Here is a 57671-nt window from a genome sequence, read left to right on the forward strand (position 1 = left end):
AAATAATTATTTGAACTAGAACCACCATAAACTCCAATCCGACTTTCGCAACGTTGGGAGTCATAGCCAGCATTTTCTAATGCTTCCCATGCATTTTCTAAAAATAAACGATGCTGCGGGTCTGTAATTTCTGCTTCTTTGGGATTCAAGCCGAAGAATGAAGCATCAAATAAATCTATATTTTCTAAGATAGCAAGGTTTTTCACATAATTAGAATTGCTAAGTAATTCTGGAGCAATTCCAGAGGCAATTAATTCTTCATCCGTGAAAGTAGATATTGATTCTACTCCAGAGCATAAATTTTCCCAAAAATCTTCAATATTATTAGCACCGGGGAAACGTCCTGACATGCCAATAATTGCAATTTCTTGTATTGAATCGTAACTATTCATTAATCTTATTTTACCTTATTAATTACACTTTTTATTAGAGCAAACGGCTAGCCACCACAACTTTACCCAACCAAGGAAATTCCAATAACAATCCTAAAAGATTACCTATTATTGGATTTACCTCATTTGCCGCATGTAAAACCATCTCGAAATTCCACTCATTTACTGTGTTTAAGCCCAAAGCGATCGTGTTTTCAAGGTTTTCCGCTTGATGCCACCACATAGAGGGAATATATAAAAGTTCTCCTGGAGTTAGGATAAATTCTACTGGTTTTACATTGGCATACAATGGAAATTTTTCTAAATCTGGGTTAAAAGCATTAACTTTCCCATCGTATACAAATTCTTGTTGATCAGGTGGTATTAAGATTAATCGCTTCCGTCCATAAATTCCTGCTAGCCATCCTTGTGTACAAAACGAATCAATGTGAAGACCTATTGATGACTCTTTACGACCTATAATTAGATAGATATATTGTTGAAACCCATATTTATTAAATAGTTCTTCTGCGAAAGTTTCTAATAAATTATGGCAGTAAACTGGAACTTTGTAATCTTCGTAAAGCTCTGGATGCTCAAACATATGGAAGTCGAACAAGTAAAGTGATTGCTCGCTATTACCTGTCTCTAGATAATCCATATAATCCGCAATAGTCATTGATATGTTAGTTCCATTATTTCTATCTCTAACACCATCAGTCTTTACTGATCCATATTTCTCTCTGAAGAAATCTAAAGTCCATTTTTCTGAAGCTTTCCAATTTTTAACTACATCAGTTATAATGACTGGCTTGCCAATAGATGCATATTCTTTAACAAATTCCTCGTATGATAGATTGCTACGACGCTCAATAGAAGAAATTGGTGTCCATATTAACTTACGTTTATTTTTGAGCAATATTCTCTTCAGAAAATATGTACTCGTCAGTATTATTAAAATCAACGCAAATATCAAAAAAATTGATCCAATAATAATTGGAAACAAAAAAAGCAATGAGTGTAAAGTAGTAGCCAAGTTTGCTGTTTGCATAGTTTTGCTGAGAGTCCTTTCTACTTATTTACGTGACTTATGAGTTTGCTTTTGTCGGTTTAGAGCCAATTTCTGTTTTTCAGATCGGTTATGAATTTCTTTAAAGGAATGTTGTTCTTCCTGTTCTTGACTAAGGTGTTTCGCCAACAAACTGATACTAGGATATTGAAACATTTCTACTACTGAGATATCGCGTTGCAGTTGTTCTCGCAGTTGTGCGTTTACCTGAGATATCAGTAAAGAATGACCTCCTAGATCGAAGAAGTTATCGTTAATACTAACTTTTTCAAGACCGAGTACTGTTTGCCATGTACTAGCAATGGTCTGCTGTAGCTCTGTTTCGGGAGCCACATAAAGGTTTTTTTGGGTAGAGTAACTTTCTGGCAACGGTAAGACGCGACGATTGACTTTGCCATTGGGCGTCAAAGGGAGCGCGTCTAAGAATATAAAAGCCGTTGGCATCATGTATTCAGGTAGTTTTTCTCTGAGGAAATCTCGGAGTAGAGCTACTCGTTCACTCGCTAAACTTCCTTGCCAAGGAGTGTTAGCTTCTACCGTTTCCGGCTGATATTGCCCAACGACATAAGCAATCAAGCGCTGATGGTCTGAACGATCGCTGTGAGCAACGACCACGGCTTCTCGAACACTTGGGTGTTGATTCAGTAAGGCTTCTATTTCTCCTAATTCAATGCGGAAACCCCGAATCTTGACTTGATGATCAATGCGTCCGAGAAATTCGAGGTTGCCATCACTTAAGTAACGAACTAAGTCACCTGTCTTGTAAAGACGCTCCCCAGGTTTTGAACTGTAGGGGTTAGGAATAAACTTTTCTGCTGTTAAGTCTGGTCGGTTGAGGTAACCTCGAGCAACACCAACACCTCCAATATACAATTCGCCGGGAGTTCCTACAGGCACGAGTTGTAGAAAAGGGTCGAGGACATAAGTTTGGACTTGGGGAATGGGTTTGCCAATCGGCACTTCGTCGGCTGTCGATCCCGATAAGTCACAGAGTGTAGCCACAATTGTTGTTTCTGTAGGACCGTAGGTGTTGACAAGGCGTACTCGTTGACCAACTTGCTGCTGCCACGTTGTCAGGTGTTTTCTGTCGGCTCTTTCGCCGCCAATAATCACCAATCGCAAGGAATCGGGAAGTGCCAAATTTGCTGTTGCTAATTCAGAGCTAACTTGATGCCAAAAGGCGGTAGGTAAATCAAGGACAGTTACCCCCCAATCACGACACTGCTGTAAAAATCGAGGTATTGAACTTAGCATCTCATCTGTACGCAGGATGAGAGCAGCACCGCAGATTAGACAGGGAAAGATTTCTTCAGCAGCAGCATCAAAGCTAATGGAAGCGAATTGCAGCACGCGATCGCTTTGCCCGCCTTCTCTACGAGACGCTCCGCGAACGGCATCGCTTGCTTTTAGTCCATACTCTAAACAGGCAATTTTGGCATAACTGGCTAAAGAGCGATGCTGAATCGTCACGCCCTTGGGAGTTCCCGTCGAACCAGAGGTGTAAATAATGTAGACAAGATTTTCTAGTTGCGTCTGATTGACAAGATTTTCCTGACTTTCTTGGGCGATGGCGCTCTTGTCTGTATCAACGCACACGACTTGTGACTCAAGCGCAGGCAGAACAGCCAGCAGTGATTGCTGAGTCACAAGGACTGACACCTGGGCATCTTTCAAGATTAAAGCAAGACGTTCTTTTGGATAGGCCGGATCTAAAGGTACATAAGCTCCTCCGGCTTTGAGGATCGCCAAGAGTCCAATCACCATCTCTAAAGAGCGCTCTATGCAGATTCCAACTAAAACTTCTGGCCCGACTTTGCGGGTTTTGAGGTGGTGTGCTAGTTGATTCGCCTGCTGATTTAATTCTGTGTAGGTTAAATGCTGGTTTTGAAATACCACTGCGATCGCATCTGGTGTTTGCTCTACCTGTTTCTCAAACAGTTGATGAATACATTGTTCGGATTGGGAAGGAATTAGGGATTGATTGCGACTAAGTTCTAGTAAATCCTGACAATCTGCCGCGCTCAAAAGTGGTAAGTTGGATAGCCGAGCTTGAGGATTAGCCGCAATGCCTGAGAGCAAATTCTGAAAATGCCTGAGCATTCGGGTAATGGTGACAGCATTAAATAGGTCAGTATTGTAATAATATGATGCCGCCATTCCTTGCTCTGTAATCTCAATGGACAGGCTCAAATCAAACTGTGCTGTTTCGGTTTCGATTTTTAACAGGCTCAATGCCAAACCAGGCATTTCTGGTAATTGCGAGTAATCCTGGACATTAAACATGACTTGAAATAGCGGTGTACGACTCATATCCCGCTCTGGTTGCACTACTTCTACCAGTTGGTCAAAGGGCAAATCTTGATGTGTATAGGCTTCTACAGCTACCTTTTTTACCCGCGTCAGCAACTCGTCAAAAGTCGGGTTGCCGCTCATATCTGCACGTAACACCAAGGTATTGACAAAAAAGCCAATTAACCCTTTCACTTCTTCCCGATTACGGTTTGCGATCGGTGTTCCGATCGCAATATCATCTTGTCCTGTATAACGGTAGAGAAAAGTCTGAAATGCTGCCAATAGCAACATGAATAAAGTTATACCCTGTTGACGAGCGATCGCCTTCAGTTCCTTAATGACTGCTTCGGACAACTGGATAGATTGTTGAGCGCCGTGTGAAGTTTGCACCGCCGGTCGTGGTCGGTCAGTGGGTAGTTGCAATGCGGGTGGCATACCCTCAAGTTGTTGTTTCCAGTAAGAGAGTTGGGTTTGCAGGATTTCTCCTTGCAACCATTGTCGCTGCCAGTGTGCAAAGTCTTTGTATTGGATAGAGACTGACGGTAGAGGTGAAGAACTTCTGGTTAAGAATCCTTTGTACAGTAATGCTATCTCTTGTAAAAATACCTCAGCAGACCAGCCATCAGAGATTATGTGGTGCATCTCAAGCAAAAGAATATGCTCTTGGTTTGCTAGCCGCAAAAGTTGAGTACGTAACAATGGCCCCTGCGTTAGGTCAAAAGGTCGTTGGCTCTCTTGAGTCAAGAGTTGTCGAATTGCGGCATCGTCCTGTGATTCAATATTTTTTTGATGATCTATTAAAGATAATTTTAGAGAAGGAGCAATAATTTGCATCGGTTGTCCGTTGACTGTAGTAAAGGTGGTTCTAAGAGTTTCATGTCGCCGGATAATTTCGTTTAAACTTTGTTCTAATAAGGGAACGTCAAGCTTACCTTTAAGATTCACAGCTAAGGAAATATTGTAAGCTGGATTCCCTGGTTCCAATCGGTCGAGGAACCATAATCGTTGCTGGCCAAGAGATAGGGGATAAATTCCGGCTTGCTGGATTTGACTAAGAGATTCTAAAGGGGTGAAAGCCTCTGCTGTGATTTGAGCGAGTATCTTGGTGGAGAGCGATCGCAAACTCAATCCTTCAAAAAAGTCAGCTACGGATATGGTAACTTCCAAGTCAGTTTCAATTCGGTTTTTTAACTGGAAAACTTTTAGAGAATCGAGTCCCAAGGAGCTTAATGGCTGTTGAGGGTTGATTTCATCTGGTAGGATTGAAAATCCCCGTGCTATCTGTTCTTGAAGATAAGACTCTAATCGCGGCTGAGACTCTTGGGGAGCGATCGCTAACAGAGCTTCTCGCTGCAACCGATTCTCGTTTCCATCTATATCAATACTTTTTTGAATACTGCTGCCAACGACTACTAGTTTATCTGCGAGAAAATCGGCTTTTGTTGCACGGCGTTGAATTTTGCCACTCGAAGTTTTTGCAAGACTACCAGGTTTTATTAGAATCACTGCATAGACTTGTACTTCGTGTTCCTCAGTCACGGCCTGACGAATCGCTGTAATAACTTCCTCAAGATTCGGTTTGGCGCGAAACTCTAACTCTTGAACTACAACCAGTTGTTCTTCATTGTTTACCTCAACCGAGAAGGCTGCACCATTACCTGAACGCAATGATAAATGGCTACGTTCTGTAGTTAACTCTATGTCTTGTGGGTAAAGGTTGCGACCTCGGATAATGATTAAGTCTTTGGCTCTACCTGTAATGAAGAGTTCTCCATTGTCTATAAACCCCAAGTCACCAGTGCGGAGAAATGGCGTTGACGGTTCGCTAACCCCTGTGTCTTTGAGGTAAGCGTGGAATGTTTGCTCTGTTTCTTCTTTCCGATTCCAATAACCCTGACCAATACTCGGACTTGATACCCATATTTCTCCTATTTCATTAGCTGGACAAGGGCTTAATGTTTCGGGATTAACAATGACAATCTGCTGTAGAGGTACGGTTCGACCACAACTGACAAAAGTCTGAGCGTGTTCAGTCTCAGCACTAGCTTCGATTACTTGGTTGTTTGATAGAGCAGATTTGTTTACAGTTTTTAAAGGAGGTAAAGCTTTCTTGACTCCACCAGAAACTATCAAAGTTGCTTCCGCCATACCATAACAAGGATAGAATGCTTCAGGGCGAAAGCCACACTCAGCAAAAGCTGCGGTAAATCGCTCTAAAGTATCTTGCCTGACTGGTTCAGCACCGTTAAATGCGACACTCCAACTACTTAAGTCAAGAGTTTCTTTTTGTTCTTGAGTAATTCTTTGAATACACTGGTCATAAGCAAAGTTAGGACCACCACTTGTAGTGCCTTTGTAACGAGAAATTGCTTGTAACCAACGGAATGGTCGTTGTAGAAAAGATGCTGGAGACATTAATATGCAACCAAACCCGCCATACAAAGGTTGCAGAATCCCCCCAATCAACCCCATATCATGGTAAGTAGGTAGCCAGGAGACAAATTTACTCTTAGGAGAATGTTCCATGAGTTGGTAAGTCACAGCCGCGTTGTGCAGCAGATTACCGTGACTAAGCATGACTCCCTTTGGTATCCCCGTAGAACCTGATGTGTATTGCAGAAAGGCTAGAGTATCCGCATTAATTAAAGGTTGCTGCCAAGATTCTTCTAGACCCTGTGCAAGATTGTCGGTAGTCAGCCAGCGCAAATTTTCCAGATTTGTTTGGTTTGTAAATATGGATTGTAATGTGGGTAGCATCGCTGTTGTGGTAAGAGCGATGCTTACTTGTGCATCTGTGCTAATAGCCTGAATTCTTGGTGTTTTCCGTTGATTGAGAGGTGGATAAGCTGGAACCGCAACGACTCCAGCGTACAGACAACCGAAAAAAGCACTTAAGTAATCTAGTCCTGGGGAATAGAGTAGTAAGGCACGTTTTCCGTTTAAACCTAGGGCTTGGAGTTGAGATGCGATCGCCTGAGAACGCCGATCCAACTCATAATAGGTGAATGTTGATTCTTTGGTTTCTCCATCCTCAAGAAAGGTAAATGCTTGTTTGTCCGGTGTCTGCAATGTGCGATCGCGCAGAACATCAACGATATTCGCATAGTGTTGAGGAATTTCTTGTATGCTATTGAAAATTTTAGTCATTTTATGCCTTAAGCATCTTTAAGCTGCACGTAAACAAAATTTAAACCATATTTAAATCTTGAGACTGATGCGGGGAATGGCTAGAACTCTCTGTGGTTCATAATCTCCGCATCTTTGCCTCTCTGTAAACTATCAATATTTTCGGTGAATCAATTCTCTAGAAGTATTCACTATCATTTCAGGAGACTTTATATAGGACTTACCCATTGACAGAAAAGTAAAAATAGGAGATATGCCTTTCAAGGCTTTTAGCTAGATTTATCAACTACTTTTTGGCGATGCCTAGGTTAGGCTATGCCTACGCACCTCACATATATAGTAATCCAAGTTTTTTCATAAACTTTGCAAATAATTCTCAATTAACTTATGTATTTTACTTTAATAGGAATAAGTTGCATTTGACAAGCAACTAATGATAGGTATTAATTATCATTTATGAGTATTTTACCCAGTTTAAATATATATAGGACTTACGCAAAACTACAGCCTGTAGGAGCAATTCATGAATCATTGGTGTCAACTTAAACAAAAAATGTATCTCTAAGAACATCATTATTAATGTTCTTAGAGATACATCATGACAAGAAAACGTCCAGCGCGAACAGGAAACCCAGATTTGCGGCAACAAAACTCAAACGCCACTAGCTTCTCCCCTTGGGAGAAGCTGCGCGAACAAGTCGAGAAACCCGCCCAATGCAGTTGGCTCCCCAACCTACGCAGTTTTAAGGTAAAGCTTCCTGTCCGTTGCTATATTTCTCAACTAAACGAAGCTCAGAATATTTTACGTTCTTCTAGATGGGCAAGTATATCTGAGCGATCGCGCCACACAGTCCGCAACTTTTTGTTGGCGGACATCTGTAACTGGTCGCTAATGTGGGGCGATCCGGGTTGAGTTGCATTACCATAGCTGGTGAGTGCCATTGCCCGTATAGGGTTGGAAAATTCAATTGCAGCGACATAGGAATCACCTCCAACGGCTTGGAACGTTTGCTCTGCTGCTGGGGTAAAATTGAGTACACGAAAAATTCCTAGCTTGCCATCCCCACCATTGGCAGCTAAATCTACATTACCCAATCGTAGCCGAAAAACCTTGCCCCACGGTACATCAAGCGCCCCATAAGTCTTTTCTACCTGGGCTGCGACTGCTTGCAGAGTTGCAACTGCGCTTTCAGGATTAGCTAAACCATCGGGTGTGGTGCGTGGAGAATTTTCATTCCAGGGTTTACTAAACATCTTATCTAAGTGCATCTGTTGTACCCAAAAGGCAAATAATACCGCCCCGCGACTATCTGCATTGGCTTGCCGATCCCAGCCTTCTAAGACATTAGCTGCTTGCTGCCCTAAGTCCTGACCGTACTTGCGTGCAGCCGGAATTAAATCATCCAAAATCCGATCAGCCAGTTCCATGCGGGTAGAGTACTTGTCTGCAACCATTTTATCGAAAGAGATTTTTTTATCTTCAGCCAACATCCTTACAGAACGTTGGGAGCGGAAACTCATCAAATGAGGTGCCATGTAAGGCGGGTAATTATCTGCTTTAATGGCGGCTGGAAATGTAGTTGTCCAAGGTGCGTCATTTGTATTTTGCAACCAGCCACTTTTCGGGTCAACTATGCGCGGTAAATCTTGGTAAGGATGAATTTTTGTCCACAAAGTTTTAGATGTATTTCCTGGGATGATGCCTTCCCAATATTTAAAGTCTCCAAAGGAGCGGACCGGAACTTGACCGTTAAATAGGTGCATAATATGCCCTTCTCTGTCCGCATACATCACCGTAAACATTGGCAATTGCAAGCGCTGGAGTGTCTTTTCAAACTGAGCAAGGTTTTTTGCTCGTGCCATATCCCACCACTCTTGGAGTACACCTGGTCGGTCAAGACCTGCAACTCTCAGCGCCACGGCTTTATCATTTTTCTCGACGATCACAGGCCCGTGGACAGAACTTTTCACTACTAATGGTTGTTCTTGCAAAGAGCCATCTTTCTGCTTCACCTTTAAGGAGAGGGTTTTTGTCTGAAAGTTACGAACTTTGTCATCAAATCTGTATCCATTACCTGCCAGTGTGAGTTGATAAACATCCCAACCATCATAGGTATTAACGGTGTGAGTCCAACCTAAGTTGTTGTTAAAGGCGATCGCTAATACGGGAATACCTACAAGTGTTGCTCCATAAGCATCAATTCCTGGTGCGGTGATTTGGGCTTCATACCACAAAAATAAATCTGACCAAGGTAGGTGTGGGTTTGCTAGCAACATGGCGTTCCCATTGGCAGAATGAGTTGGTGCGATCGCCCAACCATTAGATCCTGCTTGCAACTTTTCTTTGCTCAGGTCTAATACTTCCTCAGGATTGACTACAAAGGTGAAATTGAGTACCCGATGTAAGTGAGCCATGACATCTTCTGCCTTGACTGGTAGCACCGCCTCAACTTCATCATCAATTAAGTTAGGATTTTGTTTTGCATAAGCATTGATCCCAGTGGCAAAAGCATCAAGATAAGTGCGAAAAGTTGGACTCTGTGCCTTGTACCAAGAACGAGCGCGTTCTGGTACTCCCACAGTCTGTACCCAACGATCTGAATCTAGGTATTTCTCTCCCCAATATTCGGCTGCGCGTCCCCGTGCTTGACCATAGAGACGCAAAAGCAAATCTCCATGACTTTGCATTTGTGCCCAACCAAAAGCATAAAATGCACTCTGGTCATCTTTACCGTAGATGTGCGGCACACCATAGTTATCCCATAATATCTCTGTGGATTTTGTTGGTACTGCTATAGTGCGGCTGCCTACCAACAAAACCAGTATCAAACTGAGTATTAAGGGTAAAAGGCGTATTGATTTTCTTTTGTAAACCCTGAGTAAAATATCAATCCTCATTAACACCACCATCTACAGATGTAACGCCTGGTTACTGAAACAGCTATTGATCAGTCAGGGAAATGGCACAAATAAAAGCCCAAAGACTTGTGTTGCCTCATTCCCAACCTGGAGGCTGGAAATCTATTCGGAGACGTTCTACCTCTGGTCAAGAAAGAGGAGGCAGAGCCTCCAGGCTCTTAACCAGTCAGGGCAAGGGCTGTATTTTAACTTAGTGCCATTCATCAGTGAGGGATTGGGGATTGAGAAGAGATCAGAAAGTGAATTTTTCAATAATTCCCTTTTGCCCTCCATGTCCCCCCAATCGCCAGTACCTAGTTCTTAGTCCCCAGCAACCTTTTCGGTAACAAGGCAAAGCTGCACGCAAGTGACTTTGCCAAAGCAGATTTTAGTTGATCTAACAATACCACTTTGTTGACAAATAATATCAAAGCTAAAACGGTATCTTTATTCTTTTTTCAAAAATGGCGAAGTTGTTGCTGTGGTCATACCTTATAACTGCTGAAATACCTGCTGTATATGAATTTAACAGAGATTGTTCCATTTTGTGACAAATCCGGGATTAACCTCTCATGATGGGAAACCCGTTCAGCGCAGTTCCTCACTAGTCCATAAATAAGATAATCCCAACAATTGGATGGATGATATTTTGATTAATTATTTTCAATAAGCTTGCTAAATTACTGTAAATAGTTTTCAATAATTTTCTAAGGGTTCGCGCAATTAATTACAGTCTGATGGATCTGAAGAGAAAAATAATGAAGTTAGAGTGGCTTGTTTCCAGTATATTACTGACGTGTTCAATGGTTGCATTCGGCACAAATCCCACTAGAAGCGAAGAAATATCAACAAAGGAATTTCAAAAGCGAACACCAACTAATAATACCAGAAGTTATTCTCAACAAGTCTCTCTGTCAAGCAGAGTACAGTCAGTGAAATCCACAGCAGAGATTTGGCAAATCCCTAAGATAGAAGGTCCGATTCCCAACGCCCAAATACTTGTGCAGACACCAACACCGACAACACCTGCTCAAAAAATTGTCCAAGTTACGGGAGTTAAAGCTAATCCCACCAACAAAGGTGTCGAGGTAATTTTACAAACTTCTCTTGGGGAACAGTTGCAAATCACAAATCGTAGTGCAGTTAATAGCTTTATTGTTGATATTCCTAACGCGCAACTACGTTTACCCAGTGGCGAGGCATTTACATTTCGTTCAGACAAACCAATTGCAGGTATTACTGGAATAACAGTCACTAATTTTGATGCCAATACTATCCGCGTGACAGTAACGGGTGAAGCGGGTGTCCCAACTGTTGAATTGTTTGACAGTCCGAATGAGGGGTTGATTTTTAGTGTTGCGAGTGCGGCTGCTTCTAGCCAACCATCAGCACAACCACAAGTACAACCAACACCTCAACCAAATCAGCCAGCAAGTCAGACACCGCCAACTCAACCATCAGATGAGCCAATTGAATTGGTAGTGACGGGTGAACAAGATGGATATCGCGTAGGAGATTCCTCAACTGCTACTAAGACTGACACTCCTCTGCGCGATATTCCCCAGTCGATTCAAGTTATCCCTCGACAGTTGATTGAAGAGCAACGGATAACCCGCGTCAGTGATGCGTTAAGAAACGTTAGTGGTATCCAAGAACCGGCTAGTACCACCCGTAATGTATTCGATGTACCGATTATCCGAGGCTTTACGCCTAACAGTGATGCTATTTTGAGGAATGGTTTGAGAGAAAGAACAAGTAGTCGTATTCCTTCTGAGACTGCCAACCTAGAGCGTATTGAAGTTCTCAAAGGGCCTGCTTCGGTTCTGTACGGTCAAGGTTCCCTTGGAGGCACTGTCAATTTAGTCACAAAACAGCCCCTAAGTTCGCCTTACTACTCAGTGGAAGCTTCAGTTGGCAGTTTTGATTTTTATCGGAGTTCTTTAGACTTATCTGGGCCATTAACCTCGGATAAAAAACTGCTATATCGCCTGAACGCAGCTGCGGAAACTTCAGCAAGTTTCGTCGATTTTTTTGAAAGACAGCGTTACTTTGTTTCACCCGTCTTAACGTGGCAAATTGATCAGAATACAAAAATATCATTTGAATCTGAATACTTAGCAACTCAGCAACCAGATGATTCAGGTTTGCCAGCTAGAGGGACTGTGCTTTCTAATCCGAATGGTCAAATTCCCCGGAATCGCAATATTGGAGAACCTTTTGATGTCTCAGTGTCAGGGAATAACCGTAACGTCTTGCGAGTTGGCTATAATTTGGAGCATCGCTTTAGCGAAGATTGGCAAGTCCGAAATGCCTTTCAAGCTTCGCTTTCTAACTACCCCAACAACCGGATATATATCCTTCCCACTTCTCTGTCAGATGATGGGCGCTTGTTGTCAAGAACTGTGAGAACGTTCCCAGCAGGAGGCTACGATAAAACTTATTCTTTGGATAATTACGTTGTTGGCAAGTTTAAGACGGGTAGCATTCAGCACCAAATAGTAGCTGGTTTTGATTTATTCAGGGAGGTTGCTGGGGGTCAACAAATTAATCGTTCCATTGCGCCACTTAATTTGTTCAATCCAGTATATACTCAGACGCTAGGAGGGATTATTGGTGACCCATCAGATGATGAAACGACATCGGACTCGTTAGGCTTTTATCTTCAAGACCAAATCGCACTCTTCAATAATCTCAAGTTACTGCTAGGCGGTCGTTTCGATATTGTTAATCAAACATTTAAAGACTTCATAGACTCGTCGAATAATGATTTTCAACAAAACGAAGCCTTTAGTCCTCGCGTTGGAATTGTGTACCAGCCCATTCCAGCAATTTCGCTCTATGCCAGCTATAGCCGCTCATTTCAACAAGTTATTGGTACAACCTTTGATAAGAGTTTATTCCAGCCAGAAAAAGGCACTCAATACGAGGTAGGTATCAAGACAGATTTGAGTGATAAAGTCTCGGCAACACTAGCATTTTACAATCTGACTCGTTCTAACGTGCTGACTGACGATCCAGACCATCCTGGCGATTCCATTCAAACAGGCGAGCAAAAAAGTCAAGGAATTGAACTAAATATTGGTGGGGAAATTTTGCCCGGATTGAGCATTATTGGGGGCTATGCCTACACTGATGCCAGCGTCACAAAAGATACCGACCCTGAGCTTGTTGACAACATCCTGAATAATGTACCGAAACACGCCTTTACCTTGTGGACGACCTATAAAATTACTCAAGGTGACTTGCAGGGTTTAGGGTTTGGTTTAGGACTATACTACGTTGGCGATCGTCAGGGAGACTTGGCAAACACGTTCGAGTTACCAAGCTATTTACGCACTGATGCTGCTGTTTTCTATGAGCGAAATAATTTCCGAGTAGCGCTCAACATTAAAAATCTGTTCGATATTGATTATTATGCATCAGCTCAACGTGACCTCGCCGTTTATCCAGGAGAGCCTCTGACGGTACAAGGAACGGTTTCCTGGGAGTTCTGATGAGATCAGGAATAGTGTGGGAGCATTTTCTATGAGGTCACTCAAATTACGTCAGATTGCTTTTCACCTACACCGTTATATCGGTCTAGCTGTAGGTCTGCTACTTGTGATTGTAGGCTTAACAGGTAGTCTGCTGGTATTTGCAGATGAAATCGACCTCTTCCTACTCTCTCACCAGATTGGACAGGTAATTCCCCAAGGGCAACGTGTTTCTATTGAGTCAGAGTTATATACTGTGGAGGCGGCTTATAAAGATCGGCCAGAGTTTCAAGCTATTGTGATTCGCACTCCATTAGCAGCAAATGCCCCACATCAAGTTTTGCTCAGATCCCCTAAAGGAGAAATTACAGAGGTCAATGTTAATCCCTATACGGGTGCGATTATGGGCAGTCGCATCCGCGATCGCACTTTCAGGACTTTAATCGCAAAATTACATGAGCAACTCCTAGTCGGCGAAATCGGAGGGCTAATTCTAGGCATAGTGGGTCTACTTTCACTCCTCCTCAGTATTACAGGGATATTGCTGTGGCCTGGTTGGAAAAAGCTGATACTTGGTTTCAAAATCAAGTTGAAGGCACATCCAAAGCGAGTGAATTTTGATATTCATAAAGTCATAGGTATTATCGCAGCTATCTTCCTGGGATTAACAGGTTTTACTGGATTCTGTTGGAATTTCGAGCCTCTCACACAACCGATCATTTATGCACTTACCTTAACTCCCAATTCACCTGATCCCGTTTCTCAACCTTTGCCTAGTCGGACACCATTGCAGCTTGAACAGATTCTCAAGAAAGCTGATGCGGCTCTACCAGATGGTGTGACTACTTTTATTATCTTGCCCATGACCCCAGAGGCAACTTTTAATATAGCCAAGAAATTACCCCATGAAGCAGAATCTTTTGGTCGCAGTCGTTTATGGCTGGATCAGTATACAGGTGATTTGGTAGAAGTAAAAAATACATTGGAGCTATCTCTTGGCGACCAAATTTTTGACTCCTTTACACCATTGCACTTTGGTACTTTTGGCGGATTACCAACGCGCATTCTCTACGTCTTCGTTGGACTTACACCACTGATTTTGTTCATCACTAGCCTTGTGATGTATCGCTACCGCTATAAGGGCAAACGCATCAAAATTCAGTAGGGTTGAGTCGATGGGGACTAGTGCCCTTGGCTACCATCTGAATTAGTTCTCCGCGAATCAACTCGATGCGATCGCTCTCCTTTAGAAATTCTAGTTCAATCAGCCGATGATATTCGTCAATAGTAAATCGTTTTGGCCTGATAACGTTCATGGGATAAGAACCGTATTGGATGTTGCCCTATTTTCAGTCAAACTATATTGTCAAGTTATCGTCACACGAATTCACCTTGTAACGATAGCTTGAGAATATATCTTTCTAGTTTTTTAATAGCTGTGACGGAAATATAACTTATGCACTTGTAAAAAAGGATTCAGCAGTCTAGATTGGGAATTTTATTCTATACCTAAATAGGCACGCCCTGTACATAGACTATACCATTAAGCATAATATTGGGAGCATTAATAGTAAGTGCTGCACCTGCGGTAATAGTAATAGCTCCACCTGCGGTAATAGTAATAGCTCCACCTGCGGTATTAGTAATAGCTCCACCTGCTTTATTAGCAATTGTAGTAGATTCCAAACCTATAGAAAGAGGAGCAGTATTATTAATCATTGTATTAGCTTTGACGTTTATGCTGCCATCAATGTCATTCAAAGTGACGGTTTGTCCCTGAGCAGTCTGTATTTCGATAAACTTTTGTGTATCATTAAAGCTGAGGCGATGGCCAGAACCAGTTGCAGTTTGGACATAATATCCTCGATTTTCAGTACCTTTATCATCATCAACAAATTTTACTATGTGACCAGCACGGGTTTTTATGGTACGTAGTCTGACTTGACCGTTTTGAATTGTGTCATCCACAGTTTCAACTGTTTTATCCTTACCATTCCAAACTCCACCAATAATATAGGGTCGATGAATATCTCCATGCTCAAAGGCAACCAGAACTTCATCGTCGATCTCAGGTAAGCAATAAAATCCTCTTTCATTGCCTGCTCCTAGTCCTACCACCCTAGCCCAATGGCTTTCATCCTTCATGTTTAAAGTAGGGAATTTTACTTTGACGCGCCCCCAACCTTTTGGATCATTATTATTAGTCACCAAACCGACTAAATTCGTTTGGCCAGGCTGAAGATGGGTTTTGGGCGGCAGTGTAGAAAGTAAGCTACCTTCTCTCAGCCCTCGAACTGTAAAATCAGTTGTGTAATTTCTATGGATGTAACGGTGACAGGTTCCTGTTATGTAGTATTTGCCACTATAGCGAGTTCCCATATTTTCAAGTGTAACCACTTTGCCCGGTCGGATTTTAGCGTTTCCCCCAGCTTTGGCATCAGCAGTCACAAACTCTCCGCCTAGCTCATTACAAAGCGCCTGAGCCATCTGTTTTGCTTCTTTTGGAGTATCTACAGGTTGGTCTACCACAATCATTTTAGGAGGTTCTTTCATTTTAAACTCTTGACTGATGCCGCTCCCGTCGCCATTTCCCGTCTGTGTGACCAACTGTTCCTTTGAAGCGGTTTCTGAGATTAACTCTTTATTACTATAATCCCAGCTATTAACCTTTACCGAACTGACTTGTTCAGCAATGGTAACTTTTACATCAAAGCTCCTAATATCCCTAAGCCACTCCAGTATGAGAGATTCTCCACTTTTGGGCTTGCGAAAGTAAAGCTTCTTGTCCTGCACAAAGAGTTCAAATCCTATTCTTGCAGCGCGCTCCCGCAGAAACTCCATATTAGTTTGATTTTCTTGGAAAACATACTCATGGGAGACACCACTCGCATCCAATTGACCAATTCTAATTCTCGCTTCTTCAGCAACACGTCGCACAATATCAGTATCCGTACAATTTAAGAAAGATCGGTTGTAGCGACCCCGATGCAGTCGATGAGAAACGTCATAGCCATGCACGATGATATGGGCTTCAGATGTATGGGAAAATTTGACTTCAATACCCGTAATTTCGCCCTCAATTAACCGCTCCTCTATTCCATACGACAAAAATTCCGGATCTTCTGTTGTAGCAGCCTCAAATCCAATCGAAATTTGATCGCCAATATTAAAGTACTTTTCGTTTTTCCAAGGCTCGCTGTCCTCGCTTGCAGCAAGATAGACATTATGGATTTTGATGACAAACATACTTGGCATATGTAAACTTTCATCTACAACAATTTCCAGAATGTCGTTCATTAGGTCATCTGGGGCATCGACTCCACCTAGTTTAAGTATAGGCTTGGATAAATAAAGGGTTTGACTATTTTTGGTAGACATTGGAAGATACTCTTAGTGTTGTTAGGCAAAATTTAGAGGTTGTTCCCTTAACAGGTGGGATAGGTTATTGGATTGAGATAACCTTTAGTAAGTTTTAGAAATTAAGGAAGTTTTTTAGCAATGGCTCCTGTTGTAGGTGGCTTTCCTGCTGGTATATTTTCAGGGTCGACTTCTTGGAGCGCAATATTAACGATCGCTTTAACCGGTGTGCCATCAGCCAGAAATAGGGTGAGTCGATAGTTCAAACTCGTCATAACGCAGTGAAAGTAGCTATCGTGCCAGGTCAAGATATACACTGGCGGACGAGTAAGAGTATTGCTACGAGCTGTCGCCCCCTTTTTAATGTTGTTAATATATTCCTTAAGAACAGATGTCTTTTTTTCATAAGTATCAAATAATAAATTCTGTAATGTAAATGAATAGGGTTCTACCCCAGAAAAATTAACTTTTGGCAATAAAGTGCTTCCCCTATTGCCTACATCACTATCCCAAATTATTCGTCTAGTAAAATCAAGTTCTGACGGATTAAACATGAATTCAATATCTTTCGCCTGTCCGCTAGGGTCACTATGAACTATCAGCTTTGCTTTTTCAAGTTTCATTGCGTTTTCCTCAATTCTTTGAATGCATTAAAATTACCAGGGTAAACAGCCTACAGATCGTCCCCGTCGCTCGCGCTCATGGACTAGACGATGGTGCAAAAGCTGCTCAATTTCCTGAACCAGCCGTTCCAGTACATCTGGTATTTGTTCAGATTTTGAGGAAGTCTGATGGGTTGTAATCGTTTTCCGCGAAAAGATCCGATTGCTTTGATGGAAGCCGTTACGTTCCATCTCAAGATTTAGACGCAAACTGATGCGATCGCAAACTATCTGTGCAAGCAATTCTAAATCTTCTGCTGCTTCCTGAACAGTATCGATGGCTGGAGTTAGTACTTCCTCAAGTATGGGGTTTTGAGGCGCAAAAGTACCCGGTGGAAGCTCACCCTGTTGCTGAGTCAAGTCTTGGGTTTGCAACAGGGCTTTAGCACGCTGGTCATAGCGATCGTTATCATAAACCAGTAAGTCTTGAATACTAGACTGTTGTGTTGAGCGATCGGTTGATGTTTTGGCAGCATTACTCCGATTAAGCTGTCGCAATAGGTCATGAACCGTCTTAAAATCTGCTTTGTTGTCTACACCATCGTCAGAAGCGCCGTTAGAGCGCTCTGAAGATTTGGAATCAATCGGGGGCTTAAACTCACTCATGATTAAACTTCCAACTTACATTCATTTCCAGGCGCTTTCACCAAAATATCCCTTCGCATCCCTAGAGACTGCATCGCCGCCAGCAGATTGCTTCCCAATTTTCAAACCCTCAAAGGCTAAAGTTAATTCTTCAACTGCAACTGTATTGCCATCAGCCTCTAAACTAGGGAGTTTCCACCCCACTGGAATGGCACCAATCAGGCACCAACTCTTCATGATTTCCCCAGCTTGGTTGTATGTCAGAATAGTAACGTTGCGTCGCTGCGTTTTTTGCTCAAATAATTCGCTTAACCATTCCGAAAAGGTATTGTCGTCAGTTGTTCCCCGCTTTAGTGTAATATCTGAAAAACGAGTGTGTCCTAAACTAATTCTTTGCTGCTCGTTTACGCCACCCTCGTGATATACCTCCTTTTCCACCTCAATACTGATGCCTGAACATTCTGAAAATGAGGCAACTATATTTTTCCCAATTTCTATATAGAATCGGTTGGTTGTGACGTAGTTCTCAACGTGAGAATTGGATTGCTGTGTAGCCATTTTATTGTCTTCCTGTACTAGAGTTACCGATTCTTTCTCTCTGAATTTTGATATCTGCGTTAAGTCGTTCGTAAACGCGATCGCATAATTGATGCATTAGCAGCGGATTGTTGAGATATTTTTGAGCTAACTGTGCCAGACGGTTATCCTCAAAAGCTGTGTAGGTTAAGTTTGTATGACTATTTTGGGACATAGACATTACCGAATCATTGATGGGTGTTAACTTCCCAAGGACAGGCTCAGACCACCGCTACAATATGATGTGCGTATTTCCGTGGGTAAGCCCATATTAAGGCGGTTAATGAAGCATAAAAACAGACAAAAGTCGCATTTCAAATTCCCAAAGGCAGTTCCTTAAAATTACTTCCAACTTTGAATCAGCATCTGGGCATCCTTAAAAAATTGACTCGTCTCAGAAATTTGTTCAGCAATAGCTCGCGCATTGCGAAATTTACCATTTCTAGCCAACTCTTTGGCAAAAGAAAGCCGACAAAGATCCAACTCCCGCAGTTTTTTCTGATACTGTTCTGAGCTAGGCGGCTCTTCTGAAACCATCACGTTATCAGTAGAACGATTGATGTGGCTTGAAAATGGCTGTTTTAAACTCTTCGCCACAACTGGCTGCCTGCCTAGATGAAAACGAGATTGTAGTTGCTTTAGGTCAATCTTCCTCCAGATTGAATCAAAAAATTGCCCTGTGATACTTATAAAGCGCGAAGTAAATGAGCCTGATGTCCGAAACATATCCCGAAAAATACTTGGATGGAATATTTGAACATACGCCCGATTTTTTGGCGCAATCGTCGCTGTTGATGACTGCAAAGATCGTGGCATCCCCAATTGGAAAACCGTTTGATCCAGATCGTTAGATAATGGCCGCATTGCTTGATAAACTGTTTGATCTGGTGGATTATGAATTGCTGAGTCCGAGTATTGAACAATAGTCCGATCTGTTACCTTTTGAATGACCGAATCTGAGTATTGAACAATCGTGTTGTCATGGTTTTGAACTACAGCAACCCTAGCAGCATTAAGATTTTTAGAATCATTCTCTAAAGAAAATTGAGCAATGGTATTTGGCGTAAGGCTTACTGCATCAACGGTTCGGCTAGGTTGGGATGAAGAGCCAATCCGTTCTACCACTCCAGGTTTTTGCGGCGAGAGAGATACATGATTGACCAATACTCCCGAAAGAGGAGAGTCTTGGGGGCTTGGGTTCGGTAGTCTTTGCAAAACGGTCTTGTTATTTCCTGCTTCTGGAAAAGGACTTGCGACTTGCATAATGGTCACATTTTCAGAGATTTCTGTTGACAATGGTTCTGCGTTTATGCTGGTGTTTATTGCAATCTGAGAAGGCCTAACCGATGGAGTTTTGGCTGAGTGAGTCCTGCTCCATTCAGGCTGGGGCGATAGGCGTAGCCCGCCGGAGGCATCGCTTACTTCTACTTGTTCGAGTGCCTCCGGTAACTTTTGCTCTGAAGGGTTAAAATCGTTGGATGGATTCTGCATAGAGGTCTGTCTCATAATAATTGAGTGTATAGATTAAGACATGAATAAACATTTATTTTTTAGACGACAAGTCTAGAAAATATTGGTTAATTTTGAACCCTTCTGAGTGCCTATCCAATTAGCACAACGTTGAAAAAAGATAATCTCAAATTGGGGCAGAGGGAGAAAGGCAAAAAATAGCCATACTTTTAAGCAACTATTTAGATATAGGCTATATAACTCTATATAAAGGGAGTTTAAAGTAGAAGAGATCAGACAGAAGTCTGATTCTAATTTCCTCATATAAACAAGGAAAATTATATTGCAGAACTAAAGAAGCATATTCCAAAGAAGGCGCTGGATATTCCTTAAGTACCTCTATTAGCGCTCTTTTATGTCTCTGGTGAGAGAAAAATGATCGCGAACATCCCAGTTTTTTGCGAAGAGGGTAAGAATCAGGCAGGATAGTTAATAGAAGAGTGTATTTACCGATCAATCACTCCACAAAAACAGCAAGCACTTCAAGAACATATACAGGCGAGCGCTAAAATTAAAATATTATATGAATACACGTCATCGGCTCCAGGGGAAATCTCAATAGATGTAACGGATCATCAGATTTTTAGGAGTATAAAATTGTTGTGGACATGCTGGTTGGACGCTACGAAATTATTCGAGAATTGGGTGGCGGGGGCTTTGCGATTACCTTTCTAGCAAAGGATTATCTACAACCCAGTCAGCCGTTATGTGTTGTCAAGCAATTACGTCCTGAACGTACTGAACCTCGGATTGTGGAGTTCTTTGAAACAGAAGCTACTGTTCTGGAAAAGTTGGGTAAATATTCCCAAATTCCTCAATTATTGGCGCATTTTAGAGAAAATAACAATCTTTATATTGTTCAAGAATTTATTGAAGGACACGATCTAAAGGCAGAAATCATTCCAGGTAAGCAGTTAAGTGAAAGTTATGTCATTAAGCTATTACAAGATGTTTTGGAAGTTTTGTCCTTCGTACATAACCAGCAGGTAATTCACCGCGACATCAAGCCTGAGAATTTGATGCGGCGGCATCAGGATGGAAAGATTTTTCTAATTGACTTTGGGGCAGTCAAGGAACTTGGCACTCTAATAGTAAATGTACAAGGTAAGGTGACTTCTAGCGTCATCGTAGGTACTCCTGGCTATATGCCTAATGAGCAAAAGAATGCTAAACCTATATTTGCTAGTGATATATATGCCTTGGGAGTAATGTTGATTCAAGCATTGACGGGTGTTTCGGCAGTGGACTTTGAAGAGGATGCCAAAACAGGTGAAATTCTCTGGCGTCATCAAGCACGGGTAAGCAAGCATCTAGCTAATGTGTTAACCAAGATGGTGCGTCGTCATTACAGTTTACGCTACGCCAACGCAACCGAAGTGCTACAAGATATTTCAAAAAAACTGTCTCCACCGCCAACACGACCACAACAATCAGTTAACTGGTCGCGGCGCAGAGTTATTCAAACCGTGGGGTTAATGGGAGCTAGTTTTAGCTTGGCAATTGTGGTTGAGAAATTCTTCCTCAACAACTCTGCTCGAAGAAAAGCTTTGCCATCAAACTCATCTATTCCGGCAAATAATATTCCAGTACCGTCCCCGAATGAGACTCCAGCATTATCTACAAAAAGCGTAAATACTAAGGAATTAGCTTTAAAAACCTTCCAGTTTAAAGTCATGAAGGTAGATAAGCAAGGAAACATTACCACAATCAGTCCTGGTCAGGCAATTTATTTTATAGAAGACCTTGGTAATGGCAACACACTGGAGATGGTAGAAATTCCTGGCGGTCAGTTTCTCATGGGTTCACCAGTAGGCGAAAAACAGCGAAACACAAATGAGGGGCCGCAGCATCCTATGACCATTAAAGTTTTTTTCATGGGTAAATTTACGGTCACGCAAGAACAGTATCAAGCAGTTATGGGAATCAACCCCTCTTACTTCCAAGGGGCTAATCGACCTGTGGAACAAGTAAGTTGGAATGATGCAGTCAAGTTTTGTCAAAAGCTGTCACTCATGACTAACAAGAACTATCGTTTACCCAGCGAGGCGGAGTGGGAGTATGCATGTCGAGCTGGAACAACTACCCCATTCTATTTTGGTGAGACGATTACGACTGAGATCACTAACTATAATGGCGGTTATACTTATGGTTCTGCTCCCCCGGGTGAAAATCGTCAGGAAACTATGGATGTTGGTAGTTTACCTGCGAATGCTTTTGGTTTGTATGAGATGCATGGCAATGTCTGGGAATGGTGTCAAGACAAATACCACAATGATTACCGGGGAATGCCTGCTAATGGAAGTGCTTGGGTAAGTGGAAATAATAATCCTTGCCTGCTGCGGGGTGGTTCATGGTTAACTCAGTCAAGCGTCTGCCGTTCATCTGCCCGTTTAGACGGAGGCAATTCTGATGTAGCGTTTTACGACTTCGGCTTTAGGGTGGTTTGTACACCGGGGTAAACGCATCTTATTTACTAATAAAAAGTAAAAAGGATTCTCCAATTATCTGAATAACAGCACAATCAAAGGTTGTACAACTAGCAACAGATCAAAAGCTGGTTACTTTGCCAAATAAAACAGGCACTTGCCAATGTGGTCAATTAATTTGGCATTCGACATCTCCACCCACACTTACCACCAATTGGTAGAGGACTCAAAGCTCTGACAAAGTGTAGCTTTGTTACAAGAACTCTGGAATAAAGGTGAAACAGGACAAGTGCGATGGACGATCGCCCGCAGGCGACAGCACTTGTGTGTACACCTTATAGATTACCTGCTCCAAAGGCGTTTGTTGACCACCAACCCCAATGAGTAGCACACTCTCTAAAACTGTCCACTTGTCAAGTATGTGTAACTTTTGTTAATATTAATTCAAGGGAATAGATAAAGCTAATGTTGCGAAACACCGGAGAGTAAAAACTATGGATATCCCTATGGAGCTTAACTTAGAGCAGAAATTCAACCTCAAACTTTACGAAGAGCAGGTTAAGGGATTAAACCAGGAAGAATCCCAAAAATTGCTTTTAGAGGTGCTGCGGCAGTTAATGGTCAAAGACAATATGATCAAGCATCTTCTCAAGCAGACTTAGCTAACTGGGGATGTTTGTTAATTTTCTAGAGGACAAGTAAAAACAAAAGCATGTACAAAGGCTTCTCTAGATTAAACTGCAAGCCTACTCATATATTCAATCTCAACAACTGGCGTTAATGTCGCTCCTGCCTAAGGAGGTTCACCTCCACAACGTTCATTACCAAAAGCTTGTCGGATTTACTCAGCACGAACGCACTAACTATTTTTTAGAACCAAGCAGAAAAATGGGCATGAGGCATTTGTCAATGTTATTTCTCTTCTGCTTTTTCATCTTCTTCATCCCCCTTATCCTCACAATCCCAATCCCTGTTACCCCTTCGCCCCTAATCTTCAAAGCGTACCCCTAGTTCCCCAGTCAGACCAATCCTGACTGGGGATTGTTTGTTAAGGATTATTACTTAGTTTCTCATAACTGAGACTAAGATAGGTGTCATCTTTTATGTTCTATATTGTCTTGTTCAGGGAACAGGCAATCAAGTTTCAGAGAAAACCAATTTTTAAGGAGAGCGAAATGCTTGACGCTTTTTCTAGAGCTGTAGTTTCAGCAGATGCCAGCACTGCTACCGTATCTGATATTGCTGCCCTCAGAGCCTTCGTTGCTAATGGTAACAGACGTTTGGATGCTGTAAATGCGATCGCTAGTAACGCTAGCTGCATCGTCTCTGATTCTGTTGCTGGAATGATCTGCGAAAACCAAGGTTTGATCCAAGCTGGTGGTAATTGCTATCCTAACCGTCGCATGGCTGCTTGTCTGCGTGATGCTGAAATCATCTTACGCTATGTAACCTACGCTTTATTAGCTGGTGACGCTTCAGTTCTAGATGATCGTTGTTTGAACGGTTTGAAAGAAACCTATGCAGCTCTTGGCGTACCCACCACCTCTACCGTGCGTGCTGTTCAAATCATGAAGGCGTGTGCAGCTGCTCACATTCAAGACACCCCCAGTGAGGCTCGTGCTGGTGCCAAATTACGTAAGATGGGTTCTCCTGTCGTAGAAGATCGCTGCGCTAGCTTAGTTGCTGAATCTTCTAGCTACTTTGATCGCGTAATTTCTGCTCTGAGCTAATTGATTTGCGATTTGCAATTCACTCAACAGATTGACATCCAACACAGTTTAAATTAAAAGCCTTTTGGGAGATTTAAGAAATGAAATCAGTTGTTACCACCGTTATCGCATCAGCAGATGCCGCAGGTCGTTTCCCCAGCACCTCTGATTTAGAATCAGTCCAAGGTTCTATTCAACGTGCATCTGCTCGTTTGGAAGCTGCTGAAAAGCTAGCTAGCAACCTCGATGCAGTTGCAACCGAAGCTTACAACGCTGCTATCAAGAAATATTCTTACTTGAACAACGCTGGTGAAGCTAATTCCACCGATACCTTCAAGTCCAAGTGTGCTCGTGACATCAAGCACTACTTGCGCCTTATTCAGTACAGCTTGGTAGTTGGCGGTACTGGCCCATTGGATGAGTGGGGTATTGCTGGACAACGTGAAGTTTATCGCGCTTTGGGCTTGCCCACTGCTCCTTATGTTGAAGCTTTAAGCTTTGCTCGCAACCGTGGTTGTGCACCTCGTGATATGTCTGCTCAAGCATTGACTGAGTACAATGCTTTACTAGACTACGCTATTAACTCTCTCTCCTAGTTAGTTGCCAAACTTGTCATTTGGTGGCAAGAGTATATTGTGACTCTACAAGCCTGGAGGTTCTTGGCTCTTTGCTTTGCCTGTTAAGGTTGAGTAATGGCAAAGAATCTTCGGGTTTATTTTGTCTTAATAAGATGCGGCAAGTTGATATATATTATGGATAAACGTTTTTTTAATTTTTTTAACCTCACAGAAGACCAGGCGATCGCTCTTTTGGATACGCCGCAAGACCAATTGAGTGAGGATGATTCACGTTATATTGCCGCTTCTCATTTAGTCAATTTTCCCACAGAGCGATCAATTAAGACGCTGATGCGGGCGGTGCAGCAAACTGACCCTTCGTTAGATAACCGCATCGTCCGTCGCAAGTCAGTGGAGACTTTGGGGCGACTGCAAGCTGAGGTAGCTATGCCAGTGATCCGCACCTGTCTTTTTGATGAAGACTGCTACACCGTGGGAAATGCTGTTTGGGCGATCGGTGAAATTGGTACTCAAGACCCTGACATATTAGAAGATGTGGCTCAATTGCTGGACAAACCAGGGCAAACCTACCGTGTAATCATCCACACACTAGCAAAGTTTAATTATCAACCTGCCCTGGAACGAATTCGCAAATTTGTAGATGATACCGATCCACCGACAGCCAGTGCGGCAATGGCCGCAGTTTGCCGTTTAACTGGCGACTATTCCCAGATGGGAAAAGTAGTGGCAATGTTACAACACCCAAATGTGTTAGGACGGCGGTTGTCTATCCAAGATTTAATGGATGCCCGTTACTATGATGCAATACCTTATATTGCCCGATGTCCAGTATCTTTGGTGTTTCGGCTGCGAGGAATTCGGACTTTGGCAGAAGCCGGAATCACTGCCGGAGCAATTACTTTTGCCACGATTCAACCTTATTTAGAGCAGACGTTATACGACCATCCAAATGATCTGAGTTTGGTGCATAGTTACCCAAGCCCTCCTAGTTTATCAGTTCTGATTCGAGGGTTGTATGAAACAGACTTTGGGCGCTGTTATTTGGCAGCTAAAACAATACTTGACTATCACGCCGATGCTGCTCCTGATGCTTTGTTTGCTACCTACGCCGAAGAAGCAAATAATGATTATGGTGCCCACTTCCATGTAATTAAGTTATTCGGTTGGTTGAAACACGCCCCAGCTTACAATTTAATAGTTGAAGGTTTGCATAACAAACAACCACAGTTTCAAAAATCACGGGCAGCAGCAGCGATCGCTCTTGGTGAACTGGGTGAAGCACGGGCAATTCCTGAACTTAAAGCCTGTCTAGAAACCAAAATTTGGGATCTCAAGTATGCGGCGTTGATGGCGCTGGAAAAACTTGGTGATACCAGTGGTTATGAACAAGTCACTAACGATGATGATTGGCTGATTTGTGAAAAAGCCAAGTCAACCCCTAGGGGGAATTAAAAATTAAAAATTAAAAATTAATCTTCGACCCATTCCTGTTCAAGAACCACTGCACATTAATTGCACATTTTTGATAATTTATTAAAATCTTGTTATGTCCATAGAAGAACTATTCCAACAACTGAAACACCCTAACCCCCACTTACGCGACCAAGCAATGTGGGAATTGGCTGAGAATCCCGATGAGACAACTATTCCCCGGTTGATGAGTATTCTCAATGAAGAAGATACCACCTATCGACGAGCTGCCGTCAAAGCTCTAGGCGCGATCGGCCCTGATGCAGTGATTCCTCTAGTTGAAGCTTTGCTCAATAGTGATAATGTTACCGTCCGGGGAAGTGCCGCCAAAGCACTGGCACAAGTCGCCATTAATCATCCAGATGTTCCTTTTGCAGCTGAAGGTGTGCAGGGTTTAACGACTGCTCTTAATGACCCCAATCCTGTAGTGAATATTGCAGCTGTCATGGCCTTAGGTGAAATTGGTTCTCCCGTGGTGGATGTTTTGATTGAAGCATTGCAAACCACAGACAACCCAGCGCTGGCAATCTCTATCGTGAATGCCCTTGGCTCAATTGGCGATCGCCGCGGTGTGGAAGTGCTACAATCCCTCATCCAGGATGAATCCACCGACTCCTATGTACGCGAGTCTGCCACTAGTGCATTATCTCGCCTAGAGATGATGGTGAAGTTTCAGCGAGGAGAAAAATAATACCCACAGGAGGAAAAACTTACCAATCATCTGCTTTAGACTGGCGTTCAATTTGCGCGATCGCTAGTTTAGCTAGAACCCGCACAACCTCTTGTTCATCATTAAGTAGCGGCTGTAATGATTCTAATGCACTGCGATCGCCAATTTTACCAAGAGAATTGATTGCTGCCTTCCTCACATCTAAATCAGTATCTTGAATTGCCAAAATTAAATGCGGCACAGAGGGAGGATAATTTACTTGTCCCAAGGCTGCGGCTGCTTCAGTGCGGATAAGCGCTTCTGGATCGGTCAGAGCAGAAACTAGAAGGTTGCAGGATTTTTCGTCTGACTGCTCTTGCGCCACATGACCAAGGGCGCCGATGACAGCACATCGGACATCCAAAGAAGCGGAATTCAATGCTTTGTATAGATGCTCTGCTGCTTCCGATCCAATAAATGCCAACGCCCATGCGGCAAGACCTTTAATATCCTGTGGATGCTTGTCTGAGGCTAAAATTTCCAGCAACGCTGGTACAGAGGCTTCTCCTGTTCTGGCTAAAGCCCCGGCGGCTGAACTTCTAACTACCCTATCTTCATCATTTAGAAAAGCATGAAGCAAGTCTGGCACAGCACACGGGTCAGAGATGATAGTGAGTGTCTTGGCAGCGGCCCGTCGCACAACTACATTGGAATGATTTGCCAGTGCTTCCACGAGAAATGGCGTTGCTGCTTCACCAATTTCACCCAAGGTTTCGGCAAACCGCAGTCGCACCATTCCCCGTGGATCTCCTAAACCCTCCACTAATTGTTTAAGAACTTTGTGATCTGTAGAATCGAAGGTTTCTAGTGTAATCTGCTCATTTACCCTCTGAACCAGATCATCATTTTCAGCTTGCACTCGCAGGATGAGATCATCCACTGCTGAAGCTTTGGAGTTGAGCGATTGACTCATGACAAATTCCCTATCACCGTTATTGTTAAATGCTCTAGTACAGGTTCGCGCAAATAAACCTACCGTTTTATTACAGCCAGAAAGCCTAAAATTAAAGCCTTTTGACTTTTGACCGTCGCTTCCCTCCAATTAAAAATTGAAAATGTAAAACTAAAAATTGAGAAAAATTCCTAAATTTTTAATTTTTAATTCTTAATTTTTAATTTCCCGAAGGGGTACTAGTTACCAGATGTCAGAGTAGATTGCTGCTGTCGTAGTGACTCAAGAGTTGCATCTAGCTGGGTAAGCTGAGGTTGCAGGCTAGCAAGTGCTTGTGCCTTCATAATTTTGGCGCGTTGCGCCATTGACAAGGTATCATTAACCAGGCGTTCCCGATACTCTTCTAATTCAGCGATCGCTTCTGTAAGTTCTTCAAGGCTGGTTTGAGCGCTTGAGGTGAGTTCTGTAGTATCAGCCATATCCGTTGTGTTTCCTAAAAGTAGATTTAAAATGCCCATGTTCGATTTTCTCAGATTCAGTCATCAACGGACAAACCTTTTCGATTATCCTGGTTCTACCTTTAATACCAACTTTGGATAAGTAATCTTGTTTCAAACTTATAAAAGAGTTTATTCATCAAGATTTTCAATTCCATTATCTAAAATCTAAAATTGGTAAGCTTACCTAATAGCTGATGCCAGCTTTCTTTCCAAATCGAATAAAAACCCGTGGATATATTCTTCTGTCCACTCAGCACCGTAAAAACGGGTGAACATTCCCCGTGCTGGGTCTTTTTCGGCTCGATAGCGGAGATAACGTAGTTGAGCTTGCTCAATTTCTGCTAAATATTTGGAGTCGGTTATCGGTTGCGCCTGGTCAACAAAATCCAGGTAGGCTTGTAGATAGTCTTTAAAGGCTGCAAATACATGGGTTTCCACTACCTGAGTTTCCTGGGGACGCGTCCAGAGAAAGGCGGGTGAGAAAAAGGGCTGGGCTTCTTCGGGAAAGTCGCCCCCCCAAGGTAGATGCTGCTGATGTGCGTGAAAAGTTGGCAGGATAGGCTGGGTATACTTCGCCTGATACTCCAAATCATCCCGAAATAGGGGTTGCATATCGAGGGCAATTAAGTGCCCTCCTGGCAAGGTAACTAAATCTGCGCCAAAAAAGGGCAAATCGTAATTCAGATGGGGGAAAATAACGAAATTTAATACCTGAAGTGAGTTACCCCCTTGGACATGGGCGGCTCGGATTTGCCGGAGTTTGGTAGTTTGATAGGCATAGCTAGTCGTTAAGACCTCTTGTTGATGTTTACCTTTGCCCACTGTTGCTTGCTTCGACTCAAACCCTTCAGGAATTGCATAAGGCTGCAAATTCAAACGTTCTTGCAAAAGCGCGATCGCGTAATCTAAAAATGGCTGATAGAGAGTCAATGTTGCTTTGCTCCGAATTCAAAATTAATAATCACCATATTCTGTTGTGGTGATCTAGATTTAAATCACTATTTGGCTGCATTAGCTACTAATGGCACAGCATCCTCAAACAAAAATTCATGCAAAAATCGTTCTGACCATTGATGTCCAAAGTAGCTACTGAACAAACCAGATGCAGGATCGCGCTCGGCACTATATTGATCGTAGTCTTTTTGGGCTTTGACAATCCGTTGAATGTCTGACTGGTCGCTCAGAGGTTTAGCTTGGACTAGCATCTGCCAGTACAAATTCAGATAGTCTTTGAATGCCTCAAAGACCCTCGTTTTTACTGTTTCTGCATCGGTTTTGGCAAATAAGAGATATTTTGAGAAGTACTGATTAGCATCGTAAAATTTCATTTCCAAGCCTTGTGCCAAGTCTGGATACTTATCATGCAATGTCTGCAATGGATGTATGTACTTCTTCAAGTAAGCTTCATCTTGAAATAAAGGCTGGAAATCCATCACAATCAGGTTTTTCACTTGACCAAAAGAGAGAAAATCAATGCCGAGTAAGGGCAACTCATAGTTATGACTGGGATAAATCACACTATTAAGAATCTGGGCACTTGCGCCTGCATCAATGTATGTATAGCGGATTTTCCGTAACTGTGGGCACTGATAGCACCAACTCTGAATTGTGGCGGGATTTCTGCCGCGATCGCTCACCTGATACTCTAGTCCTGGGGGAATTGGGCGACTCTCTAATGTAAACCGTTGCAAAAGCCATTGTTCCAGATGCTCAAGGAAGCACTTATACATAAAATTTAGAGATTAATTTGCCTTAACCCCAGAGAATACGGGATTTCCAGATTCGCCGTCTCGAATATGTTAAACAAAGTAACGATCCTTAACGTTAGGATTAGGCGATGGTGCAATACCTATTGATGGCGATCGCCAGAATGATTGCCTAGAAACGATAGCAAGCCTTTCAAAATTATGAGCGACCAGACGATCAAACGGATGCTCTAGATAAATTGTGTTGCACCATTTGTGCTAAATTCGCCTCAGTTAAATAGCGTCGTTCAGAACAATAGGTCATCAAATACACTCCATTCATCATCCGCACTGTGCTAACGCGCACCCGAAAATCATCGGTCATGAACCAGCAGCGTTCCTGACCTTGGTTGGTTTCATATTCGGTATCGATGGTTAAAATGCCATCTTGTCCAAACCAGTAACGGCTAACTACCGGAATTTTTTCCACATAGCCTTGGTTACGAAGCAATTTTCCCGATCGCCCTGTTTCATCATCTGGTACATCAATTAAGACAGCGACACGATCCTGATTGGGTTCTTGATCGTCGTCATGTTCTTGCCACATAAAGGTAGCACCTCCCTTAGCACTAGCTGGATCGATACCTTGCGGTAGGCAGATTGTTTTTATCCGTGGGTCATCAAGTGCGATCGCGCCTACATAAAGCTTTGATTCTCCTGATTGATCCGGCACCGTATCAAAGTGATGCACTGTGCGCTGGGTAAACCAGACCCCTTCACTCTTACGGAAAAACTCCATCATGGTCATTGGTGGTACAAAAGGCATAGCTGATCCCCCTAATGATTGTAGATAGGTCGCGGTACAATACCCCTAAATAATCTCACGATTTCAACTCATGATCAGCAGGGATCAGAAGACACCCCAAGAGGTTTTGGCTGTCCTCAAGGCAGGATTTGCTTTAACTCAAGAAGATTTATATCAATTCAACCTTAGTGGTTTAGAACTGCAAGGAGCTAATTTGCATCAAGCTACTTTGATTCGAGCGAATCTCAGCAAAGCGGATCTCAGTGCTGCCGATCTCAGTGGCGCTGATTTACGGGCAGCCGATCTGTGCCAAGCGATTTTAAGGGATGCCAATTTACAGGCAGCTTGTTTGTACCGAGTTGATCTGAGTGGCGCAGATTTACGAGGAGCTATTTTGACCGACACCAAGCTGCTAGGGGCAATATATGATAGCCAAACTCTGTTTCCCGAAGGCTTTAATTACAAATCCTCTGGGGCGATTGGGCCAAATGCCTATTTGAATGGTGCCCAGCTGAATACAGCCAACTTGCGTCATGCTGATTTGCAAGGTGCAAGTATGTTGGGAGCATATTTAGGGGGGGCTGATTTAACTCATGCTAATCTTCAGGGAGCGCGGCTAAGTCAGGCTGACTTGCGGAAAGCCTGGTTGGCAGGAGTATCTTTACGCAATGCTCGGTTAAATGGAGCCAACCTCGCAGGAGCTGATTTACGAGCAGCAGATTTGACTGGCGTTGATTTCGAGCATCTGGAAAGCATTGCGGGAGCAGATTTTACTCATGTTCAAGGGCTAAGTGACGAAATGCGATCGCGCCTCCTTAGCCAACCGGCACAAGAGTTAGATACACCCCATGCTTTAACCCGTCGCACCACACGCGCCAGTTTAGAAACTAAGTAGATAACTATCGTTGGGATAAGGCAAGGGGCAGGGGGCAGGGGGCAGGGGGCAGGGGGAAAAAGAGTTTTAGCCTTGTTGACTTTTATTCACACAGTTTGGGTTTATTGTTATGAAAATTTGAGAATGGGGGCAAAGAGGACAAGCAAGATAAACAACTCAAAGTTATCTCCTATTCCCTATTGCCCATTCCTTATTCCCCATTATCTTCTTAAGATTTAGTAGCTGTCCAGTCTTTTTTCAGCAACGCCAGAAAGGTAGCAATTCCTTTAGAAAATCCTTGGGGGTCGGGTAGAACATACTGCGGAAATTCTTCATACGGCCGCCACGGCTCTGAAGAATTATGCCGCAGGTGCAAAACGCGATCGTCCCCTTCCAATTTCCAGATCATTTGACCGCCGGTGGGAATTTCAGCCATTTGTTTCTCCTATGGTGCAAACAATAATACTCAGTCACAGTTTGCTCTTTCCCAATTCTGACAGTCTAAATATTAATTTATGTCAAGATTGCTACAAAATTTCTAGACTTTTGTGTTGAATTGCTGTAAGAGCATGGATAAATTATAGGTGTTCATCACTGAGTTAGGCATAACTCAAAGAAATAGTTTTTTCTCCACTTAGTGGTAGAGTTAGCCCCAACTCTTGGAGACGCTGTTCTCGTTCGGGGAAGTCAAAAGTCAAAAGTCATTTTCCCCTGCCCCCTGCCCCGTTGTCCCCCTGCTCCTCAAGAGATTAAATTTTCCATTGCCGCCCCCACCACCCGATGATCGGCATCCTGTCTCAGTTGCGCCAGGGCTTCCTTGGCTTCAGGAGTATTAAAGTGCTTCAGGGCATAAGCAACTCGTACCCGAATATATTCATACTCAGAATTTTTCAGGTTTAAGAGTTGGGACAAAGCTACCTCAGACTGACGGGAAGTCGCCAATGACCCCAGCGCATCTATAGATGCTTCCTGGACTGCGGCATCGTCACCTTCTAACCCCAGAATACAAACCTCTACAACTTCTTCAGGGCAATCCATTTCTACCAAGGCTGCCAAAATACTCCGACGTACCAACCAGTGATCGTCTCGTAAAAATGTCTGCACTAGATGAGAGGCTGAAATTCTGCCAAACAAGGACAGGGAATTAGATGCTTCTGCGCGGACATTTGGGGTGTTATCAAATTTCATAATTCGCAACAGAGCAGCAAAGGATTCTGAGGTTTTTTGCTTACCTAACTCCCTAGCAACAAAGGTTCGCACCAGAAACTCTGGGTCTTGGATATGGCGATTGAGCAAAGGAAAAGCGATATCCACCGGATAATCTTGCAGGGCAGAGATCGCCTTCAGGCGGTATTGAAAATCCGAGTTTTGCAGATCGGTTTCGATTTGACTGAGATCCATAGAATTGACAATCTGAAATTAAGTTACAGTTTCAAACCCTTCTCAAAGCCCTTCAGGAATGGGAAAGCGTTCTCCTTTTAGGTAAGCGGCGAAGTGCTGCCTAAAGTACAGTGTACTGGTCATATTTGGTTCGTTACTCTGGTCAGGTGTAAATTCATATATCGGCACTTGTTCGCGAATCAGTTGAATCAGGTTGGGATGGAGTTGTTCAAAGGATTCAACCCGAGTCGTTGTTGTCTCAAATCGTAAGCGGGCTGGATGACCATAGCCCAGTTTCATCCAGGGTAACCAGGGACAGTCTCGCGCCCAGGTGGCTGGAGGAAGATCCTTCACCCCTGGCCGGGAAATGTGACTGGTGAAGTATTCTGTCCCATTAAAGGTTTCACCGGGACAATAATCTCGGTATTTGGGATCTGCTGCTAATGGATGAGGATAGCTCAGGGGAATTTCTACGACAGAGTTAACATAGTCTTGTCCTTTGGGAATCACCGTGATTTTCGGTCGAACAGCCCCCTGCACTATGCGATTGGCAATATGCACGATCGCTACAGCAGAACGAGTGGAATCGGGTTGCCATGTATGCAGGATTTCTTGGGTCTGCGGATCGCAAAATAGACCTAACTCCCGATTGATCCGGTAACCTACCTGTTCAAACTCAGGATCGGGATGAATGAAAACCTTGGTTGCATTCATCCCAATAATCGAGAATAATTTCTCCCGTTGGCGGTCGCCTGCCTCTTGCCACCAGACTTCTCCCTCCCAGCGATAGTAAAGCTGCTGACCATGATGCTTTCTATAGAAATCTAGATTATTAACTGTGTAGTCTTCTGAGTTGTTCATAGTTTGCCTTTTGAGTTTCCTAACAATTTACCGCTACAGTGTTACTAACTAGCCCTGCTGAATATTTGACAAAGGGCAGGATTTCTACTTTTCAACTAGTCTATTAATAGTTTTGACTATGACTCAGCCACAATTGAGCGAAAAAGTTTGAGAACTGATTCAAAAAGCAAGGATTGTCAGTTTTGCTACTTGGCAAAATACCCATCCAGCAGAGGCTATTCAGCTATTCCAGGCGGCTGACGATCGAGGACACTATCTTACTGATGAAGATTTGCAGCAGATTCAACAGCTTATATCAACAAATACAGGACTCGTTGCCGTAAATAAGGGGTTACGCGATCGCGTCCATGAAATCGTAGATGAAGCCAGAACCCACGTATTGGCTACATTTCCTAATATCACTCAACCCGGTGGTGGACTCTACCCAGCAGTGAGAGCAGATGCCTGCTGGCGTGATTTCTGGCACTTCTTACGCTGTATTACTTACGGCATCGCCGGACAGCACACCGACTATACTAGTGCCGAAGGATTGCACTATATGCAACTGTTGTATCAAGAATTGCAAGTACCTTTAGATGCAATGGTTGTAGGGTTAGAAGGTATTAAAACTGCCAGTTTAAAGCGAGTGGAACCCAAGCAGCAAGCAATCGTTGCTCCCTACTTCGATCATCTGATTGAGCAATTAAAGCAATTTCGCTAATTGTTGGTGCGATCGCTTTGCCAACGTCTTCGGCGGACACTTTAGGCATCAATTCCCCAATTGCTGTTTAAGCTTAGAATCCCCGCACTTGAGGGGCGGGGAATATGCCGAGTGATGTATTTGTGAAATGTTTATTCGCAAATACATATCGGTGGAATTTTCAAGCTACATAGTCAAAAAGCATAGTGGTCATGTAACGATCTGCCCACTCTTCACCAAAGGATTTCTCTAGAACTCGCCGAGTTTTATCGTTTTGTTGCTGCTTGGTACAGTAATTTCGTTGTCCTGCCAGAACCTTGGAGATGTCAAGATTTGATGTCAAAGGTGTCTGTTGACTAGCAATCTGACAATGAATGGTTAAAAATTCCCGAACTCGATTGAGAAACCTATCTTCTTCTTGAGAGTTCCCTGGACGGACAAATAGACAAAATTCTGAAAAGATATCGCCCCATTCTGGTAAAGCCCGTGGTTGGGAAAACTCAAGCCCAGACAAAACAGACAATTGTTGAGAATAGCTTGGCGGTAGGGTGCGATCGCTACTGACTGGAGATAAATCAGCGATCGCCGCACTAATTCCGCCTCGCCCGCCAACCAAATCTGTGCCAAAAATCGGCAAGGCATATTCGGGATTAGGGAACATTACACAGTGCAGAATATCTAATCCATTGCCAACCTGAGCTAATTCTAAATGCAGTTTGCGAAATTGCAAAGCTTGGTAGCAATGATTTTCAATGATCAACCGTTCACCTTCCAAATGTCCCTCGACGTAGCCTAAACCTTCTGGGACAGAGTAAGGGGAGATATCGAGATGCTGTTGCCAAATTTCTTCAATGGAATCCGCTAATCTGTGGATTAAGGGATGCTGACGGGTTCTTAACGACGTTTGCATAGAGTTCAACATACGCTTCTCTTTGAGAATAGAATTAATATTTACCTTGGCGTATAGTTTGTGCAAAATTTGTGCAGTCTTGAGGGATTGGGGATTGGGGATGAGGCAGGGGAGAAATGCCCCACAAAAATCAACTTGCCCAAGCCTTAACTCTTTGTAACCGTTGCAGAATTCGGTTAGCTAGTTCGACTGCTTTAACGGGTTTACACAGATAATCGTCAGCACCAACAGTAAAAGCTTGATTCTGATTGGCGGAATCTGTCAGCACACTTAGAAATAAAACTGGCAAACGCTGCCAATGAGGGTCACTGCGGAGAATCTGGCAGAGTTCAAATCCGTTGATCTGTGGCATATTGACATCTAATACTAGGGCATCGGGGGTGACAGCTTCCAGTACTGTCCAAAATTGTTGCGGATCGGCAAGGGTTGTGACTTGAAATCCCCAGGGTTTCAGCAGGGTGGGAAGAGTGTGTAACCAGTCTTGATCGTCATCGAGAATCATCACCTTCTTTGTTATTTGAGTCCCGCGCAACAAGTTTACTGCTGTGTCAATCACCTGTTCAGGAGGAATTGGTGCTGTCAAAAACAGTTTTCCGCCCCGCCGCATTACTTCCAAGCGATCGCACAATTCACTGCGATCGCTAATCACGACAATTGGCAAGCCAGGGTAACGCTGGGTTAATATCTGCAATTCCCAAAAGTTATTTACTTGGTGAGTATGGGGTTGGGATGGAATTGAGGGAAAATGTAACAGTATGATATCAGGATTTTGGTCTAAGCTATCAAAAACTGAATCTCTTGTGAGCAAAACTTTAGCCATATTCTCCAGCATCGGCGCAATCTGAATGCGAATTCCCCGGCTTGCCGCCACAGCTTCTAAGGACTGGTTAAACTCGATATCCGAACTCACAATCAGTAAAAGCGGTGATTGCCCATTGGGAACCTGAGACAATTGAATCAGTGTAGTCTGCTCAATCTCTTGCTGGAGAGCCATCACCAGGGTTTTCATCAACGGCGCGTGTTTCGGTTGTAGCGGTTCTCGACCACCCAACCAATACTCTAACTGCCGTGCGGTGTGCATTGTTTTGCTTAACCCAAAGATTCCCAGAGTCCCCGCCAGTTTGTGAGCAACTTGTTGTGCCTGTGCTTGTTGTTGGGGTTTTAGCTGATTTGTTTGTAAGTCTCTGACAACTTGTAACAAAATTGTCATCTGGTCAAGACTTTTCGGTTTTGTAGTTTTCCAAGTTTCGTTGAGAAAAGCCAGGTATTGTTGTTGGGAATCGCCAGGAGGACTATACTTTGGCGAATCACTCAACGTTTTTAGAGATACAGCTATTTGAGAGTCACCCGTAGTATTATTTACAGCAGGTATCACCAATTGAGTAGTTGATTCTTCTGTGCTTGCTGCTTTTAAGTAGTAACCGCGCCCATGCATGGTAGCGATAAAATCATGAGGCGCACCGACTGCAACTAACTTGTGTCGCACTCGACGGATATGGGAACGGACTGTTGCCTCAGATGGAAAATCTTCTGAAGACCATAATCTGTCTAGAAGTTGTTCGCTACTAAAAACATGCTGACAGTTCCGCAGCAAAAGTTCTAGCAAATCATATTCCATTGTCGTCAGCTTCAGGGGGCGGCTATTGTAAGTCACTTCACAAGTACTAGGGTTAAGGAGCAAATCCCTCCAAGTCAGTAAAGGAAAGGGATTGTTACTTCCCCGCCTCAGCAATGCCCGAATCCTGGCAATCAGTTCTATGGTCTCGAAAGGTTTTACAACATAGTCATCTGCACCTGCATCCAATCCCTGCACTTTGGCGGTAATGTTATCTTGAGCCGTAAGTAACAGAATTGGGACGGTGTATCCCTCTGTCCGCAGACGCTTGCATAAGCTAATGCCATCCAATTTTGGCAGCATGATATCCAGTACAATCAAGTCATACTCAAAGGTAGAGCCATAAGTCCAACCCATTTCTCCATCTTTGACTACATCTACAACGTAGTGATGGGTTGCCAGATTTCTAGTCAGGATTTTAATTAATAAATCGTCATCATCCACAAGCAAGATTTTCATTGATGCGGCTACCAATGGAGGATTCTACTAATTTGCTCTGGTAGATCGAGGGAGTTAAAGGGTTTTGTAATGACACCACTAACTCCTAAATCATTAAACTGACGCTTTTCTGCCGTTTGTGCTTTGGCAGTTAAAAGAATCACCGGAATTTGTTCTGTTTCAGAATGAGACTGGAGTTCTTTAAAGGTAGCAATACCATCCATATCTGGCATCATCACATCCAACAAAATCACATCGGGTTTTTGAGTTTGGGCAGTCTGGATGCCTTCAAAGCCAGAACTAGCCGTGAACACTTCCCAACCTGCTGCCATTTTGATGCCAAATTGCACAACGGTTTGAATGGTTTCTTCGTCATCAATAATTAAAATCCGCTTGGTATGCATAGATCCCCCTTCATGAGATATTGAAAAACAGGCAAGAGAGCAGGGGGAAGGAACAGAAAGGGAGATTCGACACTTCGGCAGAGCTACGTGACCACCCCATCTGTAGCTTGCTTCCTCGTAGGAGTACGAGAACCACTTATTAGAAATGGGGGACTCATACTCATGTTCCCCCCTTCATTTTACGGCAGGATGAAGTAGCACTCAATGCTATACAGCGAGCTGCACCTTTTGCACCTTTGCCCACAGGATATCCCAAGAACTACATTGATATCGAATTTACGTTTGATATCAATGTTTATGGCGAACTAAATTTATGGAGAGATGGTGGCTAATAGCAGGCAAACAGAGTCCTGGCTGGTGATATCAAAGCTTGTCGAGTGTAGTGCTGCGTGGTCTTGTTGGCATGATGCAGCCGCCCTGCCTGCAACGCCAGTTTACCCGAACCGTATCAATGGGTACATAATTATATATATATTTGGCAATTTTTTTTGTAACGAATTTATGCAAAGCTGTAAAAGAAAAATGCTTTGTTAAACATTATCTATGAAGATCCATAAAGTTTCTACTACCCCTTTAAGCGACCAAAAGCCCGGTACTTCTGGGCTGCGGAAAGCAGTTAAGGCTTTTCAGCAGCCCCACTACCTAGAAAATTTTATCCAATCCATCTTCGATTCTGTAGGTGACTTGCGTGGGCAAACCCTAGTCCTGGGCGGTGATGGTCGTTATTACAATCGCCAAGCCATTCAAATCATTTTGAAAATGGCTGCGGCCAATGGCATTGGGCGAATTAAAGTAGGTCAAAAGGGGATTTTGTCTACTCCTGCAACTTCTGCTATTATTCGCAAGTACCAGGCTATTGGTGGCATCATCTTATCTGCTAGCCATAATCCGGGCGGGCCAAATGGTGACTTTGGTGTGAAATATAACATTAGCAACGGTGGCCCAGCCCCGGAAAAAGTGACAGAGGCTATCTACGATCGCAGTAAAGTAATTGATAGCTACCAAATTCTGGAAGCACCAGATGTAGATTTAGAAACTTTAGGTGAGTCACATTTGGGAGAGACGGTAGTTGAGGTGATTGACTCCGTACATGATTATCAAGAGTTAATGGAGTCCCTGTTTGATTTTGATCGCATTCGTGAACTATTAACAAAAGGAAATTTTCAGATCAGTATCGATGCCTTACACGCAGTAGCTGGCCCTTATGCCCATGCCATTTTTGAGCAACGTTTAGGCGCACCAGTGGGAACTGTGCGTAATGGTACACCCTTAGAAGACTTTGGCGGCGGACACCCTGACCCAAATCTGGTTTATGCCCATGAGTTGGTGGATATTTTATACGCAGAGGATGCGCCAGATTTTGGCGCGGCTTTTGATGGAGATGGCGATCGCAATATGATCTTAGGACGTAAGTTCTTTGTCACCCCTAGCGATAGCCTCGCAGTGTTAGCAGCTAACGCCAAGCTAATCCCTGGTTATAGTGCAGGTTTAGCCGGGGTAGCGCGATCGATGCCTACTAGCCAAGCAGTAGATCGAGTTGCTGCTCAGATTGGGATTGAATCCTATGAAACACCCACTGGCTGGAAGTTTTTCGGCAATCTTTTAGATGCGGGGAAAGCTACTCTCTGCGGTGAAGAAAGTTTTGGTACTAGCTCTAACCATATCCGCGAAAAAGATGGGCTATGGGCTGTGCTGTTTTGGCTGAATATCCTAGCAGTCCGACAACAATCGGTTGAGCAGATTGTCCAGGAACACTGGCAGACTTATGGACGCAATTATTACTCTCGCCATGACTATGAAGAGATACAGACAGGGCCCGCTAACACTTTAATAGAAAGACTGCGTTCTTTATTGCCAACTCTCAAAGGCAAGCAATTCGGTAACTATCAAGTTGAATACAGTGATGACTTTAGTTATACCGATCCTGTTGATGGTAGCGTTAGCGATCAGCAAGGTGTTCGCATTGGCTTTACCGATGGTTCTCGAATTGTGGTGCGACTTTCTGGTACGGGTACTCAAGGTGCAACCCTAAGGGTTTATATAGAAAGCTACGAGCCAGATCCCAGCAAACATGACCTCGATCCACAAGAAGCACTTGCTTCTTTAATTACTATTGCCCAGGAGATAGCCCAGATCCGTGAACTTACAGGACGGGAACAGCCAACTGTAATCACTTAGTATCGCAAGGCAAAAGTCAAAAGTCAACAGTCAAAACTTTTGGCGTTGCTGATTTCATGTATGAAAATGATTCTGCATGATATCAAAATCCTTGTAGAGACTAGCAATTGCAACGTCTCTACATCTGGATTCATACCGCAATTCAGCAACGTCTATTTTTCAAGAACCTTAAGTTTTTTAGCCCTCATGAACACGAGGTAGACACCATTCCTTTAAGAGCGATCGCCTTAAGTCTGTATTGCAGACTGGAAAAGCTCAAGATGGCTAATATTTTAAGACAAAACCCTTTTTTCAAGTTATTGCTCTCGTGCTGCAATTATCCAGCAAAAGTAGATAGTTATTAAAAAGCTGTCGGCAAAATTTTTGTAGTAGGAGATATGCAGATAGGGAGATGAGTGGAAGGAAAAAAATACCAAAATTATTACCAATTGCAGATTTATTTACCATTAAAACTGTAGCCAGAGAGAGCAGTTACGCAAGACTGCTTAAATAATACAATAATAAATTTCACCCTTTGATTAAGCCGATGGTACAATGACAAAAATCCATTAATTAAGTTAAAATATTACATATATTATTAACTCCTACTTAATTCCTGAATTTGAGAACTGAATTTTTAGTATAGTTTTCAAGTATTACTTGTTCATTTAGGTACTCCTATGAAAAAATTGATTAAAGGTTTGCGCGAGTTTAAAAGTAGTTATTTTTCCGCCAATGAAGAACTGTTTGAACAACTTTCTCATGGTCAAAAGCCCAGAGTACTATTTATTACTTGTTCAGATTCCCGTATCGATCCAAATCTGATTACACAAGCTGGGTTAGGCGAATTATTTGTTATCCGCAATGCAGGTAATATTATTCCACCATTCGGTGCGACTAATGGCGGTGAGGGGGCAACAATTGAATATGCTATTCAAGCTTTAGATATTCAACAAATTATTGTCTGTGGTCACTCACATTGTGGCGCTATGAAAGGGTTAATGAAGTTAGACAGCTTGCGAATAGAAATGCCTCTTGTACATGACTGGCTCAAGTATACAGAGGCAACGCGACGACTGGTAAAAGATAATTATAGCCACTACGAAGGGGAAGAACTCTTAGAAATAATTATTGCTGAGAATGTGCTTACCCAAATCGAAAATTTACGGACTTATCCGGTGATTCACTCTAAGCTTTACCAAGGGAAACTCAATATTTATGCTTGGATTTATCAAATTGAGACAGGAGAAATTTTGGCTTACGATGCACAAAAGCACGCCTATGTCTTGCCTCAAAATCAGCTTTCTCCATCGGAGATAGATGAGACGTTACTTAGCCCAGCTTTAAATAGCAATGTGGAAATACATTTTACTAAAACTCAACAAAGGGAATATCAATCGTCTTCGGAACTTCCTATTTCCGCACATGAATGGTTTCCAATGACAGTGCTTTCTCCAGAGCAAATGGAGCGAATTTATCGAGGCTCGACAAAAAAGTAAAACGGCAACAAGCAGTCAGTAATGGGCATTGCAGGGATAGTTGCCCAAGCAGAAGCGCGTAGTACTGTCGCTACTTTGTGCCGCGTAGATGTAGGCTGTTGACTTTGATGGAATTTTGCCGTTTTTGGTTCATGCAATTTTTGTGTAAGCGCAAAGCCAGTGCTACATAGGCTTTTACCCCAAATGGCGATCGCAAATTCTGCGTCGGCACGCATGAATTAATTACGGTAACGAATGAAACCTCGTTACAATATCACCATCGGTCTGATTCAACGGAGCATTATCAGAGACGACATTTAGGTTGAATCAGCAAATCAATTAATCCATTGACCAGACGATCGCGCTCCATTGGCATAACCTCTTGACCATGCAGTATATCTCGCACAGTCACAAAATGGATGAGCGTGCCAATCAATATGCGGGCTGTTACTTCAGCGTCAGCAGACTGGAGCTGAGGATGCGTCGCGAAATACTGGGTTAAAAAGTCAAGGCTGGGCTTTTCGACCGCCCGGACAAACGCTTGCGCCAATTCTGGAAACCGTCCTGATTCCCCCATGATGATTCTGAGCAGCATTAGCTCTTGTGAGTTTTGGGCAATGTTGTCCAGCATTGCAGTGGCAAACCGTTTCAAGAAGGCAGCAGGCTCCTCCTGCGGGGATGGAAAATCCTGTTGCTGAAACAAGATTGCTTTGCTTGCCATCCGTTGAATCAGGGCGGTAAACAGGGCTTCCTTATTGGGGAAACGTCGGTAGACTGTGGCTTTAGAAACTCCTGAGGCTGCCACAATTTTATCGATCCGGGCACCCGCATAGCCATGCTCCAGAAACTCCTGCATCGCGCCCCGCAGAATGGCTTCCGTTTTTTCGGGAGACAGCTCCCTATCGACACTCTTCACGTTACTCTTCACTCAACCTCCTTGATGGCTGGAGAATCCCCTCATCCTACTGGGTGATTCCTTCAAATACTAATTGACAAGACAAAACAGTTTGTTCTATTTTTATCTTATACGAAACGAAACAGTTTCGTGCATTTGGTGTAGTAGGAATTTCCAATGCTGTAAGTCGATGGAGCGTACAAATGTCACAACTACTGATAAAAACAGATGCAGCCAGAGGTTCGTTGGTTGAACCATCAGGCAGATTGTCTGGGCTTGAAAATGGACGGATGGAAGTATGAATGCATTCTCTCCTCTGGATAATTCCTCTCGCGCTCAAATGACACTGCCATCTCAAATGGGAACGCCGATCGTGCAACAGCCCGATCAATTGCGCTTTTTAATCTCAACAAATTTGGTGGGTAGTCCGCTTGGAAACTTTTTCTCGGCATTTTTGGTGATTATTTGGGTAGCATTTGCTTTCTTTCATCTGGGTATGAGGGCGGGTCGGCGGCAAGCTCGCTATCACGATCGCGCAGCAGTGCAGCGGCAACATGTTCAAACCTTAGAAAGAATTTGGCAAATGTCAGCCAAACGCAAAGATTAATTTATTTCTCGATCGCTTCAATATTTATATCCTAAACCTTTATCTAACAGAGGTATTTTATGTCATCCGATCATGCACATTTATCTGATTCTGAAGCGGATCAATCCCACTTGCTTGAAGGCAATAGTGCAAAAGATTCTGGCTCGATCTCAGCGTCGGCAGTTGATTCCAGTCAAACGCATGAAACAACGGCTAAAAAGCCTCGATCGCGCAAGGTTTGGCTTGGGAGCATTCTGTCCGTTCTCCTGATTGGGGGCGGCTTTGTCGGCTGGCGATCGTTCGGCAGTCGAGAAGATCCGGCAGCCGCTCAAGCTCCGCCACCGCTCCCGGTTAAAGTGGAGACGTTGGCATCGGGTCAAGTGCAATCGACGACTGAATTCGTCGGTAAATTGGAGGCACAGGAGCGCGTTTCACTGCAACCCCAAATTCAGGGACGGGTGGATCGTGTGTTGGTTGCCAGTGGCGATCGCGTCACGCAGGGAACGCCAATCCTAACGCTGAGTTTGGATCAAACGACAGCCAATGTCAGCAGTGCCCTTGCAGTCGTTAACTCCAACCGGGCGGCGGTGGCAACAGCTGAGGCACAACGTCAGGTAGCGTCAGCCGATCGCGCCAAAGCAGCGTCAGATGTGAAACTACAGCAAGCGCAGTTTGACCGCACCCAATACCTGGTAAATGAAGGCGCACAAGCACGGCAACAACTAGATATTGCTCGAAACAATTTGGAGACGGCGATCGCCACGCTCAATGCGGCTGATAAGCAGGTGAATGCCAGTCGGGCAAGCGTCAAGCAGGCACAGGCAAACGTGGAGCAGGCACAGGCTCAAGTTGCTGTCAATCAAGTGAATCTGAACCAGAAGCAGGTGGTTGCGCCGATCGATGGCATTGTGAGCGATTTTTCCATCAAAGCGGGTGATTATGTGAGTGTGGGGCAAACCCTGACCACGATTATCAAAAATGAGGCGCTGGATATGCGAATTTCGGTGCCATCCAACAATGCAACTCAATTGCGTCGAGGATTGCCTGTCGAGCTACTGGATGCCGACACAGGTAAACAGTTAACCACAGGCAGCATCAGCTTTATCTCACCTCAAATCAATGCTGATGCTCAATCAATTCTGATTAAAGCCCGCTTTGGTAATGCGGATGGCAAATTGCGCGATGGGCAGTATGTGCGTGCCCGGATTATCTGGAACCAGAAAGCCGGAGTTTTGATTCCCACGCAAGCGGTAAATCGGATTGGTGGACAGAGTTTTGTCTATGTGGTGAAAGAAAACCAATCGCAGGAAAAACCGCAATTCGTCGTGCGTCAAAAACCCGTGCAGTTGGGTGATGTGCAAAACGATCGCTATCCCATTCTCGAAGGTGTCAAAGTGGGCGAGCGAGTGGCAACCTCCAACATTCTCAAACTCCGCGATGGCGCACCCATCCAGCCAGAATCTCCACAGTCTCCGCAATCTCCCTAGCCTTAGGAGCTAATCATCATGTCGATCGCCGACACTTTTATCAAGCGACCTGTCTTATCAACGGTTTGCACCCTCCTGATCTTGCTTGTTGGGGTCATCTGTATTCCGCTGCTGCCAATTAACAACCTGCCAGAAATTGCCCCAATTCAGGTGCAAACCACCAGCGTCTCGATTGGTGCTGATGCCCAAACGATAGAAGATACCGTCTCTAGAGTGATTGAACGGCAGATCAACGGGGTGGAAGGGATGCAATATATCACATCCACTAGTGGTAACGACGGCTCCAGTTCCATTTCAACCCAGTTTGATCCATCCAGCAACCGCAACATCAATCAGGTTAACGTACAGAACCGGGCGGCGATCGCTGAACCCACTTTACCCGCTTCGGTCCGGCAAACCGGAGTTACCACCGTGGCACGGTCTAACAGCATTTTGCTGGTCTATGGCTTCTATGCCGAAAATAGCGAGTACGACAGCACCTTTTTGAGCAACTATGTGGATCTGTACATCACCGATGCAATCAAGCGGGTTCCAGGTGTGGGCGATGCTACCCTGGTAGGGGAACGCCAGTATGCAATGCGGCTCTGGCTTGACCCTAACGCGCTAGCCAGCAGGGGTTTGACGGCAACGGATGTGAGCGATGCCCTGACGGCTCAGAATATCCAGGTGGGGGCAGGGGCGATCGGACAAGCGCCTACGAAGACAGATCAGAAAACGACTTACCCCTTGCGAATCAATAGCCGCTTTAAAGATGTCAGCGAATTTGAGAACCTGGTGATTAAGACCCAAATGGGTCAAACGGGTCAAACGAACCAAACAGATAACACACTGGTCAAACTCAAAGATGTCGGACGAGCCGAACTAGGGGCGAGAGACTACACGACATCAGCACTGGTGCAGGGCAAACCCGGCGTGGGCATGTTGATCTATCAGCTTCCGGGCAGCAACGCGCTGGAGACTGCCAAAGCCGTAGAAGCAGAGATCGCCGCGCTCGAGAAAAACTTTCCGCCCGGTTTAAAAGCGGTAATCTGCTACGACACCACCAAGTTTGTGGAAGTATCGATCGAAGAAGTGATTAAGACGCTGCTGGAAGCCATTCTCTTAGTCGTGCTGGTGATTTTCGTCTTTTTGCAAGATTGGCGGGCAACCATCATTCCCGCGATCGCCATTCCCGTTTCGTTGATTGGTGCCCTGGCGATCGCCTATGTTCTGGGCTTCTCGCTCAACACGCTAACCCTGTTTGCTTTAGTACTGGCAACAGGGTTAGTAGTAGACGATGCGATCATTGTGGTGGAGGCCATTGCCGCCAAAATGGAACAAGGATCGACTCCCAAACAGGCCGCGTTTCAAGCAATGGGGGAACTCTCTGGCGCGGTCATAGCGACCTCTCTGGTGCTAATCGCGGTGTTTATCCCAGTATCGTTCTTCCCAGGCGCAACGGGCATTATGTACCGACAGTTTGCGCTGATCATCATTTTCTCGATCGGCATTTCCTTGTTCAATGCCCTCAGCTTTACCCCCAGTCTGTCTGGACTCTTCCTCCGTCATACTGATAGCGAAGGGCGCGGTCTATTGGGCTGGTTCTTTCGCCAGTTCAACCGGGGCTTTCGCTGGCTGCTAAAGCAATACGAGCGTCTGAGCAAATTCCTGATCCGCATCCGCATGATTGTAGTGGGAGTGTTTGTCCTCGGCTTGGCGGCAACTGTCTTGATCTATACCTCTGTTCCTACTGGCTTCGTGCCTGCCGAAGATCAAGGCGTGTTCGTCGGCATCATTCAGGCTCCTGACGGAGTTTCCCTGGCTTCCACCGAAAAAGTGACGCAGAGTGTGTATCAAACCCTGGGAAAAGAAGTGCCTGAAATGGAAGCGTCGATTATTATTGCTGGCTTTGGCTTGAGCGGCAATGGTCCAAATCAGGGGACGTTTTTCGTCAAGCTGAAGGATTGGAAAGAGCGTGAGGGGAAAGAACACTCGGTCGATGGCATTGTGAAACGGCTGACTGGCATCTTGATGCAAAATCAGGAGGCGCTGATCCTCGCCTCCAATCTGCCTTCTGTCTCTGGCTACGGCATCACAGGTGGGTTTGAATTTCAACTGCAAGACCGCACCAATGGACAACTGAGCATTGACCAATTTTTGGCGATCGCTCAACAATTAGTTGCCAAAGCCAATCAAAATCCAGTCTTGAGTCAGGTGTTTACCCAGTTCACATCCAGCACTCCTCAGTACGAAATTGACATTGACCGCGATCGACTGCAAGCCCTCGATGTCGATTTTGGTCAGGCAATGAATACATTTGGCGCTTACATCGGCGGGCAATATATCAACGATTTCACATTTTCCCAGCGCAGTTATCGGGTTTACATTCAGGCAGATGAGCAATTTCGGGATTCTCCTGACAAAATTAGTCAAATTCAAGTGCGATCGCGTAGCGGCAGTATGGTGCGCCTGAGTGAAATTGCCAAAATTACGCCGATTACCGGTCCGCAAAGCATCAGCCACTTCAACCTCTTCCGCGCCATCAAAATTCAAGGCAATGCGGCTTTGGGTCACAGTTCTGGAGAGGCGATCGCGGCGATGCAGCAGATGTTTAAGGAGATTGATCAACCGGGGCTGGGCTATGACTGGACGGGAATTTCGAGAGAAGAAGCGAAGTCGGGTGGACAAGCCGTTTTGCTCTTTGGTTTGGGTATCGTTGCGGTGTTTCTGATCCTGGCAGCACAGTATGAGAATTTCATCGACCCAATTATTATTCTGCTGACTGTCCCGTTTGCAGTTTTGGGAGCGCTGCTCTTCGTCTCACTGCGTGGGTTGGTCAATGATCTCTACTGTCAGGTAGCGTTGGTGATGTTGATTGGCTTGGCAAGCAAAAACGCCATTTTGATTGTGGAATTTGCCAATCAATCGCGGGAGCAGGGCATGACAATCGCCCAAGCTGCACTTCATGCCGTGCAACAACGACTCCGCCCAATTCTCATGACCACGATCGCGGCTCTGGTCGGGTTCCTGCCGCTGGTGCTGGCGCATGGAGCGGGTGCTGCGAGTCGGTTGTCTTTAGGTACGGCAGTGTTTGGTGGCTTATTGATCTCCACTATTTTGAGTCTGCTGCTGGTGCCTGTTCTTTACGTAGTAGTTAAGAACCTGATGAATTCTAACAAAGGGAAGCAGCCCAAACCACCGTCCCCAGATACACCGCCCTCGTCAAACCACTCCTCATCAGAAAAAACCACTCATTCCAATGGAAACGGGCATAAGCCAGCAGGAACCTTTCTGAAAGCTCAAGGCGACGCACCTGCTTAATGAAATGAGAGCGATCGCACCCTTGATCGCTCTCAACTACTTTTTAGCCAATTTAAGTAGAGCGAGGTGAAAAAACCAAGCTGTGTAAAGATAAGTAAATACGTATAATGTGTTTACCAAAATAACAGGGATATGGGCAGCCGTTTAAGGGTGTTTCTGACCAGAGAACAGTAGGACTTACGCAGAAGAGATCCCCCAACCCCCTTAAAAAGGGTGCTTTTAGGTTTCCCCCTTTTTAGGGGGGTTAGGGGGGATCTAGGTTTCAGGCTTTCAGTGCGTAAGTCTTGAACAGGATAAAAATCTTTTCAACCTGAGAACGGCAGATATTACCCCAGAAAGTGAAAGACAGAGCAGAAGTGATTAGATTGAACCCAAATGGTTGGTACGTAGAGAAAATAGCATCTCACTTTAATTGGACGGCACAAACAGTAAGAGAAGTTTTGCATAAGTGGGAAAAGCTAGGGCTAGAAGGACTTTGGGAAAAACCAGGGCGCAAAGGAAAAGCAAAGTGGGCAGAAGCTGATATAGTTTTTTTAGAAGAATGTTTAGAGAAAGAACATTTTCTCCCCGACTTACAATGTGGGAGAAGTTAATTTCCACCAAGCTGTACTAGTCGGTTGTCCCCTATTAAGGGATACTAAAGCCAGGTAAGTAGATAGGCAAGGAAATATGGAATCCCTAACCTCTCGTATGCAGGCGGTACAGTCGCCAATTATTCCTGTGGTTGGGGAACTGATTAAAAACTCTCCTGGAACAATCTCTCTAGGACAGGGTGTTGTTTATTACAATCCACCACCGGAAGCGATAGAATTTTTACCAAAATTCTTAGCCGAACCCACTAATAATTTATACAAACCAGTTGAAGGAATTCCCCCGTTGCTGACAGCACTTGCAGAAAAATTGCAAACCTTCAACGGTATTAAAATCAATGGGGAAAATTGTATCGTCGTGACAGCCGGGAGCAATATGGGATTTATGAATGCCATTCTTGCCATAACTGAGCCAGGCGATGAAATTATTCTGAATACGCCCTACTATTTCAACCACGAAATGGCGATCGCAATGGCTGGTTGTCGGGCAGTGTTAGTGGCGACAGATGAAAATTACCAGTTGCGCCCAGATGCGATCGCTCAAGCAATTACGCCCAAAACGCGGGCTGTGGTGACAATTTCACCAAATAACCCGACTGGAGTTGTCTATTCTGAAGCTGCATTGCATCAAGTAAATCAAATTTGTGGCGTTCAGCGAAGCTGTGCCGAAGGCACTCGCGGCATTTACCATATCAGCGATGAAGCCTATGAATACTTTACCTATAACGGAGTAAAACACGTTTCCCCTGGTGCATTTGAGAGTAGTAGCGAGTACACCATTTCTCTTTTTAGCCTTTCCAAAGCATACGGTTTTGCCAGTTGGCGCATTGGCTACATGGTGATTCCCAAACACTTATTTGTCTCCGTCAAACAAGTCCAGGATACAATTTTGATTTGTCCGCCAGTAATTTCCCAATATGCGGCTTTAGGGGCATTGCAAGCAAAAGCGGAGTATTTACAGAGTCATATAGGTGCAATAGCTCAAGTTCGACAATTAGTACTCGACTCCCTTAAGCGCCTACAAGGTTTATGTAGTATTACACCTGCCAATGGCGCTTTCTATTTTTTCCTCAAAGTTAATACTCAGATGGATGCTTTGGAGTTAGTTAAAAGACTAATCCAGGAACATAAAGTAGCAGTCATTCCAGGTACAACTTTTGGTATGGATGACGGATGCTATCTCCGCGTTGCCTACGGTGCGCTGCAAAAAGAGACAGCAAAAGATGGTATAGAAAGATTAGTGCAAGGTTTGGAAACTATAGTTCTAAGCTAGAAGTCATTCAATTCTGCCCCCTGCCCTGCCTCCTTAAAGAAGGCTTTAGGCTGTGTTGGCGTACCTCGTCGGTAATCCAAATATAAAATTGAAGAGATGCCAATTATTAATAAGTTAATTGAAATTGAAACTGAGCCAAAAATTAATATTCATAATATAACATCACAAATCCAAGATTTTCTTACTTCAACATCAATTAAAAATGGACAAGTTTTAGTATTTTCTCGACACACAACCACAGCTTTAGCTATCAATGAAGATGAAGTTAGATTATTAGAAGATATAAAAGTATTCTTGCAAAAATTAGCACCTGAATCAGACAAATATTTACATAATGACTTGCATTTAAGAGATGTCCCAGAAGATGAACCAATTAATGCTCACTCTCATTTAATGGCAATGATGCTGACAACTAGTGAGATAATTCCCATTGTGGATGGTAAATTAGCTCTGGGAACCTGGCAATCTGTATTGTTTTTTGAGTTGGATGGGCCGCGCAAAAGAACGGTATTTTTCCAAATTTCTGGTGAATAATGCTACTTCGCACCTGTAATCCTCTCAAAACAACCTAAATCTGAGAGAATTACCTACAGCAATTAAAACCCTAAAAAAATGTTTTCAAGCATAACCTTCCTTTCCACAAACCAAGACTTTCGTTGTGTTAAAGGCAGACGCAATTAGTGATGAAAAATAACGATAACTTTGTATTACGTAATACTTGGTACTATGCTCTGCCTAGTAATCAGATCAAGCCAGGTATGATGATCAGCCGCATTTTTTTGGGAGAACCAGTGCTGCTAGTCCGTAGCCAGGATGGTAAAGTCTCTGCGATGACAGATATTTGTCCGCATCGTGGTGTGCCCTTGAGTTGTGGTAGATTCAATGGTCAAGAAGTGGAATGCTGTTACCACGGTTGGCGCTTTAACCCGGCTGGACGCTGCACTGCGATTCCATCTCTTGTAGAGGAACAGCAGATGGATTTGAGGCGCTTTGACGTACATTCCTATGAAATCCGGGAAGCACAAGGGAATATCTGGATATATATGGCTGATCCCGATAACCCTCAACCTGCCTCTGAGATGGAAATTCCGGTAATTCCAGGGTTTGGCGATCGCTCTCACCAGTTCGTAGAAGTGGTAAAATTCCCTTGTTTTATAGATCATGCAGTGGTAGGTCTGATGGACCCTGCTCATTCACCTTATGTTCATCGTGCTTGGTGGTGGCGAAGTGAACAACTGCACGAAGAAGTGAAGCAATTCGATGCTTCGCCCTACGGCTTCACAATGCGACGACACCGATTACCAGCAAATGGGGGTCGATTATACTGGCTGATTGGCGGTGGTGTACCGGAAACGGAAATTTCTTTTCGTTTACCTGGAGTCAGAATCGAAGAAACCACAATTGGCAACCATCGAGTCGTTAATTTAACGGCAGTTACACCAATTTCAGACACAGAAACCGAGGTAACTTTTGCTCTTTACTGGACACTTCCTTGGGTAGGATTTTTCAAACCACTGTTACATGTGCTGGCGCGGACTTTTATTGGCCAAGACCGAACGGTTGTAGAAAAACAGCAGATTGGTTTGAAATATAATCCCGTGCTGCGACTGATTAAAGACTCAGATATGCAGGCGCAGTGGTATTACCAGTTAAAGCGAGAGTATGCTAAGTCTGTCGCTGAAGGACGAGAATTTGTGAATCCTGTCAAGGGTCAGATACTCCGGTGGCGTGCTTAAATTACTGCAAAGTAAATTCTGCAAATTCTCTTTGTCCAAACTGCATATTTCGGTCTATCGCTGACAAGATTTTATTATTGGCACGCTCGCTATTTAAACAGCGACCAACTAACTGTGCAACATCTGCACGATTTATGCTACCAATAATGTGCGGATCTTCAGTTAAAACACCATTACCCGTTGCTGGTTCTGACTTGAGTCCACCAGGACGGATGATTGTATAAGTAAGTCCACTGGCAATTAAGTGTTGTTCAGCTTTGTCTTTCTCAGCTAAAACTTTTCCCAGTACCGCTAAAACTTGGGGTGACGCAGCAACAACACTATTGCCAGCACCAATGGAAGACACAAGAATAAACTTTTGCACCCCAGCTTTAACTGCTGCATCAATCAGATTTTTATTACCAGGGTAATCGGGTCTTTCTACATCTGATGGTAAGCCGCCAATTGTACTGATAACGGTGTGAATAGGTTCATCTGTCAGCATGGCGCGTTCTACATCGCCAATATTCAAGGCATCTCCCAGAACTACCTCAATATTGATTTTTTCTAGTTCACTAGCAACTGCTGCTGTTCTCAGAAAAGCTCTTACCTTTAGCTGTTGCGCTGTGAGATATTGAGCAATTTCTCGACCAACACCACGACTTGCTCCAGCCAGAAAAATATAAGATGCACTTGTCATAATAAATTTAACTACTTACGCTCAAAGGATTTTATCAGAGGATTGTCACGAAAAATATCACATGAGCGCCTAACACACCCTTATAAGCTGTTGCGCCTTTAATTTGCACTAATATTTTTATCAAGATGATTGTGGGGTGGGCATCCTGCCCGCCCTGATAATGCAAGTTATATACGTAACAGCTTATAACATGGTGCGTTAGGCTAAAGCTGTAACACACCCTACAAAAGAATTACTTAACCCAATTGTAGGAAGTATTTTAATAAACAATTGTGCCAATCTAGCAAATAACTTTTCAATGGATTTACTTATGGCGAAAAAATCTCAACCCAATCTAGAACAATACCAGGATGTCAGATTATCTGCCACCACAAGAATTTGGGTAATTACAGTTGCCATTCTCGGAGTTTGCGTCCCACTGTCAGCAATTACTAAAAGCGGTGCTATTCTTCCTTTAGTTGCAATTGGTGGCGCAGCTATTGGTACAGTTGCTGTTTGGCGTTCTGATGAGCAAAAATCAAAAACTAACTATTTGCAACAGCAGCAAATAGAATTGCTAGAGCGGAGATTAGCGAATTTAGAAACAATTGTTAGCAGCGATGACTTGAATTTGCAAATGAAAATTAAACAGATTGAGGCAAGAGATACTTTTGGCGACTCCTCTGATATAAGTACTAGACCTAGACAACCAAAACGCAAAGGTTAAAATAATTCGTAATTCGTAATGGGCTACGCTAACGTAATTCGTAATTATTATACCGCAAGGGTTTCATTGAGTTGGGATGGGTGGTTTACTTCCGCCGTGCTGTACTACGTTATTTTTGTGTAGGTATTTGTTGACTTAACGTTACGGCAACCTTTGAAATCCGTCTCACATTAAACTTTCCTTTACAGCGATAACTGTTTCCGTAGAAACAGTATCTCCTTCTGCATCTCCGTTAGAATTGACTGACATCATTTAATTCTATATACTTCAACTGCATCAGTTTATGAAATGTCTAAGTGCAATAATCTCTATCTTTCCCGGAAACATCTGCTAATTGCTGTGTTTTATTAGACTACTAAGATTACTGTATTTTTAATTAACTAAGGTTATAAACTTGAGTAATTGCATTGGTATAGCTTACCGTAGGTATGCAATAGTTTGCCGCAGGAATGCAGATGGATTGGATTAGCTTACTCAAATCTCAACAAGCTGACTTCCTTCAACGTGTGAAAAAACCTAAAACTTATGACTTATCTTTGCTAGAAAGTCAAGTCAAAGGTTGTCACACTGAAATTATGGCTTTTTGGGGCGAGCCATTGGCCAGACTCCAAGAACTTTCTCGCCAACAAGCAGAAGTTCTTGCCAAAAATCCACCGCCAACGCCACCTGAATATCCTGAACCTCCTGACTGGACGATACCTTTTCCCAAATACTTCCAACAACAAGCGCAAGATTATCTTTTGCGAGAGCATATTGTTGACCGGGTGATAGCTGAATGCTTAGGAAAGTTGGTAAAAAAGGTATCACAAGATACTGTGGAAAACATGGTTTTGGATGATGAGGGAAATTTGTCTGGCGAAAGCAAATTTTCTTATGTACTAAAAGATAATCCTCAGCTAAGTGTTCAAGTTTATGTTGCTGATAGAGAAAGTTTTAATGGTATTAAGAAAGACAAAATTAGGTGGTCAGTTACTCAAGAAGATTTAAGAAAGCACCAAGTATTAATTTTTCTATGTTTGTTTTATCCATCTACAGGTAAGCTAGGATACGACGAGAAGCAGTGCATAATTACAGGCTTTTTACCTGCAAACCAAATTGAACTTACTGAACCAAAACTCTACATTAATCCAAGTAACTTGTTGTATGCAGGGGGGTTGAATTGGTATTTAGAATCACTTCTTGGTAAAAAAGACACGTCGCCATTAATTCATGAGAAAGCGATCGCAGATACAATACAGACTCTACCATCAGAGCATTGCCTCAAAGATATAGTCGGTGACTGGGAATGCTGGCAGACTTTGCAAGGACACACCAGAGGTATTAATTGCCTAGCTTTCAGTTCCGGGTGTGATAATGGCAAAGCTTTACCCATATTGGCAAGTGGTAGTCGAGGAGAGACGAAACTCTGGGATTTAAGCAAGGGTGAATTAATAGATACATTATCAGAATATCCTTGGGTGATATCTGGGCTGGTGGATGAAGTGAATTCCCTAGCTTTTAGTTCAGATGGACAAACTTTAGTGAGTTGTGGTGCAGATTCCACAATTAAGCTTTGGCATGTAGGCGCTTTAGATTTAATAGATATTTTGCACAAACATAATGGGGTAGTGCGATGTGCTGCCTTCACCCCAGATGGGAGAATGTTAGCGACAGGCGGAGATGATAGAAAAATTCTGTTTTGGGATTTGATGCAACGTCAGGTTGCGATCGCACTCTCTTTAGATGATACAGCTGCTCATTCCCTGGTTTTGAGTCGAGATGGCGAAACTTTAGTTACAGGTAGCTATCGCAAAATAAAAGTCTGGCGCACCTTACCCCAGACGGGGATAAAAAGTTTAAAAGACGCACAACCACTGCATACCCTCATGGGCCATTCTCACATCGTGCGTTCCTTAGCGATTAGTGCAGATGGTAAAATGCTGGTGAGTGGTAGCTGGGATCAAACGATTAAAGTTTGGCAATTGGAGACTGGGGAATTACTTCATACTCTGAAAGGACATAGAGATAGAGTATATGCGATCGCATTAAGTCCCGATGGTCAAATTATCGCTAGCGGTAGTGCTGATAAAACCATTAAGTTGTGGCATTTACAAACTGGTGAATTGCTGGGTACGTTTACAGGTCATGGGAATATAGTCACAGCATTAGCTTTCACAGCTTCCGGCGAGATGTTGGTTAGCGGGAGTTTGGATAAGACAATTAAAATTTGGCAACGGAGTTAGTAGAGACGCGATTAATCGCCGTCTCTACAAAGTCTCTTGCGTTAACTATATTAGGCGATCGCTAATGCACATAATTTAAGATATTCCCCTCTATGCTATTTGCTTATGACTATTGCTATTCAACCCCAACTAACTTTTAAATGGACAATTGAACGCTATCACCGAGCAATAGAAGCAGGCATCTTTGATGACAGCACCTGTCAGAAACGAAGGATGCGAGGCGTAGCTTGCTTTAAGAGTAAGCGATCGCACGCCCATAATAAAACTATCCCCTCTATGGTACTTGCTTATGGCGATCGCAGCCTTTATTTTTGGTTACGTTTGATTAGCTTTTTTCTCTTGAGTGCTAACTAGTGAATGTTTCGCGATCGCAATCTTGTTGAGTTACTATCCTAGCCTCAGGAAACAGGTATCTGGCTGATCTTCAACGTGTAGGCTGGTGATTTTTTCCCTATACACATATCTGGTAACGTGACAAATAAATTCTGTCCGTACTGTTGCCACTCAAGTTTACCTTTTGCCCCTAGCATTGTAATCTTTGCATTTTTCGGCAGAATTAGCCCTGGGATTGTCAGCGTCTTACTCATAGGAGTATCAAGCAAGACAGCATACAAATTAGCTTTATTTGTGGTATAGCGCACTCGTATGCCTTGAGTGGATATATCTTCTGAGCGTATCCAATAGCGCGAACCAAAGATGGCTTCACCATTTACATCTAGCCACTTGCCCAAGCCGAGCAACCGTTCACTTTGCAGTTTCGAGATTGAACCATCGGCATTTGGGCCAATGTTGAGCAGTAAGTTGCCGTTTTTACTAACAATGTCAACGAATGAGTCAACCAGTTCATCTACTGAAATCATGTTCAAGTCGGTATCATTTTGGTTGTAACCGAACGAGTAACCTAAACCCCTTGTGCTTTCCCATTTCTTTGGTTCGATTTGTTTGAGTTGATTGTATTCAGGTGTGGAGAAGTCGAAGTGTAAACCGAATTGCCCATTTAAATCAAAGCGGTCATTAACGACACCGTTAGATACGTGATTATAAAAGTAAGCCATAATGTCGTTCGCCTGACCAACAGGGTAGCCAAGGTCATTCCATAAGATGGACGGCTGATAGCGGTCAATGAGTTCGCGCCAGTGACCATTAGCATATTCAGCGTAAGTTTTTTCTTGGATAATGGCTGCGATCAAAGTGTTAAAGTCTGTCACCGTTGTATCTTGTTTAGACCAATCAATACCGCCGGAGTAGTACAGACCCATACGCATACCTTGTTTACGAACGGCTTGTGTCAGTTCGCCCACAAGATCCCGCGCCGCCACTCGTCCTGACTGGTTTGTGGTTTTGCTAGGCCATAACAGGAAGCCATCATGATGTTTGGTCGTCAGCACAACGTACCGCGCACCTACTTGAGAAAACAGTTTTGCCCATTCGGATGGATTCCACTTTGTGATGGCTGCGTTGAAGGTGGGGATGAAATCGTCATAGGTGAAATTTTCACCGTAAGTTGCACGGTGATAGTTATAGGTATCGCTGCCCTTAAGTTTCATGGAGTTGTAATACCATTCAGCATAAGGATTGTGCTGAAACCAATATTCCCAACCGCGTTCTGCAACTACCTTATTCAGTTCACCAGTCAGTGGTGCCCAACCAGGTACGGAGTAAACGCCCCAGTGAATGAAAATGCCGAGTTTAGCATCTTTGAACCACTCTGGAACTTCATGTTTTGATAGGGACTCAGTTGTTGGTTCATATATCTGTCGTGCAAAGGCAGTAGAGGCTGTCAGATACAAAAAGCTACTTAGAACGATCGCAATAATTAATCCACGTATTGATTGCCGAAACATCAGAATGCTCCTGACTGGGGCATATATAATCTTACAACTGTATCTTGTCAGTAGCGATTAAGCGTTTAAAAGTATCATCACCAGAAAGAATGCATTACAAAGCATACTTAGTACACCTCACTGCAAAAATCGGAAATGGGCAATACACAACTGAACTGACATTAACCACAGGTACTATTGTCGCCTTAGCCTTTGGTGATGTATCAGTCCAAGTTCATCGCCTCGTAGGTTTCGCAAAAATATAATTTCTAACACCTATCAGAAACGAAGGATGCAAGGCGTAGCTTGCTTTAAGAGTAGGCGATCGCACGCCCATAATAAAACTATCCCCTTCATACTATTTGCTTATGGCGATCGCAACTCAACCCCAACTAACTTTATTTTGGCTGGTTGAGTTTGACGTAAATAAAGCAAAGCCATTTCCCAAAGAAAGTTGGGAAAGATTGTATCTGTAGGTTTATTGTAGAAACTGGGCGGTACAGCCCAAACTCGTATGTACCACAAAAATTTGTATGCCGTACTTTTATGGAAAATCAACTAGGTTTAGTTCTGAAACTGCTTTTACTCTCAGCTTTGTTATCAGTATTGATTAAGTATGCGGGGCCAAGTCTATTAATTCCGGCCACAGCAACTAATGCGCTGATTATAATATTTTCGCCGATTGTGATTATAGCGATCGCGCTACTGTGGCGATTCCAAACACAGAAACAAAATTCACTCAAACCATAGACGCACAAGTTACTAAAATCAGTTAATCTAGCTGAATTACCAAAAAATTGCATCTCACCAACCGTTGGGAGTCAGCCTGTGAACCTCGGTCAATGGATCGGCTTAATCGCCATCGTTCTTTCTTTATACATCCTGT

At 43.6% G+C, this 57671-nt stretch carries 52 protein-coding genes and 1 pseudogene (2 of these 53 cut by a window edge); 26 read left to right on the forward strand and 27 right to left on the reverse strand.

Annotated features, from left to right (window positions below; all coding sequences use genetic code 11):
• The 4 genes from V7K25_RS30305 to V7K25_RS30320 all read right to left on the reverse strand — a co-directional run.
• On the reverse strand, positions 1-392 hold the 5' portion of the coding sequence (locus V7K25_RS30305; protein WP_335163418.1) for a type I polyketide synthase. It extends 4198 nt beyond the left edge of the window; the window shows 392 of its 4590 coding nt (coding positions 1-392); it begins with the start codon at positions 390-392; its stop codon lies off the left edge, out of view.
• 34 nt (positions 393-426) lie between these two features.
• Complete coding sequence (locus tag V7K25_RS30310) at positions 427-1422, reverse strand: cupin-like domain-containing protein (RefSeq protein ID WP_335163420.1); 996 nt, start codon at positions 1420-1422, stop codon at positions 427-429.
• A 24-nt stretch (positions 1423-1446) separates the two neighbouring features.
• Complete coding sequence (locus V7K25_RS30315) at positions 1447-6879, reverse strand: amino acid adenylation domain-containing protein (RefSeq protein ID WP_335163422.1); 5433 nt, start codon at positions 6877-6879, stop codon at positions 1447-1449.
• Between the two features lie 771 nt (positions 6880-7650).
• Positions 7651-9756 (reverse strand): acylase, encoded by a 2106-nt coding sequence (locus V7K25_RS30320; protein ID WP_335163424.1) that lies wholly within the window; start codon positions 9754-9756, stop codon positions 7651-7653.
• A gap of 803 nt (positions 9757-10559) precedes the next feature.
• Here V7K25_RS30320 and V7K25_RS30325 point away from each other — a divergent pair.
• Positions 10560-13250 carry a TonB-dependent siderophore receptor gene (locus tag V7K25_RS30325; RefSeq protein WP_335163426.1) on the forward strand — a complete coding sequence of 897 codons (2691 nt, stop codon included), beginning with the start codon at positions 10560-10562 and terminating at the stop codon, positions 13248-13250.
• A gap of 31 nt (positions 13251-13281) precedes the next feature.
• Complete coding sequence (locus V7K25_RS30330; RefSeq protein WP_335163428.1) at positions 13282-14394, forward strand: PepSY-associated TM helix domain-containing protein; 1113 nt, start codon at positions 13282-13284, stop codon at positions 14392-14394.
• A 10-nt stretch (positions 14395-14404) separates the two neighbouring features.
• On the opposite strand, the pseudogene V7K25_RS30335 reads toward V7K25_RS30330, so the two are convergent.
• From V7K25_RS30335 to V7K25_RS30365, 7 genes and pseudogenes are all read right to left on the reverse strand, one after another.
• Positions 14405-14545 (reverse strand): annotated as a pseudogene (locus tag V7K25_RS30335) (Uma2 family endonuclease); the annotation flags it as partial.
• Between the two features lie 193 nt (positions 14546-14738).
• Positions 14739-16607 carry a VgrG-related protein gene (locus tag V7K25_RS30340; RefSeq protein WP_335163430.1) on the reverse strand — a complete coding sequence of 623 codons (1869 nt, stop codon included), beginning with the start codon at positions 16605-16607 and terminating at the stop codon, positions 14739-14741.
• Positions 16608-16708: 101 nt separating this feature from the next.
• Positions 16709-17209 carry a CIS tube protein gene (locus V7K25_RS30345; RefSeq protein ID WP_335163432.1) on the reverse strand — a complete coding sequence of 167 codons (501 nt, stop codon included), beginning with the start codon at positions 17207-17209 and terminating at the stop codon, positions 16709-16711.
• Positions 17210-17242: 33 nt separating this feature from the next.
• Complete coding sequence (locus V7K25_RS30350) at positions 17243-17854, reverse strand: hypothetical protein (protein WP_335163434.1); 612 nt, start codon at positions 17852-17854, stop codon at positions 17243-17245.
• A 21-nt stretch (positions 17855-17875) separates the two neighbouring features.
• Positions 17876-18391: a phage tail protein gene (locus V7K25_RS30355; RefSeq protein ID WP_335163436.1), complete on the reverse strand. Its 516-nt coding sequence runs from the start codon at positions 18389-18391 to the stop codon at positions 17876-17878.
• 1 nt (position 18392) lies between these two features.
• A complete protein-coding gene (locus V7K25_RS30360) occupies positions 18393-18584 on the reverse strand; it encodes a hypothetical protein (protein ID WP_335163438.1) in 192 nt (63 codons plus the stop codon).
• A 167-nt stretch (positions 18585-18751) separates the two neighbouring features.
• Positions 18752-19915, reverse strand: coding sequence for a hypothetical protein (locus V7K25_RS30365; RefSeq protein ID WP_335163440.1), 1164 nt, complete (start codon positions 19913-19915; stop codon positions 18752-18754).
• Positions 19916-20526: 611 nt separating this feature from the next.
• On the opposite strand from V7K25_RS30365, the gene V7K25_RS30370 reads away from it, so the two are divergent.
• The 7 genes from V7K25_RS30370 to V7K25_RS30400 all read left to right on the forward strand — a co-directional run bounded on the left by V7K25_RS30370 (position 20527) and on the right by V7K25_RS30400 (position 26792).
• Positions 20527-22377 carry a bifunctional serine/threonine-protein kinase/formylglycine-generating enzyme family protein gene (locus V7K25_RS30370; protein ID WP_335163568.1) on the forward strand — a complete coding sequence of 617 codons (1851 nt, stop codon included), beginning with the start codon at positions 20527-20529 and terminating at the stop codon, positions 22375-22377.
• A gap of 217 nt (positions 22378-22594) precedes the next feature.
• Positions 22595-22732 carry a hypothetical protein gene (locus tag V7K25_RS30375; protein WP_335163442.1) on the forward strand — a complete coding sequence of 46 codons (138 nt, stop codon included), beginning with the start codon at positions 22595-22597 and terminating at the stop codon, positions 22730-22732.
• A 106-nt stretch (positions 22733-22838) separates the two neighbouring features.
• Positions 22839-23006 (forward strand): NblA/ycf18 family protein, encoded by a 168-nt coding sequence (locus tag V7K25_RS30380; RefSeq protein WP_335163444.1) that lies wholly within the window; start codon positions 22839-22841, stop codon positions 23004-23006.
• A gap of 513 nt (positions 23007-23519) precedes the next feature.
• Complete coding sequence (cpeB, locus tag V7K25_RS30385) at positions 23520-24074, forward strand: C-phycoerythrin subunit beta (RefSeq protein WP_335163446.1); 555 nt, start codon at positions 23520-23522, stop codon at positions 24072-24074.
• A gap of 80 nt (positions 24075-24154) precedes the next feature.
• Positions 24155-24649: a C-phycoerythrin subunit alpha gene (gene cpeA, locus V7K25_RS30390; protein ID WP_335163448.1), complete on the forward strand. Its 495-nt coding sequence runs from the start codon at positions 24155-24157 to the stop codon at positions 24647-24649.
• Between the two features lie 156 nt (positions 24650-24805).
• Positions 24806-26083 carry a HEAT repeat domain-containing protein gene (locus V7K25_RS30395; protein WP_335163450.1) on the forward strand — a complete coding sequence of 426 codons (1278 nt, stop codon included), beginning with the start codon at positions 24806-24808 and terminating at the stop codon, positions 26081-26083.
• Positions 26084-26177: 94 nt separating this feature from the next.
• Positions 26178-26792, forward strand: coding sequence for a HEAT repeat domain-containing protein (locus tag V7K25_RS30400; protein WP_335163452.1), 615 nt, complete (start codon positions 26178-26180; stop codon positions 26790-26792).
• Positions 26793-26811: 19 nt separating this feature from the next.
• On the opposite strand, the gene V7K25_RS30405 is transcribed toward V7K25_RS30400, so the two are convergent.
• The 5 genes from V7K25_RS30405 to V7K25_RS30425 form a co-directional block, all read right to left on the reverse strand.
• The gene (locus tag V7K25_RS30405) at positions 26812-27723 is read right to left on the reverse strand and encodes a HEAT repeat domain-containing protein (protein WP_335163454.1); all 912 of its coding nucleotides are present in this window, start codon (positions 27721-27723) and stop codon (positions 26812-26814) included.
• Between the two features lie 218 nt (positions 27724-27941).
• The gene (locus V7K25_RS30410) at positions 27942-28220 is read right to left on the reverse strand and encodes a hypothetical protein (protein ID WP_335163456.1); all 279 of its coding nucleotides are present in this window, start codon (positions 28218-28220) and stop codon (positions 27942-27944) included.
• 162 nt (positions 28221-28382) lie between these two features.
• Positions 28383-29132 carry a phycoerythrobilin:ferredoxin oxidoreductase gene (locus V7K25_RS30415; protein ID WP_335163458.1) on the reverse strand — a complete coding sequence of 250 codons (750 nt, stop codon included), beginning with the start codon at positions 29130-29132 and terminating at the stop codon, positions 28383-28385.
• A 68-nt stretch (positions 29133-29200) separates the two neighbouring features.
• Positions 29201-29932: a 15,16-dihydrobiliverdin:ferredoxin oxidoreductase gene (locus tag V7K25_RS30420; RefSeq protein ID WP_335163460.1), complete on the reverse strand. Its 732-nt coding sequence runs from the start codon at positions 29930-29932 to the stop codon at positions 29201-29203.
• A 193-nt stretch (positions 29933-30125) separates the two neighbouring features.
• Positions 30126-30713: a phycobiliprotein lyase gene (locus V7K25_RS30425; RefSeq protein ID WP_335163462.1), complete on the reverse strand. Its 588-nt coding sequence runs from the start codon at positions 30711-30713 to the stop codon at positions 30126-30128.
• 70 nt (positions 30714-30783) lie between these two features.
• Here V7K25_RS30425 and V7K25_RS30430 point away from each other — a divergent pair, with 70 nt between their 5' ends.
• Positions 30784-31587 carry a pentapeptide repeat-containing protein gene (locus V7K25_RS30430; protein ID WP_335163464.1) on the forward strand — a complete coding sequence of 268 codons (804 nt, stop codon included), beginning with the start codon at positions 30784-30786 and terminating at the stop codon, positions 31585-31587.
• A gap of 208 nt (positions 31588-31795) precedes the next feature.
• Here V7K25_RS30430 and V7K25_RS30435 read toward each other — a convergent pair whose 3' ends face one another.
• The 3 genes from V7K25_RS30435 to V7K25_RS30445 form a co-directional block, all read right to left on the reverse strand.
• The gene (locus V7K25_RS30435) at positions 31796-32002 is read right to left on the reverse strand and encodes a hypothetical protein (RefSeq protein ID WP_335163466.1); all 207 of its coding nucleotides are present in this window, start codon (positions 32000-32002) and stop codon (positions 31796-31798) included.
• 305 nt (positions 32003-32307) lie between these two features.
• Entirely contained in the window at positions 32308-32967 is a 660-nt protein-coding gene (locus tag V7K25_RS30440; protein WP_335163468.1) for a HEAT repeat domain-containing protein, read from the reverse strand.
• Between the two features lie 42 nt (positions 32968-33009).
• A complete protein-coding gene (locus V7K25_RS30445) occupies positions 33010-33807 on the reverse strand; it encodes a DUF1838 family protein (RefSeq protein WP_335163470.1) in 798 nt (265 codons plus the stop codon).
• 217 nt (positions 33808-34024) lie between these two features.
• Here V7K25_RS30445 and V7K25_RS30450 point away from each other — a divergent pair, with 217 nt between their 5' ends.
• A complete protein-coding gene (locus tag V7K25_RS30450; protein WP_335163570.1) occupies positions 34025-34507 on the forward strand; it encodes a phycobilisome protein in 483 nt (160 codons plus the stop codon).
• A gap of 160 nt (positions 34508-34667) precedes the next feature.
• Here the strand turns inward: V7K25_RS30450 and V7K25_RS30455 are convergent, their stop codons facing one another.
• The 3 genes from V7K25_RS30455 to V7K25_RS30465 form a co-directional block, all read right to left on the reverse strand.
• Entirely contained in the window at positions 34668-35408 is a 741-nt protein-coding gene (locus V7K25_RS30455) for a phycocyanobilin:ferredoxin oxidoreductase (protein ID WP_335163472.1), read from the reverse strand.
• Between the two features lie 118 nt (positions 35409-35526).
• A complete protein-coding gene (locus V7K25_RS30460) occupies positions 35527-37470 on the reverse strand; it encodes a response regulator (protein WP_335163474.1) in 1944 nt (647 codons plus the stop codon).
• Positions 37471-37478: 8 nt separating this feature from the next.
• Entirely contained in the window at positions 37479-37853 is a 375-nt protein-coding gene (locus V7K25_RS30465) for a response regulator (protein ID WP_335163476.1), read from the reverse strand.
• A 543-nt stretch (positions 37854-38396) separates the two neighbouring features.
• Here V7K25_RS30465 and V7K25_RS30470 point away from each other — a divergent pair.
• Entirely contained in the window at positions 38397-40031 is a 1635-nt protein-coding gene (locus tag V7K25_RS30470; RefSeq protein ID WP_335163478.1) for an alpha-D-glucose phosphate-specific phosphoglucomutase, read from the forward strand.
• 659 nt (positions 40032-40690) lie between these two features.
• The gene (locus V7K25_RS30475; protein WP_335163480.1) at positions 40691-41509 is read left to right on the forward strand and encodes a carbonic anhydrase; all 819 of its coding nucleotides are present in this window, start codon (positions 40691-40693) and stop codon (positions 41507-41509) included.
• On the opposite strand, the gene V7K25_RS30480 is transcribed toward V7K25_RS30475, so the two are convergent.
• Positions 41485-41724, reverse strand: coding sequence for a hypothetical protein (locus V7K25_RS30480; protein ID WP_335163482.1), 240 nt, complete (start codon positions 41722-41724; stop codon positions 41485-41487). The genes V7K25_RS30475 and V7K25_RS30480 overlap by 25 nt on opposite strands.
• 68 nt (positions 41725-41792) lie before the next feature.
• Positions 41793-42404, reverse strand: a complete 612-nt coding sequence (locus V7K25_RS30485; protein ID WP_335163484.1) for a TetR/AcrR family transcriptional regulator — start codon at positions 42402-42404, stop codon at positions 41793-41795.
• 277 nt (positions 42405-42681) lie between these two features.
• Here V7K25_RS30485 and V7K25_RS30490 point away from each other — a divergent pair, with 277 nt between their 5' ends.
• From V7K25_RS30490 to V7K25_RS30520, 7 genes are all read left to right on the forward strand, one after another.
• Positions 42682-42990: a hypothetical protein gene (locus V7K25_RS30490; RefSeq protein ID WP_335163486.1), complete on the forward strand. Its 309-nt coding sequence runs from the start codon at positions 42682-42684 to the stop codon at positions 42988-42990.
• Between the two features lie 59 nt (positions 42991-43049).
• A complete protein-coding gene (locus tag V7K25_RS30495; RefSeq protein ID WP_335163488.1) occupies positions 43050-44456 on the forward strand; it encodes an efflux RND transporter periplasmic adaptor subunit in 1407 nt (468 codons plus the stop codon).
• Positions 44457-44474: 18 nt separating this feature from the next.
• Positions 44475-47756 (forward strand): efflux RND transporter permease subunit, encoded by a 3282-nt coding sequence (locus V7K25_RS30500; RefSeq protein ID WP_335163490.1) that lies wholly within the window; start codon positions 44475-44477, stop codon positions 47754-47756.
• A 338-nt stretch (positions 47757-48094) separates the two neighbouring features.
• On the forward strand, positions 48095-48349 hold the full coding sequence (locus V7K25_RS30505) for a helix-turn-helix domain-containing protein (RefSeq protein WP_335163492.1): 255 nt from the start codon (positions 48095-48097) through the stop codon (positions 48347-48349).
• A gap of 76 nt (positions 48350-48425) precedes the next feature.
• On the forward strand, positions 48426-49619 hold the full coding sequence (locus V7K25_RS30510) for a pyridoxal phosphate-dependent aminotransferase (protein WP_335163494.1): 1194 nt from the start codon (positions 48426-48428) through the stop codon (positions 49617-49619).
• Between the two features lie 96 nt (positions 49620-49715).
• Complete coding sequence (locus V7K25_RS30515; RefSeq protein ID WP_335163496.1) at positions 49716-50153, forward strand: secondary thiamine-phosphate synthase enzyme YjbQ; 438 nt, start codon at positions 49716-49718, stop codon at positions 50151-50153.
• Positions 50154-50302: 149 nt separating this feature from the next.
• Positions 50303-51355: an aromatic ring-hydroxylating dioxygenase subunit alpha gene (locus V7K25_RS30520; RefSeq protein WP_335163497.1), complete on the forward strand. Its 1053-nt coding sequence runs from the start codon at positions 50303-50305 to the stop codon at positions 51353-51355.
• A gap of 1 nt (position 51356) precedes the next feature.
• On the opposite strand, the gene V7K25_RS30525 is transcribed toward V7K25_RS30520, so the two are convergent.
• The gene (locus tag V7K25_RS30525; protein WP_335163499.1) at positions 51357-52034 is read right to left on the reverse strand and encodes an SDR family oxidoreductase; all 678 of its coding nucleotides are present in this window, start codon (positions 52032-52034) and stop codon (positions 51357-51359) included.
• 310 nt (positions 52035-52344) lie between these two features.
• On the opposite strand from V7K25_RS30525, the gene V7K25_RS30530 reads away from it, so the two are divergent.
• The 3 genes from V7K25_RS30530 to V7K25_RS30540 all read left to right on the forward strand — a co-directional run bounded on the left by V7K25_RS30530 (position 52345) and on the right by V7K25_RS30540 (position 55316).
• Positions 52345-52740 carry a hypothetical protein gene (locus tag V7K25_RS30530; RefSeq protein ID WP_335163501.1) on the forward strand — a complete coding sequence of 132 codons (396 nt, stop codon included), beginning with the start codon at positions 52345-52347 and terminating at the stop codon, positions 52738-52740.
• Positions 52741-53195: 455 nt separating this feature from the next.
• Entirely contained in the window at positions 53196-54962 is a 1767-nt protein-coding gene (locus tag V7K25_RS30535) for a WD40 repeat domain-containing protein (protein WP_335163503.1), read from the forward strand.
• Between the two features lie 105 nt (positions 54963-55067).
• A complete protein-coding gene (locus V7K25_RS30540) occupies positions 55068-55316 on the forward strand; it encodes a hypothetical protein (RefSeq protein ID WP_335163505.1) in 249 nt (82 codons plus the stop codon).
• A 44-nt stretch (positions 55317-55360) separates the two neighbouring features.
• On the opposite strand, the gene V7K25_RS30545 is transcribed toward V7K25_RS30540, so the two are convergent.
• Positions 55361-56806 carry an alpha-L-fucosidase gene (locus tag V7K25_RS30545; protein WP_335163507.1) on the reverse strand — a complete coding sequence of 482 codons (1446 nt, stop codon included), beginning with the start codon at positions 56804-56806 and terminating at the stop codon, positions 55361-55363.
• Positions 56807-56895: 89 nt separating this feature from the next.
• Here V7K25_RS30545 and V7K25_RS30550 point away from each other — a divergent pair, with 89 nt between their 5' ends.
• Positions 56896-57051 carry a hypothetical protein gene (locus V7K25_RS30550; RefSeq protein WP_335163509.1) on the forward strand — a complete coding sequence of 52 codons (156 nt, stop codon included), beginning with the start codon at positions 56896-56898 and terminating at the stop codon, positions 57049-57051.
• Between the two features lie 100 nt (positions 57052-57151).
• On the opposite strand, the gene V7K25_RS30555 is transcribed toward V7K25_RS30550, so the two are convergent.
• Positions 57152-57310 carry a hypothetical protein gene (locus V7K25_RS30555; RefSeq protein ID WP_335163511.1) on the reverse strand — a complete coding sequence of 53 codons (159 nt, stop codon included), beginning with the start codon at positions 57308-57310 and terminating at the stop codon, positions 57152-57154.
• A gap of 21 nt (positions 57311-57331) precedes the next feature.
• Here V7K25_RS30555 and V7K25_RS30560 point away from each other — a divergent pair, with 21 nt between their 5' ends.
• Both V7K25_RS30560 and V7K25_RS30565 read left to right on the forward strand, forming a co-directional pair.
• Positions 57332-57535 (forward strand): hypothetical protein, encoded by a 204-nt coding sequence (locus V7K25_RS30560; protein WP_335163513.1) that lies wholly within the window; start codon positions 57332-57334, stop codon positions 57533-57535.
• A 78-nt stretch (positions 57536-57613) separates the two neighbouring features.
• Positions 57614-57671, forward strand: partial view of an AI-2E family transporter gene (locus V7K25_RS30565; protein WP_335163515.1) — the beginning only. The gene runs 1094 nt beyond the window's last position; 58 of the gene's 1152 nt are visible here — the first part of the coding sequence; it begins with the start codon at positions 57614-57616; its stop codon lies off the right edge, out of view.

The organism is Nostoc sp. (genome assembly GCF_036919495.1).
Lineage (GTDB): Bacteria > Cyanobacteriota > Cyanobacteriia > Cyanobacteriales > Nostocaceae > Nostoc.

What these genes read in the sequence shown, in the direction of transcription:
- V7K25_RS30515 (WP_335163496.1), top strand. Translation starts at nt 49,716, where the DNA reads ATGCCAATTATTAATAAGTTAATTGAAATTGAAACTGAGCCAAAAATT.
- V7K25_RS30350 (WP_335163434.1), bottom strand. Translation starts at nt 17,854, where the DNA reads ATGAGTGAGTTTAAGCCCCCGATTGATTCCAAATCTTCAGAGCGCTCT.
- V7K25_RS30325 (WP_335163426.1), top strand. Translation starts at nt 10,560, where the DNA reads ATGGTTGCATTCGGCACAAATCCCACTAGAAGCGAAGAAATATCAACA.
- V7K25_RS30430 (WP_335163464.1), top strand. Translation starts at nt 30,784, where the DNA reads ATGATCAGCAGGGATCAGAAGACACCCCAAGAGGTTTTGGCTGTCCTC.
- V7K25_RS30490 (WP_335163486.1), top strand. Translation starts at nt 42,682, where the DNA reads ATGAATGCATTCTCTCCTCTGGATAATTCCTCTCGCGCTCAAATGACA.
- V7K25_RS30445 (WP_335163470.1), bottom strand. Translation starts at nt 33,807, where the DNA reads ATGAACAACTCAGAAGACTACACAGTTAATAATCTAGATTTCTATAGA.
- cpeA (WP_335163448.1), top strand. Translation starts at nt 24,155, where the DNA reads ATGAAATCAGTTGTTACCACCGTTATCGCATCAGCAGATGCCGCAGGT.
- V7K25_RS30465 (WP_335163476.1), bottom strand. Translation starts at nt 37,853, where the DNA reads ATGCATACCAAGCGGATTTTAATTATTGATGACGAAGAAACCATTCAA.
- V7K25_RS30345 (WP_335163432.1), bottom strand. Translation starts at nt 17,209, where the DNA reads ATGAAACTTGAAAAAGCAAAGCTGATAGTTCATAGTGACCCTAGCGGA.
- V7K25_RS30475 (WP_335163480.1), top strand. Translation starts at nt 40,691, where the DNA reads ATGAAAAAATTGATTAAAGGTTTGCGCGAGTTTAAAAGTAGTTATTTT.
- V7K25_RS30525 (WP_335163499.1), bottom strand. Translation starts at nt 52,034, where the DNA reads ATGACAAGTGCATCTTATATTTTTCTGGCTGGAGCAAGTCGTGGTGTT.
- V7K25_RS30470 (WP_335163478.1), top strand. Translation starts at nt 38,397, where the DNA reads ATGAAGATCCATAAAGTTTCTACTACCCCTTTAAGCGACCAAAAGCCC.
- cpeB (WP_335163446.1), top strand. Translation starts at nt 23,520, where the DNA reads ATGCTTGACGCTTTTTCTAGAGCTGTAGTTTCAGCAGATGCCAGCACT.
- V7K25_RS30425 (WP_335163462.1), bottom strand. Translation starts at nt 30,713, where the DNA reads ATGCCTTTTGTACCACCAATGACCATGATGGAGTTTTTCCGTAAGAGT.
- V7K25_RS30320 (WP_335163424.1), bottom strand. Translation starts at nt 9,756, where the DNA reads ATGAGGATTGATATTTTACTCAGGGTTTACAAAAGAAAATCAATACGC.
- V7K25_RS30510 (WP_335163494.1), top strand. Translation starts at nt 48,426, where the DNA reads ATGGAATCCCTAACCTCTCGTATGCAGGCGGTACAGTCGCCAATTATT.
- V7K25_RS30360 (WP_335163438.1), bottom strand. Translation starts at nt 18,584, where the DNA reads ATGTCCCAAAATAGTCATACAAACTTAACCTACACAGCTTTTGAGGAT.
- V7K25_RS30340 (WP_335163430.1), bottom strand. Translation starts at nt 16,607, where the DNA reads ATGTCTACCAAAAATAGTCAAACCCTTTATTTATCCAAGCCTATACTT.
- V7K25_RS30500 (WP_335163490.1), top strand. Translation starts at nt 44,475, where the DNA reads ATGTCGATCGCCGACACTTTTATCAAGCGACCTGTCTTATCAACGGTT.
- V7K25_RS30400 (WP_335163452.1), top strand. Translation starts at nt 26,178, where the DNA reads ATGTCCATAGAAGAACTATTCCAACAACTGAAACACCCTAACCCCCAC.
- V7K25_RS30540 (WP_335163505.1), top strand. Translation starts at nt 55,068, where the DNA reads ATGACTATTGCTATTCAACCCCAACTAACTTTTAAATGGACAATTGAA.
- V7K25_RS30520 (WP_335163497.1), top strand. Translation starts at nt 50,303, where the DNA reads ATGAAAAATAACGATAACTTTGTATTACGTAATACTTGGTACTATGCT.
- V7K25_RS30545 (WP_335163507.1), bottom strand. Translation starts at nt 56,806, where the DNA reads ATGTTTCGGCAATCAATACGTGGATTAATTATTGCGATCGTTCTAAGT.
- V7K25_RS30495 (WP_335163488.1), top strand. Translation starts at nt 43,050, where the DNA reads ATGTCATCCGATCATGCACATTTATCTGATTCTGAAGCGGATCAATCC.
- V7K25_RS30535 (WP_335163503.1), top strand. Translation starts at nt 53,196, where the DNA reads ATGGATTGGATTAGCTTACTCAAATCTCAACAAGCTGACTTCCTTCAA.
- V7K25_RS30480 (WP_335163482.1), bottom strand. Translation starts at nt 41,724, where the DNA reads ATGCGTGCCGACGCAGAATTTGCGATCGCCATTTGGGGTAAAAGCCTA.
- V7K25_RS30410 (WP_335163456.1), bottom strand. Translation starts at nt 28,220, where the DNA reads ATGGGCATTTTAAATCTACTTTTAGGAAACACAACGGATATGGCTGAT.
- V7K25_RS30435 (WP_335163466.1), bottom strand. Translation starts at nt 32,002, where the DNA reads ATGGCTGAAATTCCCACCGGCGGTCAAATGATCTGGAAATTGGAAGGG.
- V7K25_RS30370 (WP_335163568.1), top strand. Translation starts at nt 20,527, where the DNA reads ATGCTGGTTGGACGCTACGAAATTATTCGAGAATTGGGTGGCGGGGGC.
- V7K25_RS30395 (WP_335163450.1), top strand. Translation starts at nt 24,806, where the DNA reads ATGGATAAACGTTTTTTTAATTTTTTTAACCTCACAGAAGACCAGGCG.
- V7K25_RS30455 (WP_335163472.1), bottom strand. Translation starts at nt 35,408, where the DNA reads ATGTTGAACTCTATGCAAACGTCGTTAAGAACCCGTCAGCATCCCTTA.
- V7K25_RS30365 (WP_335163440.1), bottom strand. Translation starts at nt 19,915, where the DNA reads ATGAGACAGACCTCTATGCAGAATCCATCCAACGATTTTAACCCTTCA.
- V7K25_RS30310 (WP_335163420.1), bottom strand. Translation starts at nt 1,422, where the DNA reads ATGCAAACAGCAAACTTGGCTACTACTTTACACTCATTGCTTTTTTTG.
- V7K25_RS30405 (WP_335163454.1), bottom strand. Translation starts at nt 27,723, where the DNA reads ATGAGTCAATCGCTCAACTCCAAAGCTTCAGCAGTGGATGATCTCATC.
- V7K25_RS30560 (WP_335163513.1), top strand. Translation starts at nt 57,332, where the DNA reads ATGGAAAATCAACTAGGTTTAGTTCTGAAACTGCTTTTACTCTCAGCT.
- V7K25_RS30315 (WP_335163422.1), bottom strand. Translation starts at nt 6,879, where the DNA reads ATGACTAAAATTTTCAATAGCATACAAGAAATTCCTCAACACTATGCG.
- V7K25_RS30460 (WP_335163474.1), bottom strand. Translation starts at nt 37,470, where the DNA reads ATGAAAATCTTGCTTGTGGATGATGACGATTTATTAATTAAAATCCTG.
- V7K25_RS30440 (WP_335163468.1), bottom strand. Translation starts at nt 32,967, where the DNA reads ATGGATCTCAGTCAAATCGAAACCGATCTGCAAAACTCGGATTTTCAA.
- V7K25_RS30550 (WP_335163509.1), top strand. Translation starts at nt 56,896, where the DNA reads ATGCATTACAAAGCATACTTAGTACACCTCACTGCAAAAATCGGAAAT.
- V7K25_RS30530 (WP_335163501.1), top strand. Translation starts at nt 52,345, where the DNA reads ATGGCGAAAAAATCTCAACCCAATCTAGAACAATACCAGGATGTCAGA.
- V7K25_RS30355 (WP_335163436.1), bottom strand. Translation starts at nt 18,391, where the DNA reads ATGGCTACACAGCAATCCAATTCTCACGTTGAGAACTACGTCACAACC.
- V7K25_RS30330 (WP_335163428.1), top strand. Translation starts at nt 13,282, where the DNA reads ATGAGGTCACTCAAATTACGTCAGATTGCTTTTCACCTACACCGTTAT.
- V7K25_RS30420 (WP_335163460.1), bottom strand. Translation starts at nt 29,932, where the DNA reads ATGTATAAGTGCTTCCTTGAGCATCTGGAACAATGGCTTTTGCAACGG.
- V7K25_RS30380 (WP_335163444.1), top strand. Translation starts at nt 22,839, where the DNA reads ATGGATATCCCTATGGAGCTTAACTTAGAGCAGAAATTCAACCTCAAA.